A 57,671-nucleotide genomic window follows, 5' to 3' on the forward strand; every position below is an offset into this window, starting at 1 on the left:
GGTGCTGGTTCTGCGGATCGTGCAGTTGGAAACAGCTGAAGAGCTGATGGCCACCGAGTTCCGCGAACTACTGGAAACCAACTTCACCGACGTTGAAGTCGAAACATTCATCGGTGAGTTCAAAGCCTGATAGCGCGGCCTTAAATGCCCTGACCCACCGGGGCATTTAGTGAATCGTTATTACTGAAATTTAATTGCCATCACTGGCAAGGGATTCGCTCAACCTAAATAAACGTGTGGAGTAATTTTATGACCTGGTTAACCACCTTTTCCGGCCAGTATCTGGATTTCTCAAATCCTAATGTGCTCGCCTTCAATATCGCCGACATCGCGCAGGGTCTGTCCCACGAATGCCGCTTTGCCGGGCAGATTTCCGACTTCTACAGCGTGGCTCAGCACTCTGTTCTGTGCAGCATGATTGTGGAACCGCAATACCAGCGCGAGGCCCTGTTGCATGACGCCACTGAAGCGTACATGAAGGACATCCCCGCCCCGCTGAAACGCATGCTGCCGGACTATGCCCGCGTAGAGCGCCAAATTGATTCCCTGATCCGCGAGAAGTACGAACTGCCGCGGGAGATGAGCCCCATCGTCAAAACTGCTGACCTGATCATGCTGGCAACCGAACGCCGGGATCTGGAGGTTGATGCCGATAACTTCTGGCCGATTCTGGAAGGCATCATGCCGACCGACATTCTTATCACACCTCTCAACCCAGTACAGGCCAGAGCTTTGTTTATGCGCCGCTGGGAAGAGCTGATGTTCTGATCAGGGGGAAATCATGGGAAAAGTTACTTTCGTTGTTGATTTTGAAGACGGGAAAGAACCAGTGGTAGGTGCCGGCACCGGAATTCTCGGTGGCCAGCTGGTGTCCTTGGCATGGCGGGACCTGATTAATGATCAAGCTGTATCCGTTGACGTGGAGTTGCCATCAGCAAATGACGAGGTGCTTCTATTTGACGCCAACAGCGAAGGCTGGGTGATCGGCTGGCGTTCAATGTGGATGGCAATGGGTCAGAAAGAAACCGGTGAATGGGAGTGGTCATTTCAACTGGAAACTCTGAAACACGAAGACGTCCTCATCACTCACTGGGCTTCAATTCCAGATGAACCAGCGCCAGCAGGAGAGCAACCATGATTGAAAAAACTGAAGCAGGAGAAATTATTATTGGGCAGATCAATGACCCACGTCTAATCCCTGGTATCCATCGCGTAAGAAGTGGTAGCACACAGAACTTTGGGGACCGCATCGTAATGGGCGGAAAACTTATTCGGGAGTGCGATTTCTCACTAACTCCACCCGCGAAGCACATTTATGCGTTGGAGATTGCTGGTGTTTGGTTATGGGTTAATGGCTGTGGTCACTGCAATAACAATGGCGAAAAAATGTCTTATCAGGTTTGTGAAGAACATGACCGATGCCAATGCTGCAATAAAAAAAGAGTTGATTGCACCGGCATACCACCGCGCAACGAATATGACAATGGTGGTTGTATGTGGGGAACTCGTGACGATTGTGGTGTCTTCGGTTGGACTTGTCATCCATGCCATGAGAGGCAAGAGGCTATAAGTCGAGAAGACGCATTGTCCCGCATCGTTCCAGATGATGAGTTCGATGAAAATGACTACGAATACGAAGATGAGGCCAAGTGCCCTTACTGCAACGCACAGGTATGCACTGACGAATCTTATGATGCAGACGGCGAAGAGCTGGAATGTGATGAGTGTGGCCACGCGTTCACCCTTACTGCAAATCACAGCGTTACCTGGTCAACATCACGTATCACGCCGGTGAAGGAGCAACCTCATGACTGATACACCACATACAGCAGCACAGGGGTTTAATTTTGACGCCTTCATGTATGGCGTTCGCCGCGATTCCCCGTTTGACGGCAGCACGCTGGCGGACAGTATCTCTAATGATGAGGTTCGACGCGCTGAATCCGCCTTTAATTCTTTGCTGAAACGCGCAGAGAAAGCAGAGGCAGAACTCGCAGCGCTGAAAGGCGAGCAGGTGCCAGTGGCATGGCTGAATGATGCACACCTTGCTCGCGGTCATATTGAAGGTGAAGCAGGCGAAGAGGATGCAGGGCCGGGAATGATCCCCGTGTACCGCGAAAGATTCAGCGCCCCGCAAAAGCCGGTCGTGTTGCCAAAGTCGCACTATATCTGTGGTTGTGCCGACAGATACATGTCGGAAAAAGAGGTCAAAGCTGCTATCGAGGCCGCTGGCGGCATCGTTTTCACCAGTGACGAACGCCTGATGCAGGACATGAGCGGCATCGTGAAGGATGGTGAGTGATGAAAACGTTAAAAGAAACCAGAAAGGCCATGATGGACTTGGCTTATGAGCATACCGAGGGAGATGCAGAAAAATCACTAAAGCTATTTTCCGTGTTGATAATGGATTGCATGCTTGAAGCGGAAACAACCGGTTTTGAAATAGAGCTAAGAGGCGTCAATCTGGACGTAACATTATCACTCAAGGGTGGTGAGTGATATGGCAAATTCACTGCTTGAAACCAGTAATAGCTGGCAGATTCAGCGTGCTGTGATACTGGAGCGGAATCCTGACATGCGAATCATCATCGATGGTCTGGACATGATGATAGAACATGCAGTTCGTTCAGCAATCACCATAGCCCACCGCGTTGACTTTGATTTCCGAGAAGCTGAGCGGCTGGCAAAACAGGTGGCAGAGTCAGGCAACAGCAATGCCTAAGCACGCTCATTTAGTCAGGCGGGTTTTCGTGAAACGAATGCTGAATCTGTGGTTTGTTCCAGTTGAGTTTGCGCCAGCAATGCCACCAGGGGAGAAAATGCTCTGGTGGCGAGCTGGGAGATATTACGGCCGTTTTCGGGTCAGTCAGTAAACCGGTGTGCAGCCGGATAACAATGTGTGGAGGTTCGCATGATCAGTTTGGACTGTGTCCCAGTCAGTGCATATTGCAGCACTACCGGGGAAACCATTGAAGCCATCAACAAGCGTATTCAGCGCGGTGTCTGGAAGGAAGGTGTTCAGGTGTTAAAAGTTGATGGCGTAAAAGAACGTTGGATTGATCTTGCGGAGGTAACAAAGTGGGCGAGAGGGAACCGGCAAAACTGCCAAGAGGCGTGACGTTACGCAGTCACAAATCAGGCCAAACCATCAATATCACATTCACATATAAAGGGGTGAAATGCCGCGAGCCCCTTTCTAATATCGATGTGAACCCAAAAAATATTAAATATGCCGAAAGGCTTCTGGGAGAGATTCACAATAAAATTGAGCGTGGCATTTTTAATTACGCGGATCAGTTTCCGAAATCCACGCGGTTAAAACTCTTTGGAAATAATCAGAGCTCTAAATCTGTAAAAGACTATATGGACGAATATATAACTCTTTGCGAATTGAGGGGGCTGGCCCCCTCAACTATCACCGGTTATAAAAAATGCCGTTCCGCGCTGAAGGGCATGCACAAAATGCAGGTTTCGGACATCACCACGGCGATCGTGAAAAGCTGGATCAAGAACCAGACAACCACGTTGAAAACCACCCGGAACAGGCTGTCGTTCCTCGGGCTCGCGATAGATGAAGCGGTTACTGATGGGTATCTGGCAACAAACCCGGTCTCTCTGGTTTCAGCATCCCGTTATAAAAACGATACGGACACAGCGGAGAGCGAATACATCGTTGACCCTTTCGAGCCAGATGAGGTCACGGCCATACTCTCCGCCGCCAGATCACCACAGGAAGAAAATCTTTTTCGGTTTGCATTCAGATCAGGATTGCGCAGTTCTGAGCTCTGCGCACTGCGGTGGGATTACATCGACTTTGTGGGCGCCACGGCGCATATACAGACGGCCAGTGTTGAGGGAGTAACGAAGGGAACGAAAACGCGGGCGGGGAAAAGAAAAGTTGAACTGGACGGCGATGCGATGCGGGCGCTGAAAGACCAGAAACAATTCTCCTTCATGCAGAGCGAGTTTGTTTTTCTGGATCCAAAAACTGGGGAGCCTTGGGCGGGGGCAGATGCGATCAGGAAGAAAGCCTGGTTACCGGCACTGAAGAAAGCCGGTGTCCGGTACCGCAATCCCTATCAGACCCGCCACACCTTCGCGACTAGACTGATAAGCCAAGGGGTCAACTTATTCTGGTTAGCTGGTCAAATGGGCCACAAAGGGCCGGAGATGTTATTTAGGCACTACGGCTCATATCTTAAGGAATACGATGGACAAACTAGCCATAAGGCGATAAAAGGATAATTTACAATTGATTGGCCACCCCTTGTGGCCACTTCAGATATTAAGGGACTTCCATGGCAAACCCGATCACTAAATTGAATAATATTCAGGTTACAAAATTTAGGGGATTAAAAAATGTAAATATTGAATTCGGCACTAAGCTGACAGTTATTTGTGGTAAAAATGGCACTTCGAAGTCAACAATACTTGGCATTGTTGCACAAATATTCAGTTTCTCTAAGGACCTTTCTAAAAAGCCTGCTCCCAGTTTAACAACGCATAAAACATTAACTAATAGAAGCTTCAAATCAGCATTTAATGAACACTTTAGGTTATCAGAAGAATTTGATGTTGCTGGTTCTATGGATGTTAAGATAAATTTATATGATGCATATGTAAATAAGAATTTAGACAAGTTAACTTTAGGATTGTATGGCTATACTGATAGGATAAAAGCCAGACCTATAGTTCGAGGGAATGATGGTATTCCTGGTGCAAACCAAAGTCGGAACGTTACACATCCGGTAATTTTTTTGAGTTTAGCAAGATTGCTTCCTATTACTTTACGTACAGATTATTCAACTAGGGATGTACAATACATAAACGATAACTCCGAAGATATCAGAGTTATGAATAATCAATTATTACTAAAAACGAGCGGTAGTGCTGTAACTGCAACGCAAGGTACGATTGATTCAATGGTTGTACATGGTGAAAATTATGACCATGAATCAGTATCTGTTGGAGAGGATAATGTTGGGCAAATAATTCAGGCAATTTTCTCTTTCAAAAGATTAAAAGAAAATTATCGTGATTATCACGGCGGAATTCTTTTGATTGATGAGGCTGATGCTGGACTATTCCCTGCCGCACAATTTGAACTTATAAAAATTTTAACTAAGGCTGCCAAACAATATGATCTCCAAATAATAATGACCTCGCATTCCCCTTTAATAATTGAAGATGTTTACAATAGGTCAAAACAAGATAATAAATCGTTTAAGACTATATACCTAACTGATACTTATGGTGACATTCGAACTCGAGATAATTTGTCTTGGGCTGATATTAATGCCGATCTTCATGTGCAAACAATTAAAATTAATGATGACATAAACCTTCCTAAGATAAATGTTTATTTTGAGGATCGTGAAGGCTATGATTTCTTCAAGCAATTAATCATTGATAGGAAAATAAACAAAGTACTTAATCCCTTAGGCAATATTAACATAAGCTGCAGTGCAATCCTTGACCTTATGGCTAGAAAAATACCAGAATTTACTATAAAAAGTCTTATTGTATTGGATGGTGATGTTATAAATGATAACGGAGATAATGCAAAGAAGGCGAAAAAAGAGAAAAGTTTATGCCTTCTCCCTCATTCACTTCCACCTGACCAAATGATATTTGAGTTTTTATATAACTTACCTCCTGATAATCCTTATTGGGAAAATAGAAATAGATTCACCAAAGCAGTGTTCACCAGGATAGCAAACACGATTATAAATACACTTAGACTAGCTAACGCACCGATACAATTATCTGACGCGATTGACGCTTATAGAAGGAGCAATCGAGGAAATGTAAAGGTTAGAGATCTCTTCAAAGATTTCGCACATACCTCCGAATTTAGAGAAATGGTTGAAGGGCCCGTCAAAAACAACCCATACAGATTCTGGGTCAGCTGTCATACAGCAGCATCTGAGAAGTATAAGCATGATTTCCTCAAGAGCCTCAAGATTGTTATGACTTCAGGGCATGGTGTTGATTCTGCATTAATTCACTCCTACCTTTCAGATAACTAACTGATAGTATTGGGCTTTATGTGATGGCCATAAAGCCTAATTTTTGTTATACTAAACGCTATGTTTCTAGAGGTCTCTTATGCGTTTTAATACCCCACTTCGTTATCCGGGCGGCAAAGGAAAATTATCTAACTTCATGTTAAATCTCATTGAGGTTAATAATATTTCATCAATTAACTATGCGGAGCCATATGCTGGAGGGGCGGGTCTTGCATTAAAACTTTTAGATCTAAATGTAGCTGAAAGAATTATTCTCAACGACATAAATATCTCTGTTTATGCATTCTGGCATTCTGTCCTTAACGATGCCGATACTTTATGCTCCATGATTGAAAACACAACCGTTACCATGAATGAATGGTTCAAACAAAAAGATATAATTAACAACACGAATAATCATAATTTGTTAACTATAGGTTTTTCCACATTCTTTCTCAATAGAACGAACCGCTCTGGAATTCTTAAAGGTGGTGTTATTGGTGGAAAGAATCAAGAAGGTAAGTGGAAACTTGATGCCAGATATAACAAAATTGATTTAATTTCGCGTATACAAAAAATTCATAAAGAAAAAGAACGAATTGAATTATATAATCTTGATGCCATTGAATTCATCAGAAAAGTAGTCGTCGATTTACCTGATAATTCTTTAACATATTTAGATCCACCTTACTATGTCAAAGGAAAAGGATTATACATTAATCACTATTCTCACAAAGATCATGTTGAGGTATCTCAGGTAGTTCAACAAGATATTAAAACACCGTGGATTGTATCTTACGATAACACACCTGAAATTCGAGATATGTATCAAACTCAGTCCCTCATGTACGGAATTAATTATAGTGCACAAGATCGTTATAAAGGTTCTGAGGCAATGTTCTTCAGCAATGAACTTATTGTCCCTATAACAGAAGATCCTGCGAAGATGAAGGCTCCTAAAAAATATAGATTCTAAGAGACCGCATCGAGACATAAAAGGATACGCGAAATACACATGTATATTACAGATAAAAATAATTATATATTATTCAATATTTTATAGTAATACGGACGCGGGTTCAAATCCCCCCAGCTCCACCAAATTCTTGGTTGATGGTTACCAGAGCCATCCAACGAAGTCCTGGAAGCCCGCAAGGCGTAAGCCCTGCGGGCTTTTTTGTGCCTCCAATTTGTCCTGGTAACTCTGAAAAAAGGGGCTGCCGATGTGAATTCATTATTGAGCTGTTCAAGAAATAGCGGAATGTCAGGATTTTCTTAGTCCAACATGGATCACGCTGATTTCCACAGCGTAATTTGTACGTAATAGGGTAAGGCTCCACGTACACCGTCGAAGCTTTAAATAAAAAAACGTAAGCATCTTTAAGGCTGATTTAAATTAAAACAATCATGTTAAGTACTTTGGCTTTCAATATAAAACCGAGAAGACAAAAATACTCACTAAAACGACCACATCTCTAATCCTCCTGCATCCAAACCAATATGATTCAGGAGAACAAGCTATGACATCATCTAATGCAAAGTTTTTACCCCTACCCGCTGTCTCGAGCGTAAACAGTCATTCCAGGCCCACAATTTATGACCGGATGAACACAATAATTTCCCCGCGTTGCCCCAACGTTTCCAAGACCAAGGTCTTTTGGGAGTCAGTGGTTTGCATTGGTAGAGGCTCATAGTGAGCTTAGTTCCTGTCCCAATCACCAATAATTACATTTAATTATAATTGACATCAAAAACATTTATTTAAATGATGGAAATATCTTTATTGTTTAAATACATATGGGTAAGTTTGATTTATTTGTTCTTAATATATAATTAAATACTATGCAGACAATGTAAATGATATAAAGCCTTGTGATTTTTGCATCCCTCGTTAATAAACGAGTTTATGGACAAATTTGGAAGCTATTTATGCGCTTAAATAAATTAACTGCAGCAATTCTGTTTTCTGCTATTGGATTCCCAATAATTTCGTCAGCTGCCACTGTGGCGGGAAACGATGAGACGAACACCTTCTCAGGCCTCGATTACTCGATGATGATCACCAAAGATGGTGGTCACACCTGGACTGCGTATACCGACGCATCGCAAAACAACTTCCCAGGTACTGTTTTAGCAGAAGTCGCGCCGAAACAAGAACTGGCTATTATTTCTGAAGACTACGATCCGAACCGCACCTATAAAGGCGGTGATACTGTTCGCTTCCTGGGATACTACTGGACTGCACAATGGTGGGTTGATCAGGGTATCAGCCCGGGCACCGATCCGGTTTGGAAATCCGGCGATGCAATCAATATCAAACCTTACGCCACCTTCCAGTTCACGCCGTATACCGGCCAGAACGCAATCGATCTACAGAACCGTGAAAAGGCCAACGTGGCCGCGCAACGTAAAGTGATTGGTTATTTCCCGGAATGGGGTGTGTATGAAGCACATAACTTCTTTACCCCGGATAAAGTTGACTACTCTGGCCTGACCCACCTGAACTACGGTTTTGCGGTGGTGAAAGACGGTGTAGTGACCATGCATGACACCGACAAAGCTCCGGGCCTGATCAAAGATTTGGATAAACGGACTGAAGCGGCCAATGTGGCGCATATGATTTCCGTCGGTGGCTGGAATAACTCTCAGGAAGGTGTCTTCGAAAACGCAACCGCCACGGATGCAGATCTTGAGAAACTGGCCAACAGCATGGTCAGCTATATGGCGCAGTGGAATTTCGACGGCCTCGACATTGACTGGGAATACCCGGACACCGAAGCTGAAAAAGCCCAGTTCACCAAACTTATTCAGTCTCTGCGTAGCAAGCTGGATGCACAGGGTCTGAAAGATGATAAGTACTATCAGCTTTCTGCAGCAGTCACCACCAACCACAACAACATTCAGTACATCAACCCGGCTGTGACCGCGCCGTTGCTGGATAGCGTAAACGTGATGGCGTATGACATCCACGGTGCTTTTGATCCATTAACCGGTCATAACGCGCCACTGTTTGAAAACAGCCATGATGAAGATAAAGACCTGAACGTGGCCGACACCATGACTGCTTACGCCGACACCTGGCAGGTGCCAAAAGCTAAGCTGATGATGGGGATCCCTTACTACGGTCGTGGCTGGGGTCATGTCCCGGGTACGGAAATCATTGCTGGTTTACCGGGCATGTTCAACACCGGTGCCGCATCGGTCAAAGGCGCATGGGATGATGCAGATCAGTTAACAGGTACCAACCCTTGGTATGTGTTGAAACAAAAACTGAACACTGGCGAATACACCCGCTACTGGGACTCAGAGTCACACGTACCGTATCTCTACAGCAAAACCAAGCAAGAATTCCTGACCTATGACGATCCTCAGTCTATTAAGGAAAAAGTTGACTATATCAACGCTCAAGGCTTTGGTGGCGCAATTCTTTGGGATATCAGCGGTGATACCCCGGAACACGAACTTGGTAATATCGTTAAAGAAGTGAAAAACACGCCACTGCCGGATGATTCCGACGTGCCGGTACCACCAGACGTCGATCCGATTATTGATAAGGACGATCTGAAGGGTATCGTAGTCAACCAGCTGAATGGCCAAACGAACGTTGTTGTTAACCTTGATGCAAGCAAACTGAAGAGTGGCAACGGATTTACTGCCTCTGTCGACGGTAATTATCTCTTTAACAGCGAAGGCTCCAAATCTTACTACACTTCGGTAGGTTACTTTGGCAAAGAGGTTTCATTACGTTCCTCCTTTGATGCCACGAGCCGCCTGAAAGCGGGTTCTGTGATCACTGTGACACGTGATTATCCGAATAAAGCTGTTCTGGGCCAATTAACGGTCACACAGGATATGCTTGACGGTAATAACCCGGTCATGTCTGATGGCACCGTGAGCTCTATTAGCGTGTCAAAAGTCAATAACGTGCCGTATGTGTTCGTTGATTTTGATAAAGCGATACTTCACAGTGCGGACGGTTCCTCTTATGTCGCTAAAGTCATTAATGATGATAAGAAAAAAGGGAACTCCATTTTCAACTGCGATAACGGCAAATGTGCATACAGCACTGTGACTGAAGATAGCTCTGTTTCCCACGTTAAGTCGGATGAGAGAGATATCTCTCTCGGTGAAACCGTTGTCATTGAGCGTATTTCACCTAACCCGGCGACTGTCGCTAAAATCGTCGTCACCAGTTTTGATCCACAACCGCAGCCAGAGCCAGAACCAGAGCCAGAACAGGTGCACGGTCTTAAAGCCACACTGTTCCAGAACGGTAATGCTACTGGTGATAGCCTGGATATTACCGGGGACATCGATTGCTTAGACACTGTGAAGATGAAAAATGGTACTGACGCCAATGATGCAGTATCGTCCTTAACGGTGCCAAAAAGTTCGTTGGGGATATATTTATTCACAGACTGTCATTTCAAAGGAAGTAGTTACTCATATATATATTTTAAATCTAAACCTCTCTATGATATGACCCAGTCAGGCATCGACATGAACAAAGCAGCATCATCTGTTCAGGTCGTTAAAGCGATTGCTTATGACGGTTATTATAATGGCCAATCGATAAACATTATGGGTGATACTCCATGGCTCAATGGGGGCTATGAATATTGGGAATATATGCCTAATTTCGATGGTCAGATGTCCTCAATAAAGGTCGCTGAGGGTTATAACGCCCGCATATATTCTGAACGTGACTATCAGGGGTCTTATATTGATGTGAAGTCAGGTGAACAGATCCCCGATCTTAAAAAGTTGTCATTTGATAACAAAGCCTCTTCAATAAAATTCTCCATCGATAAAACTAAGTAATCTCCAACTAACAGCCTTTGACAATGTCATATTAAGTCAAAGGTAAAGCTTAAATCGCCTTTATCCCTGTGGGTAAAGGCGATTTTTTTGCCGGTTAGCTTCAGACTCCGGAAAATTCATCCTGTTGTTTTTAATATAAAAAATAGAACTTACCCTGCTATATACCCCAAAAAAACCTTACTTGTTCTACCCAAAAGCCAATCATCCCTATATCCCGCCACTGCCCGTTTTGAACATAAGTTTGCCGCTTGACCACAACGGGCACGGTCGTCATATTCAAAACAGAGAACCCTGTTTTACCCTCGCCAAAGCCAGGCGGGGGTTTGTTGTTGAGTATCACCGGAGAACACTTGTGAATAAAATCAACTTGCTGATCATCGCGACTTTATCGGCAACCAGTGGCCTGGCACAGGCAGAAACTATGTTGCGCTTTGGCGTCGATCCCTCTTTCCCACCTTTTGAATCTAAAGCACCCGATGGCCAGCTGGTCGGTTTTGATATTGACTTAGGCAACGCCATTTGCGCGCAGGCACAAGTAAAGTGTGAATGGGTCGAAACCGCCTATGACGGCATTATTCCGGCGCTGAATGCTAAAAAGTTTGATGCCGTGCTTTCTGCAATGTCCATGACACCCAAACGTAAAACGCAGGTCAATTTCTCAGACATGCTTTACCACGTACCCAGTGTGCTGATCGCGAAGAAAGGCAGCGGTTTGCAACCCACAGCGGATTCATTGAAAGGAAAAACGGTCGGTGTGGCTCAGGGCACCACTCAGGAAGCCTACGCGCAGGGTGAATGGCAGAAGAAAGGTGTCGATGTGATTTCCTATCAGAATCAGGATTTTGTTAATCAGGATCTGGCATCAGGACGCATTGATGTCACCCTGACTAATGCCGCAGCAGCAGAAACGGGCTTTCTAAAAACGCCTGAAGGCGCGGGTTATGCTTTTGCCGGTGAGCCATTGACGGATACCCGCTACTTAGGTGAAGGCACGGCAATCGGCCTGCGCAAGGATGACCAGGCGCATCTCACACTGATCAATAATGCACTGGCAGAAATCCACAAAAACGGCACATATCAGACGCTGGAAAAGAAATACTTCACCTTTGAAGTTTATAACAAAAAATCCTGATTGCTTTCCCGTCGCCGCAGGGACCTTGCTCTGCGGCCTTCTTTTTTGAATACCGCTTCCACTTATCAATAGCCGTTACTGAAACATCTAAAAATTTTCCCACGCGTCTGCGCAAACCTCAGTTGTGCCAGTATCTTTTAGTCATCAGCAACCATAAAGTCAGCACAGGTTGAAGTCAGAAAGCGAATAAAGATTAAACAACAATAATCTCTGTCGACGTCTGCTGAAGCGCCTGCAACACATTATTGCTGATACCCGCGTCAGTGATGATAGTGTCAATTTTTTCCATAGGCAGCACCAGGTTATATCCGCGTCGTCCAAATTTGGTGGAATCAGTGACGACGACCACATGCTGAGCGGCCTCGGCCATAATTCCGCTGATGCTGTAGCCTTCATTAAAGGTGGTAATCCCGGTCGCCGCATCAAGGCCGTCAGCCCCGACAAACATCAGGTTAGCGACGATGCCCTGCAACGCATATTCCGTGATATTGCCATGTAAGGAGCGGGTTTTATGCCGCAACGTTCCGCCGCAAACCACCAGTGTAATGTCTGGATTTTCAGACAAAACAAAGGCAGCAGGAAGATTATTGGTGATAACCGTGATGTCCCCTGATTTTACTAACTCCTCGGCCAGTAACATCGTTGTGCTACCACTGTCTAGGATCACGGTATCGCCAGGCTTAACCATGCCAGCCGCCGCCTGTGCGATACGTTTTTTGGGGTCACTGGCCTGAAGATAGCGTTCTTCCAGTACCAATTCTCCCGGCTGTTTTTCGTGACCGGAAACGTCCTTCGCAGTCCATCTTGCCGCACCACCATGAAAACGGCTCAGTGCGCCTTTTTGTTCCAGCAAACTCAAATCCGAACGAATGGTCACTTCTGAAACTTCGAAAGCACTCGAAAGATCGGCCACTAAAACACTGCCATTTTCATTCACTAACTCAATGATTTTATGGCGACGTTCATAAGTATTCATTATGGGTAATCCGAAAGGTCATATTCCTCACAGTGTAAACAAAAGGCACCTCAATGAGGAGTAAAAATTCCCTGCGCTGTGAATCACAGCAACTCCGGATGTGCCTGTGCTGCATTCTCAGACTTTACCTTCTCTTTTCCCGATACACGCCCTAAAACGAAAGAAAACGAATGCAATAAACTTACGAAACATTTCGATCACCATCACATAATGCGGAAAACGCTATTGTTTGCCTTTCGCAAAGGTACGATCCTCTTCGGAAACAAACGGAGGCATAAAATGAAAGACATTATTGCTAAACACAAGACAAGCGAAAGAATTGGGATTTGCTCAGTGTGCTCTGCACATCCTCTGGTGATTGAAGCCGCGTTACGCGAAGACCTGCATACAGACCGCAAAGTGCTGATCGAAGCGACCTCAAACCAGGTCAATCAATTTGGCGGATACACCGGGATGCTGCCGATGGATTTTCGAGATTTCGTTCTCGCGATCGCCGAAAATATAGGATTCCCGATGCATCGTTTGATTTTAGGTGGGGATCATCTGGGACCAAACTGCTGGCAGAACGAAAGCGCTGAAAGTGCGATGGCAAAAGCCGAGGTGCTGATTGCCCGCTATGTCGAAGCAGGGTTCAGCAAAATTCATCTGGATGCGTCTATGTCATGCGCAGATGATCCTGTCCCTCTGGCTCCCCTCGTTGTGGCTCAACGCGCTGCGCGTTTATGTCAGGTCGCAGAGAGCGTAGCCACTCCACAGCAGAAAAAGCTGCTGACCTATGTCATTGGTACAGAAGTTCCTGTGCCCGGCGGTGAGTCTTCCTCCATCGAGCAAGTTCATGTCACTAAAGCCGCAGATGCCAGGGCCACACTTGATATGCACCATCAGGCATTTGGTGAACTTGGGCTGAATGATGCAATAAACAGGATTATCGCCGTCGTGGTCCAGCCCGGCGTGGAATTCGATCATAGCCGTGTAATCCACTACCAGCCCGACCTCGCCCGGGATCTGTCCGCGTATATTGCGACTACCCCACTGATTTACGAGGCACATTCTACCGATTACCAGACCCGTGATTCCTATCGCAACCTGGTGAACGATCACTTCGCCATCCTGAAAGTGGGGCCTGCTTTGACTTTTGCCTTACGGGAAGCCGTTTTCGCGCTGGCAAACATTGAACAGGTACTGATTGCGCCCGAGTCCCGCAGCCAGATCCTGACGGTTATTGATAGCGTTATGCTGGATGAGCCCGGTTACTGGAAAAAATATTACCATTCGACATTCAGCCTTTCGCTCATCGACCTGCATTTCAGCCTGTCCGATCGCATTCGCTATTACTGGCCTCACACCCGTATTAACCGGGCGATGGAAGTCTTATTCGCCAACCTGCAATCAGTGGCAATCCCTCTGGGCTTACTGAGTCAGTACCTCCCCGCTCAGTTTGAAAGGGTGATGAAAGGCGAACTCGCCAGCGATCCGCACGAACTTATCATCGATAAAATCCAGGATGTTTTACGCGCTTACCATTTCGGCTGCACACCTGCGCAACCCCTTCAGGTAGGAGCCTGCCATGCATAATTGCGAAGTTTTCGTCAAAACCGGCATCAGTTTCGCGGATCATCACGAGGCGCTTACCCACATCGGTGAACGTATGGTGCAGGAAGGCATAGTGGAAACGACGTATCCGCAAGCCCTGGTAAACCGCGAAGCTGAATTTCCAACAGGGATCCAACTGGAACACCATGCAGTCGCCATTCCCCACTGTGAAGCGACACATGCCCGCAGTCCGGCGATTTATCTCATCAGACCCGATACCGCAGTGGAATTTTTTCAGGCAGATGACGACGGAACTATTCCGGCCTCACTGATTATTGCCCTGATAGTCACTCATCCGGCAGAACAGCTGAAGTTACTACGCCAGTTATTCAGCCAGTTACAAGATCCCGTTTTTTGCGAAAGCTTGCTGACGGTACCTGAAGAGCAGCTTTCCGCGCTGTTTAAAAGTCGCATTTTTATCTCATCACCGGAGAAGCGATCCGCCGCGTGATCCTGAGCGCATTCTCAGCACTGACCCGACGTCTTACCTAAAAAAATAATATTAAAAACAACCTATTGAGGAGTTTTACCGTGAAGCGAAAAATTATAGTCGCCTGTGGCGGAGCTGTTGCCACCTCTACGCTGGCAGCAGAAGAAATCAAAGAACTGTGTGAAGCACATGGCATACAACTGGATCTCGTGCAGTGTCGCGTAACGGAGATCGAAACCTACATGGACGGTGCTCATCTGATTTGTACCACCGCCAAAGTCGACCGTACATTCGGCAGCATCCCGGTCGTTCACGGGATGCCGTTTATCTCAGGCGTAGGCATGGATACGTTGCGCCAGCAAATACTGACCCTGTTACAGGAGTAAGCCATGTTTACTGAAATAATGCGCTACATCCTGGACCTCGGGCCAACAGTCATGTTGCCCGGCGTCATCATCGTTTTCTCTCTGATACTGGGGATGAAACTGGGGGATTCTTTTAAATCAGCAATTCATATTGGCATAGGTTTTGTCGGGATCGGATTAGTCATCGGCCTGATGCTCGATTCCATCGGGCCCGCGGCAAAAGCCATGGCAGAGCACTTCGAAATCAACCTGCAGGTGGTTGATATTGGCTGGCCAGGTTCAGCCCCAATGACCTGGGCTTCACAAATTGCACTGGTTGCCATTCCGATTGCCATCGGTGTGAATATTGTGATGTTGCTGACCCGTATGACGCGTGTCGTCAATGTGGATATCTGGAACATCTGGCACATGACATTCACTGGCGCCATGCTGCATCTCGCCACCGGCTCTTACTGGCTGGGGATTATGGGTGTCGTTGTCCATGCGGCGTTTATCTACAAACTGGGTGACTGGTTTGCGAAAGATACCCGGGATTTCTTCAATCTTGAAGGCATTGCGATCCCGCATGGTTCTTCGGCCTATCTCGGCCCGATCGCTGTGCTGGTTGATACTGTTATCGAGAAAATCCCGGGGCTGAACAAAATTCACTTCAGCGCTGACGATGTGCAAAAGCGTTTCGGCCCGTTTGGTGAACCGGTGACTGTCGGTTTTGTGATGGGGCTGATTATTGGTTTCCTCGCCGGTTATGACGCTAAGGGCGTGCTGCAACTGGCGGTGAAAACAGCGGCAGTGATGCTCCTGATGCCACGAGTGATCAAACCGATCATGGACGGCTTAACCCCCATTGCCCGCCATGCCCGTACCCGTTTGCAAGCCCGCTTTGGCGGACAGGAATTCCTGATTGGTCTGGATCCCGCGCTGCTGCTCGGCCACACCGCAGTGGTATCTGCCAGCCTGATCTTTATTCCGCTGACCATACTGATTGCCGTACTGGTACCTGGCAATCAGGTCCTGCCGTTCGGGGATCTCGCCACTATCGGTTTCTTCGTTGCCATCGCCGTAGCCGTGCATCAGGGCAACTTGTTCCGCACGCTTATCTCCGGTTGCATCATCATGGGCATCACGTTGTGGATTGCTACTCAGACTATTGATTTGCATACACAACTGGCTGCCAATGCTGGCGCACTTACCGCAGGCGGAAGGGTGGCGTCTATGGATCAGGGTGGCTCACCTGTCACCTATCTGCTCATTCAGCTCTGCACACTGAAGAATATCGCAGGACTGAGCGTGATCGGCGTCGTCTATGCCATCGGGGTCTTCCTGACATGGCGTCGTGCCCGCCAGTTTACGCAGGCAGAAAAACAAGCAGTGATTGCACAGGCTAATTCTTAACTTCATCTCAGCGGGGGGGGATCCCCCCGCTCAAGGAAACCGACTATGAAATCTGTTGTGGTACACACCGGCGGGAAGATGACAGTTGAAGATCGCCCGGTTCCGGAACTCAAAAGCTCCGGTGATGTACTGGTTCGCATCGCCTACTCAGGTCTTTGCGGGTCAGATATCCCGCGTATCTTCGCAAACAGCTCGCATTATTATCCCATTACCCTCGGCCATGAATTCAGCGGTCATGTCGTCAGTATCGGGGAGGATATTCACGACCTACAGAAAGGTGATGCCGTGGCCTGCGTTCCTTTACTCCCGTGCTTTGAATGTGAAGAGTGCAAGAAAGCCGCTTATTCGCAGTGCAAACACTATGACTTTATTGGCTCCCGCCGCGAGGGAGGACACGCTGAATATGCGGTGGTTTCCCGCAAAAACTTGTTCAAATTGCCAGAGAATGCCTCCCTTTTGCAGGGCGCTTTCCTCGAGCCCATTACGGTAGGTCTTCATGCCCTCAAACTGGCCGGTGGCTGTCAGGACAAAGAGGTCATTGTGATTGGCGCAGGCACCATCGGACAACTCATCATTCAGGCCGCCAGCGCACTGGGAGCAAAATCGGTGACGGCTGTTGATATCAATCCTCAGCGTCTGGCTCTTGCGCTGGAAACCGGTGCCAGCCATGCCTTTAACAGCGCAACGCTGAGCGCAGACGACATTCGGCAGAAAACACAAGAACGACGCTTTAACCAGCTAATCATTGAAACAGCTGGCACACCGCAAACTGTTGCGCTTTCCCTCGATATTGCCGGCCCTAAAGCTCAGGTGGCGCTGGTCGGGACGTTACACAAGGATCTTACCCTTAACGTTTCTACCTTCAGCCATATCCTGCGCAAGGAACTGACGTTACTGGGCAGCTGGATGAATTATTCCGCTCCCTGGCCGGGCAGCGAATGGCAGCAGGCGACACAACTTTTTGCTGAGAAAAGGATAAATCTGGACGCGCTGATCGCGAGCATTGGAGCACCGGAAGACTTTGTCAGGGAAGTGACGGCACTCGCAGGAAAGCCGATGACAGGGAAAATTTTACTGGATATGACAGGGAGCTGAAACAATGTATCTGATTTCAAACAGGGAAATGCTGCTTGCCGCGCAGCGAGACGGTTATGCAGTGCCTGCGTTCAACGTCCACAATCTGGAGACTGTGCAGGTGGTAGCCGAAACCGCGGCAGCCATGAGTTCTCCGGTGATCCTTGCAGGAACACCAGGCACATTCAGTTATGCCGGAACAGATTACCTGATCTCGATATGCCACGAGGCTGCGCGGAGATACCGCATCCCACTGGCACTGCACCTGGATCATCATGAGGATCAGGGTGATATAGAAAGCAAAGTCCGTGCGGGGATCCGCTCCGTCATGATCGACGCCTCGCACTTCCCGCTGGCGGACAATATCAAACAGGTGAGCGAAACCGTCAGGCTGTGTCATGTCTTTGATGCCAGTGTCGAGGCGGAATTAGGCCGCCTGGGCGGTCAGGAAGACGACCTGGTGGTGGAAGAAGGCGACAGCTACTTTACTGATCCGATAGTGGCGAAACACTTTGTTGAAGCGACGCGAATTGATTCGCTGGCCGTCGCCATTGGTTCTGCTCACGGCTTGTATCAGGGAGAACCTAAACTGGATTTCACCCGTCTTGGACAAATCCGCCAGCAGGTTGATATTCCACTGGTTCTGCACGGTGCATCGGGGATTCCGGAGGAGATGATCCACCGGGCAATCGGTCTGGGGATTTGCAAAGTGAATGTCGCGACCGAACTGAAAATTGCCTTTGCGGATGCTGTGAAAGCGTATTTTGCAGAACATCCGGACGCTAACGATCCGCGAAAATACATCGTGCCGGGAAAGCTCGCGATGCAAAAAGTCGTGGAAGAAAAAATCAGGATTTGTGGCAGTGCCGGGCGATTATGACACGCCTGTATTAACGAAGCGGGCCCGCGCCCGCTTTCCGGTTTTTTGTAAAGTGCAGGTTGCAGCTGTCATTCCATTCTGATTTTATGGAAGTTCATTAATAGTAAAATGGAAACTGCTATGACCACCCTGAACCATTTTGGCCAACCCATCGGTGACGCCCTGCCCGACTGGCAGCCTCGCGAGCGCCCCGCGCATGTTCAGCTTGATGGCCTCTGGTGTCATCTTGAGCCTCTGTCCTGCGAACGCCATAGTGAGGATTTATTTAACGCCTGGCACAGCATTGATGACAATCTGGACTGGACCTATCTCGCCGTCGACCGCCCTGCAACGCAGGCAGATTGCGACGTGTTTATTTCCCGGCAGGAAAAAAGCGAAGATCCGCTGTTTTTCGCGGTGGTGGATAACGAAACACAGCGCGCCGTGGGCAGCGTTTCTCTGATGCGTATCGATGCCGTGAATGGCGTTGCCGAAATTGGCTGGGTGAACTGGTCACCGCTGATGAAACGCACACGTTTTGGCACTGAAGCCATTTACCTGCTGCAACGTTATCTGTTCGATACCCTGAAATATCGCCGCTGCGAATGGAAATGCCACAGCCTGAATGAGCCGTCAAAACTGGCCGCAAAACGCTTCGGGTTTGAGTATGAAGGTATGTTCCGTCAGGCCATCATCAATAAAGGCCACAGCCGTGATACCTGCTGGTATTCGGTTCTTGACCACGAATGGCCAGCCTCAAAGGCAGCGTTTGATCGTTGGTTAAGTGCAGATAATTTCAATGCGGAAGGTCAGCAGAAGCAACGTCTGGAAGAGCTGCGCTGACAGGCATTGCCTGCGTTGTTTACTGACGCAGGCAGAACCGTTCCTTCAAAAAAAACCGCTCAGGAGTTCAGCGCAGACAATACCGTAACATCAGGCCACGCGTAGATAATATTAGGCGAACGCCACAACGGACCGGCATCGGTATAGCGCCCGGATTCCAGCCCCCCCAGGGCACGGTAGAACCCAATTGCAGGATCGTTGCCTTCTACAACTCCCAGCCCTGCACTTTTAAAACCCTCACCCGCCAGATGTGTTGCGGCTTTGGCAATCAGTAATTTGCCAATCCCCTGACGCTTAAATGCAGGTGAAACATACAGGAATTTGATTTCGGCCATCTCGCCAAATTCAGGGTTTGAAGAAGCCGAAGCCAGACTGAATCCGGCTAATTTGCCTTCAACTTCCGCGATAAAAATGCCCTGACCGGCAGCAGGATGCGCAAATTTATCCTGCCAGAAGGATTTACGACGCGGAACATCAAGCGCGTTAAAGGCTTCCGGCGGTGCCAGTTCGCGATAAGTATCACGCCAGATGGCAACGTGTAATTCAGCCAGTGAATCAATATCTTTCGGTTCAGCAATCCGTATAGTGCGGGCTGGCACGGCATCCCTCTTCGTCAAAATGTTTGGAAAATCATAACGTCAGCTGAGTATAGTCAGCCTTTCTCTTCCCGCGCCAGCAAACTGCGTTTTCGTTCCACGCCCCAGCGGTAACCGGAAATATTACCGCCTGTTTTAACCACCCGATGACAGGGAATGGCGACTGCCAGCAGGTTTGCGGCGCAGGCTCCGGCCACAGCGCGGACTGATTTAGGCGAACCGATTTTAGTGGCAATTTCGGCATAACTGGCGGTATTTCCCGGCGGAATATCACGTAATGCCTGCCAGACGCGCTGCTGGAAAGCTGTTCCGCGAATATCCAGCGGCAAATCCAGCCCAATCTGAGGCGCTTCGACAAAGCCAACAACCACAGCAATTCGCTGTTCGAAATCCGCATCGCCGCCCAGCAATTCCGCTTGTGGAAAACTGTTTTGCAGCTCATTGATCAACTTTTCAGGATCGTCGCCCAGTAAAATGGCGCAGATCCCCCGCTGACTTTCGGCAACCAGAATATCGCCCAGTGAAGATTTGCCGATGGCAAACCAGACGCGCACATCACGGCCACCGGAGCGGAAATTTTGCGGCGTCATGCCCAGCGTAGCTGCGGACGTTTCGTAAAACCGGCCATCGGAAGGATATCCGGCTGCGTGGATCGCTTCAGTGATCGTTGCAGAATCAGCCAGCTTTTCACGTACGCGCCGGGCGCGCTGCGCCTGCTGATACTCTTTTGGCGTCACGCCGGTTTGCGCCTTAAACAGGCGATGAAAGTGATAAGCACTGATACCTACATCGGCGGCCAGCTGATTAAGCGTAAGCGTCCCGGCAACTCCCTCCAGCAAGCGGCAGGCCTGAGCTACCCGCTGAGCGTGAAACTGCGCCAGTGAAATCAGTCCCTGACGGCAGCGTTTGCACGGGCGAAAACCTGCCTGTTCTGCGGCTTCGGCATCATCAAAATAGAGAATATTTTCCGGATTCGGTTGCCGTGACGGGCATGAAGGCGCGCAGTAAATACCGGTGGTTTTTACCGCGTATACAAATTTGCCATCCGCGTTCACATCACAGCTGACGACCGCCTGCCAGCGCGGATCCTTCACCTGCGCAGAGGGGAGGTTTTCCGCTACCGTATTGTTGATGACTTGTGTTTTACCTGACATTTTCTGCCTCACGTTTCCCGACTGGATGACCGCCAGCATAAGCCGCCATTATCCCTTTTACCCTCCGGCGCTTGCTTTCTTATTCAATGCCGGACTTTTAGCCTGCCACCGGCTTTAACGGCGTGTCGAGGATCATCTGATAAAAGGCCAGATCCAGCCAGCGGTCAAATTTAAATGCCGCCTGTTTAATGGTCCCGGTATGACTGAATCCGTTTTTTTCGTGCAGGGCAATACTGCCGCTGTTGGCCGCGTCAATCGCGCCAATCAGCGTATGTACGCCACGTTCACGGGCGGCATCCACCAGTGCATTAAGCAGGATTTTACCCAGCCCTTTGCCACGGTGATCTTTATGAATATAAATAGAATGTTCGACCGAATATTTATACGCAGGCCAGGCGCGGAACGTGCCGTAACTGGCAAAACCCAGCAGTGCGCCCTGCGCGTCTTCCAGCCCGATCACCGGAAAGTTATGGGTCAGTTTAGTGGCAAACCAGGATGTCATGCTGTCGATATGACGTGGTTTATAGTCATACAACGCGGTGGACGTCAGGATCGCATCATTAAAAATATCCAGAATAGCGACAGCGTGCTGGCGTTCGGTGCAGGTGATCATTTTCATCAGTTCTTCCCCGGTGACTTCCGTTGGACGTTCAATTCCACTATAGTAGAATTAATTCCACAAAAGTAAACAACGGAACGGATCCCATGTCAATCGACCAACTGATCGCCACACGTTTGCAGTCTTTGCGTAAAACACAGGGTTTGAGCCTGGAACAACTGGCCAGCAGTTCAGGTGTCAGTAAAGCGATGATCTCCAAAATTGAGCGGCAGGACAGCAGTCCAAGCGCCAGCCTTTTAGGCCGCCTGGCCGCCAGTCTGGGTGTTTCGCTGGCGCAGTTGCTGTCAGAAGATAACGAACAGCCCGCGCCATTACGTCCGCTTGCGCAGCAGGAAGTGTGGCAGGATCCGGATATCGGTTATCTGCGGCGTCAGGTGACGGCGCATGAGGAAAACGGCGGACCGGAACTGGTGGAAATCACGCTGCCAGCCGCCGCGCGCGTCAGTTATCCGGGCTGGAGTCATCAGGCGTATAAACAGCGTCTGTGGCTGGTGGAAGGGTCGCTGACTGTCGATTATGGCGCGGAAGAGTATGCGTTATTCGCAGGGGATGCGCTGACGTTTGGTGTGGATTTGCCGATCACCTTCAGTAATCCCGGCACTGAGCCGTGCCGGTATTTGCTGGTCATGAGCGACAAATAGTTTCCACGCTTTCAGCAGCGCCAGTGCGCGGTCACGCTGATCAGAGATCTAACGTGCCGTCGATCAGCGTACATGTATCGCCGCCGATCCAGGGTTCGCCATCGACAAACGTCACGGTCACGCGGCCATCACGCTGGAGTTTAGTCCCCTGCCGCACGCGATAAGTTTGTGCCATATGCTCTCCGTCGGGGAAATTAGCGGCTTTCAGCACCCGCGCCAGACAGGCATTGGCGCTGCCGGTAACCGGATCTTCTTTCAGCACGCCGTCCTCATCAATAATCGCGCGCACTTCGTAATCCGCCGGACCGTTTTTATCGTGCAAACCGTAAACCGCGATACCGTTAATGCCCAGTTGCGTTTGCAACTGGCTGACAGCTGCGGCGTCAGCGGTGATATTCAGACATTCCTGCGCGCTTTCCATCCGCACCACCAGCCAGATGATCCCCATATCGACGTTGACCGGCGTAACTTCTGCCTGAATCTTTCCCCCGCGTAATGCCTTCGCCAGCAACTCCAGATGCTGAGCATCAAGCGGACTTTGTTTCGCTGGCGGCGCGGAAAATGCTTGCCCGCCTTCTGCCAGCTGTTTCACCTGCACCAGCCCGACGCCACATTCCTGGACAAGATATCCCGGATTTTTCGGCTGCAACCCGCTTTGCAACAGCGCGTAAGCTGTTCCAAGCGTCGGGTGTCCGGCGAACGGCAGTTCTTTGTCGGTAGTGAAAATCCGTACGCGATAATCGGCTTGTGGTGAAGCGGGTTTGAGCACAAACGCCGTTTCAGCAAGATTCGTCCAGCGGGCCATTGCAAACATCTCGGTGTCTGTCAGTCCTTCGGCGTCGAGTATCACGGCCAGAGCGTTGCCTTTCAGCGGCTGGGCGGTGAACACATCAACTTGTTTAAAACGGCGCAGGCGGGTCATAGCAAATCCTTTTTAATCATTGAATAAGGAACGGCGAAGTCACTGAGTTTAGGAATATTTCGATAAGTTATCGAGAACCATGTCAGTCGCGGGCGGCTGACCTATGCTTAACAGAGCTTCCAAAATATCCTAAAAACACAAGGAACAGAAAGATGCCCGTGAAGGATTTGATAGGTATTGGTATTGGTCCCTTTAATTTAAGCCTCGCCGCCATGGCAAAAGATACCGGAAAACTCGACGCCGCCTTCTTTGACGCTAATCCGGAATTCAGCTGGCACCCGGGCATGTTACTGCCGACAGCCACCATGCAAACCTATGTGTTGCAGGATCTGGTGACCACCGTCGCCCCGCGCAGCGAGTTTTCTTTCATCAATTATCTGGTGGAACAGAAGAAAATTTACCGCTTTCTGGCGACGGAACAGCTCATTATCAGCCGTGATGAGTTTTCCGATTATCTGCGCTGGGCGTGCGACCGCATCCCTGATCTGCATTTTTCCGAACCGGTTGAGCGCATTGATTTCGATGACAAGCGGCAGGAATTTATCGTGCAGAGTAAAACAGGCGAGCACCGTGCGCGCAACATTTGCCTCGGCACCGGCCATGCACCGTGGATCCCAAAACCGGCGCGGGCGGCGCTGGGTGAAAACTGTTTTCATGCGGCTGAGATTGAACTGCGCGAACCGGATTTCACTGGCAAACGCGTGGCCGTCGTCGGTGGCGGACAAAGCGGCGCGGACATTATTCTCAACGCGCTGAGCGGCCACTGGGGCGAATTTGCCGAACTGAGCTGGATATCACGACGCCCGAATTTTCAGCCGCTGGATGAATCGATTTTCACCAATGAATATTTCACGCCGGAGTATGTGAATTACTTTTATACGTTGCCGGAGGACGTACGTGAGCAGGAAATCGCCACCCAAAAACTGCCTTCCGATGGCATCAGTTATCACACGCTGGAAGATATTTATAAGCAGCTGTATCACCGTTTCGATGTGCTGCATCAGCCGCGTAACGTTCGTTTATTGCCCCACCGCGCGCTCGATCATATCGTACGTCATGCGGGCGGTGATTTCAGTTTGCAGGCAAAACACGGGCTGGAAAAATGCGAAGAGCATTTCAGTGCCGATATCGTGATTCTGGCAACCGGCTATCGTCCCGGTTTACCGGATTATCTCGAGCCGTTGCTGGACCGCATCCCCTATGACCGCGAACAACATTTGCCGCTTCAGCCGAATTTCAATCTGCGCTGGGACGGCCCTGAGCAGAACCGCATTTACGCGGTGAATGCCGGTATTCACAGTCACGGCAGCGCCGAAGGGCAACTGACGCTGACCGCGTGGCGCTCGGCGAAAATCCTCAATCATTTGCTGGGCGAAGCGCACTACGATTTGCGGCCAGTGCCTTCACTGGTGCAATGGTGGTCGGACACGCCGGATGCGGGCAATCGTGGTAAATAGCAGGCACAAAAAAGCGGAGCATCAGGCTCCGCTTTCCTTTTACCGACTTTAATTAAACAAATCAGACGTAAAAATAGATGGCCAAAAAGTGGCAGGCACTGCCGCCGAGCACGAACCCGTGCCAGATGGCGTGACCGAAACGAAAGCGTTTAGAGGCGTAGAAAATAACGCCCAGCGTGTATACCACACCGCCCAGCGCCAGTAAGGCTACGCCACCCAGCGAAAGTGTGGTCGCCAGCTGATAAATCACTATCAGCGACAGCCAGCCCATCGTCAGATAAGTGACCAGCGAAAGCACTTCAAAGCGGTGCGCAAACGCCAGTTTAAAAATTACGCCGAACAGCGCCAGCCCCCAGATCACCGCCATCAGCCCTTTCGCCAGCGGGGAATTAAGCCCGACCAGCAGGAACGGCGTGTAGGTTCCGGCGATCAGCAAATAAATCGCGCAGTGGTCAAATTTTTTCAGCCAGTATTTGGCTTTCTGATGCGGTATCGCGTGATACAGCGTGGAGGCCAGATACAGCAAAATCATGCTGCCGCCGTACAAACTGTAGCTGGTGATTGCCATGGCGCTGGCGTTATCGCCAACAGCCTGAACCAGCAACAACACCAGCCCGACAATCCCAAAAACCAGACCAACGCCGTGACTCAGGCTGTTGGCAATTTCTTCAGCCCACGGATATCCCTGTGGTGATGGAGACAACTTACCCATACGTTGAGGATCCTCAAGACAAAAAAGTAAAAATCATTGTTTATAAAACGTTCCGACGGAATTAGCTTAACTGAGAACAATTCCAGTGTACATCTGTAAGCTTAAAATGAGTATTATCTGATGTAACAGTCTCTTAGCCGGATCATCATTTCACTCATCCTCGACTGTGAAGCCCTTTAATTCATTCGCTTTGTTTATAATTTACCAAAGTGACATTCAGACTACAGCGGGATTTTCCGCACCCAAAAACATGATTTTTTTATATCAAGCGACTAAGGTGTAGCGGAAAAATGAAAATAACGCCGTTTACCATGCCGTCAATATGACTAAGGTTTTAGTATGTCTGCAGCAACTACCCCGCTGAATTTTGGGGCAATGACCGAAGTTTTTCAGTTCCTGATGGAAATCGATAAGCTGAAAAGCGTGCAACGTCGCACCAAAGTGTTAGGCACTGAGCGTCAGGAAAACTCCGCAGAACACAGCTGGCATTTCGCCGTGGCAGCAATGTCCCTGGCCCCTTTCGCACCGGAAGGCGTTGATATCAATAAAGTCATCCGCATGGCGCTGATCCACGACATCGTCGAAATCGATGCCGGTGATGTGCTGGTTTACGATCTCGCTGCCCGCGCGGCGGTTCACGATCAGGAAATCATTGCAGCGAAACGCCTGTTCGGCCTGCTGCCTGTGCCCCTGAGCACGCAGTTCCTGGATTTGTGGAATGAATACGAAGCGGGCGAAACTCCTGAAGCGCGCTTTGCGCTGGTGATCGACCGCGTGATGCCGATGGTCATGAACCTGAATAATCAGGGTCAGAGCTGGGTGGAGAACAATATCCGTCTGGAGCAGGTTCTTGCACGCAATGCCTTTATCGCCGATATCCATCCTGAACTGTGGCTGCACATGCGCAGTCATCTGGATAACGCCCATCAGCAGGGCTGGCTGAAGTGATTTTTTGCTCCTTCCTGTGACAAGGAAGAAAACCGGCTGGTTTTAGCTCCTTCCCCTAGTGAAAGGGAAAGGAGCAAGATCAACTGCGACATCGGGATCAGCACCTGAAATACCACCAGCCACCAGCGGCAGCCTTCCATCAGCGCGGCTTCTTCGATTTCACGGGCAATACTGAGAAATGCCTGACGCATCAGGATGTTAGCCACATTATTGAGCAGTGCGCCAGAAGACTGAAACCTGGATCAGCCGTAGATAGTTTTGCGGACCGACAAACGGCGGCGCGTCCGACGACAGACGTCTGTCAGACAGGCTGTCTGTAGCTGACTGAAATAAGGTGCCTATCCTGTCCTGCGTTTGTGTCATTTACATGGCGGGAATATGATGATTTTTGAATCAAAAAAAAGCATTGTTACTGAACAAAATAGAGGTCGGGTGTCAGATTAAACGGTAACATGCGGATATAACCCCATTAAAATGGGGTTGAATTGAGATATATAAAAACAGAATCAGATTGATTGGTAAAACTATAAATAGTTCCTTTAACTGTAAAGTAAAGATTTTTTCCCTTCAATTGCATTTTAACATCGGAATCTGAAGTAAACAGAACAGAAGGATAATCTCTGATATTTTCCAGAAACTCTTTCTCTGTTTTTGCAGATGGATAAAGATAATATTTATACGTATTTTCCGTCGTTGCACCCGCACTACCTTCAGTCACATAAAGGGTATTAAATTCGCCAATACTTTCCTTTCGTATAATCGTTTGTTCATAAGGTGAAAAATCTAATACCATCTTAATTAAATACCCCAGAAAAGCTATAACCAACACGATGAAAATATACCTTTTCCTAAAAACCCGTTCTTTTTGCATAATCAATCCCTGCTCTTATCCATGTAAGGTCTTTAGGATCATCCCAATGGGAGTTTGGCCCCTCATAACTACATTTTAAACCACGCAGATATTAATCACTTTGATATTAGAAACAAACCTTTTAAATATAAATAAATCAACTTAAATCATACAAAAAACATATAAAAACACGTGGGGTATATTTTATATTTATCTTAAGGTTTACACGAAACCAACACCCCATCCCAGCCTTCCCCTCGTGAGAGGGGAAGGAGCAAAAGATTAAGCCCGTATTTGTGTTATCCCGAGCGCAACCCCCGCCTTCTCTGACAACTCAAACAGTGCCGGAAGCAGATGCGCGGAGGCTTTCAGATAGGCGCTAACCTGCGAAATGCCTTCCGGCGGCAACAGTTCGCTATTCTCCAGCCCTTCACTCAGGCACAGCAAACCCTGGCAAAGCCCTTCGGCGGATTCAGACGCGACAGCACCCAGATCGTAAAGCTGGGGATCGGTGAAATGGCTCAGATCCAGATTGGCAATCAGGCCTCGGAAAACAGTGAGGGAATTTTCGGGATGGGTGGTTTCGGTATTCATGTCAGTCATGATGATTATTCCATTACTAGATTTTGAATTTCATCACGCCTTCAGGTTCCAAACTAAAGGTGTGACTCAGGCAGGTTTGGAACTCCGGATCTAGCGACCGGCCAACCATTAAGATTGCCCTGCCTAAGCCACGAATTGAGTGTGCACGTAGCCCCTGAAAAAACACAAGTTTTTTCAGTTCCAGATGTTCGGAGTTCCAAGTCCGGCTACGGATTTTGCCGCAGCGAAGCGACTATATTCCTGCCATTTTTCGAATGAAATGGGCTGGATGGATTTACAGGGAGTTACTTTGAAATCTGGAAGATGTTTCGCAGGAATAACGCCGGTCGACTCCCTCACCTGCGAAGGGGAGGGTTGGGGTGGGGTGGGGTGGGGTATTAAAGCAAAATCAAAAAGTTGAAGTGTGCTTTGACAGAAGGTATAAGCCCTTAAAACCCCCTCCCAACCTCCCCCCTTCACAGGGGGAGGAGTAAAGAAAAACTCGCAACCTTCGCAGGGGGCCCTGCTTCAAACCACCACAACTCCCATCCTCTCACGCGCTTCTTCATATGTCGGCATTGATGCCGCTGCGCCTGCGCGTTCCACACATACAGAAGCATAAGCGGATGCGAATTGTGCGGCTTCGGGGAGTGTGGCACCGGCGGCGAGTTGGGAGGCCAGTGCGCCGTTAAAGGCGTCGCCTGCGCCGGTGGTATCGACCGGGGTCGCCGGACAGGCCTGAATAATCTGCGTTTCGCCTTTCACCGAAAGCAATGCGCCCTGCGTGCCCAGCGTGATGATCAGCGCCTCGATCCCTTTGGCGTGCAGCGCGTGAGCAGCACGTTCGGCGGAGGGAATATCGCAGACTTCAATGCCGGTCAGCAGCGTGCATTCTGTGGCGTTCGGCGTGAGTAAATCCACCTGGGCCAGCAGATGGTCAGAAACCGGCTGGAACGGCGCGGGGTTGAGGATAATGTAAGTGCCGTTGTCCTTCGCGATGCCGATCAGTTTTTCAATCGCTGGCAGGTTATTTTCGAGCTGTGTCAGCAGGATATCAGCGGCGGCGACGGCCGGACGGCATTGTTCAACTTCTTCGTCGGTGACCGTCAGGTTAGCGCCCGGATCGACGGCAATCATATTTTCGGCATCGGCTCCGGCGACATAAATCAACGCGTTGCCGGTCGGGCATTCGCTGGTGGAAAATAACGTGACCGCATCGAAACCGGCGCTGTCGAGGTGGCGGCGGGCAAACATACCGAAATCATCGCGGCCGACTTTACCGATGTAATGCACCCGCGCACCGGCACGCAGTGCGGCGACTGCCTGGTTGGCGCCCTTGCCGCCTGCGCCCATCATACTGTTACGCGCAATCAGTGATTCTCCCGGTTTGGGGAAACGCGCCATGCCTGCCACGATATCGAGGTTGAAAGACCCAAATACGCATACCTTGCCTTTGTTCATGCCTCTCTCCTGAAGGAAAATGTTCCGGCGGCCAGAGCTGGCTGCGACGGAAAAATGCGCTGTGCGGCTAAACATGCGCCACGGCAACCGGTCTCGTCGGTGACGGCGCTGAAATGAATGGTCAGGCCGTTCGCCGGATACGGGCTGCGCAAATGGCTGCGTAACTGCTGTTCCAGTTCGGCCAGCGGGAAGTTCTCCATCGCCAGCACGCCACCGCCCAGCACCAGATATTCGGGATCCAGAATGTTCATCTCACTGGCGACGGTACGCGCCAGTCGTGCCACAAATTCAGTTAAATCCACATGCCCGGCATGACGTACAAACAGGTCGGCGAACGGCGTTTGTGGCGCATGTTGTCGCGCCCAGCCGGTCAGCCAGTTGCCGGAGGTCAGCGTCTCGACGCAGCCCGTTTTGCCGCACGGACAGAGCAGCGGATTCCCCGCCAGCGGAATGTGCCCCAGTTCACCCGCACCGCCGTGCGCGCCGTGGTAAAAATCACCGTTGATCCACAAACTGTTGCCCAGCCCGGTGCCGAGATACAGCCCGACAGCAACATCCGGTAGCGCGCTGTGCTGTGTTAAATCCCACCACATCAGATGGTTAACATCTTTGTCCATCGCCACCGGCAGGTGTAAACGTTGCGAGAGCAGCGCCGCCACCGGCTGATTATCCAGCGCGGAAATGAACGGCAGTGAAAGCACGGTCTGGCGGTCACGGGACAATACGCCCGGCAGCCCGAGCATCACCTGCGCCACCTGATGATGCGGATCCTGTTCCTGCAAATACGCCGTGATCAGGTTTTCCAGCCCCTGTAACGGGTCAGTCTGCCCCGCCCAGCTTTGGGTCGGGGTTTTGTGGTAGCCGCGAAAATTTTGCTGGCTGTCCATCAGCATTAAACGGGTGTTGGTACCCCCGACATCCACTCCAAGAAAGTGCGGCATACGGCTCTCCTGCCCTCAGGCTGCGTGACGCGCCTGACGCATCTGATCGAGCATTTTGTCCCAGGCAACATCCAGATCGTTGTCCAGCGTGAACAGGCCGGAGCTGCCGACGATCAGCACTTCCGCCCCCGCGCCCATCAGATCCTGATAAGTCCGCAGGTTGCAGGAGCCGTCGATTTCGATCAGATAGCGGTAGCCTTTTTGCTGTTTGAGATCACGCAGTTGTGCGATTTTCCCCAGCATTTCAGGGATGAAAGGCTGACCGGCATAGCCCGGATCGACGGTCATCACGGTGATTTTATCCAGCAGGTGAATGTAGTGCTGGATGTATTCCACCGGTGTCGCGGGGTTGAGCACCACGCCGACTTTTTTACCCAGCGAGCGGATCTGATTGATGATGCGGAACGCGTCGCGGTTAATGGTTTCTGCGTGCGGACAGATAAAATCGGCACCGGCAAGGGCTATTGGCTCGATAAAGTCAGCCGGGTTTTCCACCATCATATGCACGTCCAGAACCAGCGGCGTATGCGGGCGGATCTGCTCGATAAAGAACGGCGACAGCGTGATATTTTTGACGTAATGCCCGTCCATAATGTCAATGTGCAGCATATCGGCGCGGCGGTTCAGTACCTCGAGTTGCTGTTTAATGTCGATCAGGCTCATGCACATCAGCGACGGAGAAATTTTGTATTCCATGATGTTTTCCTAAGTCAGAGGCAATTTTAAAAAAGTGTTTAAGGTTGAGCCGCCCGCGCTTTGGCAGCGCTCATTCGCCCCGCCCTTTTTTGCAGATAACGGCTGCGGAAGAATTTCAGCGCCAGCACCACGATCAGTACCGCGCCCCACATCGCCAGGCTGAAATGCGGGCTGACGTTCATCAGATTCAGGCCGGTGGAAATCACCTGCAGGACAATCAGCGAGAGCACCACACCTGCGACTTTGCCGAAGCCACCGTTGGGGTCGGTGCCGCCGAGAATGATGGCCAGCACCGTCAGCAGCAGATACGAGTCGCCGTAGCCCATGCGCGCCGAGTTGAAACGCGCCATCATGATGAGTCCGGCAATCACGCATAACATGCTGGAAATCACGTAGATGGCGATCAACACGCGGTGGGTATTGATGCCGCTGAAATGGGTGGCGTTGATGTTGCTGCCGCTCATGTAGATGTATTTACCGAGGCGGGTGCGTTCTAAAAACACCGCGATTAAGGCTGCGGTCAGCAGAAAGATGATTAACGGAACCGGCACGCCGAGCAGGGTTTCCGCGCCGATAAAGCGCACGATATCCGGCATACCGCTGATCGCCGCACCGCGTGAAAGGTAGATGCCGACGCCGTTCACCATGGTCATGGTCGCCAGCGTCACCAGAATCGGATGGGCGCCGACATACGCCACCAGCGCGCCGGTCAGCATGCCAATCACCAGCGCCAGAATCATTGCGCCGACCAATGCCAGCGTCAGCCAGACCGCCTGCATCGCCATGCTGGCATCCGGTGGCAGCCAGGTGAGAAACACCCACGCCATCAGTAAACTGGTCAAGTTGGCGGTGGCGATAATGCACAGGTTCAGGCCACCGCTGAGGATCGGGATAAACATCGCCAGCGTCAGTAAACCGAGTTCCGGCAGCTGGAAGGCAACGCTCATAAAGGTGGCGTCACTGAAGAAGCGCCCCGGCATCGCCAGGCTGAAGCCGATGATCACCACCAGCAATAACAGCGATAATCCCAATGTCGTGCTATCAATTTTCAGGGAAGCGATTTTCAGGCGAGGCCGCGCATCGGGCTTCGCGTTAAGACTCACATTTCTGCTTTTTGCGAACATAGCGGTTTTCCTCAGGCGAAGCCGACTTCGGTTTCTTTGCGTTTCTTGTAATGGGTGACGGTGATGGCCGCGACGATCACCACGCCGATGACGATGTTCATGAAGTAGCTGGAAACGCCGATCAGGTTGAGGCCGTTTTTCAGCACGCCAATCAGGAACACGCCCATCAGAGTGCCGACCACGCTGCCTTTGCCGCCATTAAGGCTGGCACCGCCAAGTACTGCCGCTGCAAGCACATCCAGCTCGCCGCCGACCAGCGCATTCGGCACCACCTCACCGACGCGATACACCTGCACCAGACCGCCAATCGCCGCCATCGCGCCGAGATATCCGTAAGCAAACAGATGCAATAACCCGACACGGATACCGATACGGCGCGCAGATTCCTGATCGCCGCCGACGGCAAACAACTGGCGTCCGAGATGGGTTTTGTTGAGCAGGATCCAGCTCAGTCCGGCGACCGCCAGCATCACCACCACCGGCAAACCAATCTGATAATGCTGTTCGCCGACGCTGAACGGCAGCACGCGGATTGGCGTCGTCAGCCACTCCGGCAGGTCATACAGACTGGTGCCGTTGGTCAGCCACATCAGCATGCCAAACAGCAGCGACTGCATACTGATGGTGACGATGATCGACACAATGCGCAGGCAGTAGATCAGAATGGCGTTGATCATCCCCAGCACCGTGCCGATGGCGACCGCCAGTAAAATGCTGCCGGTCGGGCTGCTCAGGCCGTAGTGGATCGCCAGCGTGGCGATGATGTACTGCACGACAGAAGCCACGGCAGCGAACGAAATATCGATACCGCCGGTGACCAGCACCACGAACAGGCCGAGGGCAAAGATGCCGCTGACGGCGTAGCTTTCGGTCAGATCCAGCAGGTTCTGTAAGGTCAGAAACTGATTGCTGAGTAAGGAAAAGGTGACAATCACCACCAGCAATACCCAGGCTAAATAACCTTCGTTGCTGGACGGGCGTAACCGGCTGAGCTTAAGCATTGACCGCCTCCGCAAGTTGTTGCTGGGTGATCGCGCCCGGCAGATATTCGCCAACCACCGTGCCCTCACTGAAATGCAGCACGCGGTCGCAGTTGAAATAGACTTCCGGCACTTCATCGGAAATCAGCAGGATAGAAATCCCCTCTTCCGCCAGCTGGTGGATCAGCTGATAAATGCTGGCTTTCGCGCCGACATCGACGCCGACCGTTGGGGAATCAAGGATCAGGATTTTCGGCTGTGTCAGCACCCATTTCGCGAGCACGATCTTTTGCTGATTGCCGCCAGAAAGCGTGGAGATCGCCTGTTCAGGACTGGCGACTTTGACGCCGAGTTTCTCGATCCACTGCTGGATGATCTTATTTTTGCGGTATTCGTCGATCAGGTGAAAACGGCTGCGCAGCTGATCCATGATTGCCAGCACGGTATTGTCGCCGACGGATTGCTGCTGGATCAGGCCAAGCGTCAGGCGATCTTCCGAGACGTAACCGACGCCGGATTTGATCGCGTCTTCGTGGCTGCGAAAACGCACCGGTTTACTGTCGAGGTAGATTTTGCCGCTGTCCGGTTTAGTCATGCCAAACAGGCTGAGTGCCAGTTCGGTGCGGCCAGAACCAAGCAGGCCGCATAAACCGAGCACTTCTCCGGCGTGCAGTTTGAAACTGACGTCGTGATACTGCCCTGCGCGGCTGAGTTTGTCGGTTTCCAGCATGATGCGTTCGTCATTCATGTTGGCGGCTTTCAGCCGGTAATCGAGTTTCAGGCCAGTCATCAGCTCGGTCAGGCGTTCGCTGCTGACTTCTGAGGCCGGGAATGTCCCGACTTTTTTACCGTCGCGGATAACCGTCACGCTGTCGGAAATTTCCAGCACTTCATCGAGACGATGGCTGACGAACACCACGCTGATGCCTTTGCTTTTCAGGTAATGCACGGTGCGCAGCAGCTGATTCACTTCGGTACGGGTCAGCGAGGCGGTCGGTTCATCCATAATCACTAATCGCGCATCGGCGACCAGCGCCCGGCAAATCGCCACCTGCTGGCGCTGGGCAATCGGCAACGTCGAGACTTTGCTGTCGAGATCCAGTGTGTAATTCAGTTCAGTCAGAATGCGCTGTGCGGTTTCCCGCAGACGTGACGGGCGATACCAGCCCATCAGCCCCTGTAAGTTGTGGTCGAAGGCGATGTTCTCGAACACGCTGAGGTTCGGGAACAACGACAAGTCCTGATAAATCACCTGCACGCCAAACTGCCGCGCCTGATCCGGAGACAGTTTGCTGAAACTCTGGCTGCCCTGCGAGGGCGAACTGAGCGTGATCTGGCAGCCGTTATCCGGCTGATAAACCCCCGAGATCACTTTGATCAACGTACTTTTTCCGCAGCCGTTGGTGCCCGCCAGGCAGTGAACTTCGCCCTGCATCAGCCGCAGGGAAATGTCGTTGAGCGCACGCTGCCCGCCAAAGGTCACCGACAGGTTTTGCACATCAATCAGCGGCGCGTTATCTGTTTGAATGATCTCGGAGATTGCCATGATTACAGCCCCATTTTGACCAGTTTCGGCAGGTTCGCTTTGTCCAGGCTTTCGGTTTCGTTGCCCAGAATGGTGCGCGTTGCCTCGTCGACTTTCACTTTGCCCATGCCTTCAATGGTCATGCCGTCAGTGATTTTTTCGCCTTTTTCCAGCTTCTCGGCGATGCGCACAAAGACTTCACCGGCGACCATCGGGTTCCAGATAAAGCCGCCTTTGATGGCGCCAGCTTTCACCAGACTTGCGCCCTGGCCAGGACTGAATGGTCCGAATACGCAGATGTCGTCAGTTTTGCCACGGTTAAGCACCGCGCGACCTGCGCCAATCGGGCCTTGTGAACCGATAGCCAGAATGCCTCTCAGGTTGGCGTCTTTGGACATCAGGTCGTTGGTAGTACGGATGCTGTCATCCAGCGATTCACCCACGCCAAATTTGTCGCCGACCAGATGCATATTCGGATAGTGTTCTTTCTGATAATTGATGGCGGCATCGGCCCATTTCTGATGCAGTGGTACGGTAAGACTTCCGACGTATACCGCGTAATCACCTTTCTCTTTCATGCACTGCGCCAGCGCGACCATGTGGTTAATGCCGTGCTGCGTGGCATCGACCATTTCGAAATCCCAGTCGGCATATTTCTGATCCGGTGATTCATGCACGATGACTTTGATCCCGGCGTCGTGAGCGCGTTTCAGTACCGGCTCCAGCACGCGGGCATCGTTCGGCACTACGCCGATCACATCCACTTTCTGGGCGATCAGATCTTCAATCGCACGCACCTGCAACGCCGGATCCGCGCTGGTCGGCCCGACCTGCCACGCGTCGATCCCGCGTTTGGCCGCTTCGCTTTTGATCCCGGCTTCCATCGCGTTGAACCAGGCGTTACCGCCGACTTTCACCACCACACCCATGCGGATTTTGTCGGCGGCGTGCGCAGACAGGGACAACATGGCTGTGGCGAACAGGCAGGCAAGAACGGATTTCTTGATCATGTTTACTCTCCTGGTAGGTCAGTTATGTGCCGCAGCTAACGGGCCGTTGCGGCTGTTTTTAGTTTTTTTCTGTAGGGGTGACGGAGAAACTTCAATCACGTTAACGTTGCTCCAGGCCAGTTCCTGGCGGAATTCGTCATCCTCCAGATGGTCTGTTATCAGTGTGTCGATTTCCCGGTAGTGGCAGATCCGCGCAAAGGAGCGGCGGCCGAATTTGCTGGAGTCAACCAGCAAAATTTTGTGCTCGGAGGAAAGCAGCATTTGCTGTTTCAGCCGCGCATGATGCTCGTTACTTTCACGGATGCCGCCTTCGTGACTGATGCCGTGACAGGAGAAAAACAGTTTGTTGATGACGAACTCTTTCAGCATCTGCTCGGCCAGCACGCCGACGAAATCTTCGTATTTCGCCGAGTATTCACCGCCCAGTCCGATCACCCGCACGTTAGCTTTCACCGCCAGCGTCTGGATGATGTGAACCGAGTTGGTCAGCACGACCAGCTGAATATCGGGCAACTGACGCGCCAGAAACCAGCTGCTGGAACTGCTGTCGAGCAGCAGGCAATCGCCGGGATTGATTAGCTGTAACGCCCGTTTGGCGATGCGCGTTTTACTGTCCGGCGACTGATTACTGCGGTCACGGAAGGATTCACCCTGTTCAATCTGCGAAGGCACATAGGTTTTTTCGCCCGCCGAATGCTCCATAAACACCGCGCCGCCGTGGCTGCGTAACAGCACGCCACGCTTTTCCAGCAGTGCCAAATCCCGCCGCGCGGTTTCCAGCGAGATGCGACATAACTGCGCCACTTCCTGTACCAGGATGCGTCCGCGCTGGCTGAGAATTTCGGTGATATAACGATGTCGCTCTACTGGCAGCATGTGGTGATTCCTCTTTCCCGATGTCAAATAGGATACGCAGCCGGGTGTTTACGGAATGCGCAGTGCCTCAAAGGCGAATGTGCGCATTTTTTGCCACAATCGTCCTGTGATAGTTGTCACGAAAAGGTGAGAAAAGATGAAATGTTAAAGTTTGGATCTGTGGCGGGAACGGCATTAAATCGTCATTTGCGTTGCAACAAGACAGCAACAGATTTGCAAACGGTCACAATTCCTCGCGCAATCTGATGACCGTTAATGACCGATTGTGTGGAGTTGACCGTTTAAGGGGAGTGAACGGGGAGTGATCCCCGTTATCGGTGACTGATTCTGATTACCTGCCGCCTGCCAGCTCGAGAAAGCTGCCGGTGGCGTAAGAGGCGGAATCCGACAGCAGCCAGGAAATCGCCTGTGCGACTTCTTCCGGCTGACCGCCGCGCTGCATCGGCAGATTGGCTTTCACGCGATCGACACGCCCCGGCTCTCCGCCGCTGGCATGCATTTCGGTATAAATCAGGCCGGGACGTACGCAGTTTACGCGAATACCGTAAGCCGCCACTTCCAGCGCCAGACCGGTGGTCAGGGTATCCACCGCGCCTTTCGATGCCGCGTAATCGACATATTCGCCCGGTGCGCCCAGACGGGAAGCCGCTGAGGACACATTCACAATTGCCCCGCCCTTTCCGCCATGCTTATGCGACATGATTTTCACCGCCTCGCGGCAGCACAGGAAATACCCGGTCACGTTAGTAGACAGGACTTTATTGATACGTTCGGCGGAGAGATTTTCAATGGTGGTCTGCTGGAACAAAATCCCGGCATTATTCACCAGCGCGGTGATCGGGCCGAGTTCGGCGCTCAGCTGTTTGAACATCGCGACAACCTGCGCTTCATCGGCAATATCAGCCTTCAGCGCAATTGCTTTGCCACCAGCCTGATGGATTTCATCGATAACAGATTGTGCTGCGGTTTCGTTATTCACGTAATTTACACCGACGGCGTAACCCTGCTGCGCAAGAAGAAGAGCCGTTGCACGGCCAATGCCGCGGCTGGCGCCGGTGACGAGAGCGATTTTCATTGAATACTCCAGTGGGGGAAGTGAGCAAAGTGCTTACACCTCCCCCTGCGAAGGGGGAGGTTAGGAGGGGGTTTTAAAGGCTAATCCGTTGTCAAAGCCAACTTTAACTTATTGATTTAAGTTTAATACCCCACCCCAGCCCTCCCCTTCGCAGGGGAGGGAGCAGACCGAGTTTTTAATTCCCCACCCTTCTCAGAGAGGAGCAGAACGGAGTCTTACTCGTAATCTGACATCGGTACACACGAACAGAACAAATTCCTGTCCCCGTACACGTCATCCAGACGTTTCACGGTCGGCCAGTATTTATTGTCGTAACCGGCCGGGAATACCGCCACTTCGCGGGTGTACGGATGGTTCCAGTCACTGACCAGTTCATTCTGCACGTGCGGCGCGTTCACCAGCGGGTTGTCTTCCAGCGGCCATTCGCCTTTCGCTACACGGTCGATTTCACTGCGAATTGCCAGCAGCGCATCAATGAAGCGATCCAGTTCCACTTTGCTTTCGGATTCGGTCGGCTCAACCATCAGCGTACCGGCAACCGGGAAGGACATGGTCGGCGCGTGGAATCCGTAGTCGATCAGACGCTTGGCGATATCCATTTCACTGATACCGGTCGTCTCTTTCAGCGGACGAATATCCAGAATGCATTCGTGCGCCACACGGCCATCACGGCCGGTATACAGCACCGGATAGGCGTCTTTCAGACGGGTCGCGATGTAGTTGGCATTCAGAATTGCCACCTGGCTGGCTTGTTTAAGACCTTCAGCGCCCATCATGCGGATGTACATCCAGCTGATTGGCAGGATGGAAGCGCTGCCGAACGGAGCCGCAGAAACCGCGCCGTTTTGGGTCAGCACGCCGTCAATCTGCACCACGCTGTGACCCGGAACGAACGGAGCCAGGTGTGATTTCACACCAATCGGGCCCATGCCCGGACCGCCGCCGCCGTGAGGGATACAGAAGGTTTTATGCAGGTTAAGGTGCGAGACGTCCGCGCCGATGTAACCCGGAGTCGTAATGCCGACCTGCGCGTTCATGTTCGCGCCGTCGAGATAAACCTGACCGCCGTACTGATGCACAATCTGGCAAACTTCACGGATGGTTTCTTCGTAAACGCCGTGCGTTGACGGATACGTCACCATGATGCATGACAGTTCGTCGCCCGCTTTCGCGGCTTTCTCACGCAGGTCACTCAGGTCGATGTTGCCCTGTTTGTCACACGCGACTACCACCACGGTCATGCTCGCCATTTGCGCGGAAGCCGGGTTGGTACCGTGCGCTGAACTTGGGATCAGGCAGATGTGACGACCGCTTTCGTTACGGCTTTCGTGGTAACGACGAATCGCCAGCAGACCGGCGTATTCGCCCTGTGCGCCGGAGTTTGGCTGCATACACACAGCGTCGTAACCGGTGAGCTGAACCAGCCATTGTGACAGCTGACCAATCATTTGCTGATAACCGCCAGCCTGTTCTGTCGGACAGAACGGGTGCAGCTCGGCAAATTCCGGCCAGGTAATAGGGATCATTTCTGCCGCAGCGTTCAGTTTCATGGTGCAGGAACCCAGCGGGATCATCGCCTGATTCAGCGCCAGATCTTTTTTCTCCAGACGGTGCATATAACGCATCATCTCGGTTTCGCTGTGGTACTGGTTAAATACCGGATGGGTCAGAATCGGATCCACACGCAGCATCGCCGCAGGAATAGAGTTGCTGTCGGTCGATGCAGCTTTATCCAGTTTGTCGATATCCAGATCGTTGTCGTCACCCAGCAGGGCAGCAAACAGAATCTGAACATCTTCGCGGGAAGTCGCTTCGTCCAGAGTGATACCGACTGCGCCGTGAATATCAGTACGCAGGTTCAGACCGAAACTCAGCGCGCGTTCCAGCACGGCGGCTTTATCTTTGACTTCAACAGTCAGCGTATCGAACCAGCTGTTATGACGCAGCGTCAGGCCGCCCTGTTTCAGGCCAGCGGCCAGAATGTCGGTCAGACGATGAATGCGTGACGCAATGCGTTTCAGGCCTTCAGGGCCGTGGAATACCGCATACAGGCTGGCAATGTTCGCCAGTAAAACCTGCGAGGTACAAATGTTGGAGTTGGCTTTTTCGCGGCGGATATGTTGCTCGCGTGTCTGCATCGCCATACGCAGTGCAGTTTTGCCCGCGGCATCACGGGAAACCCCGATGATACGGCCCGGCATGGAACGTTTGAATTCGTCTACGCAGGCGAAGAAGGCCGCGTGCGGACCGCCGTAGCCCATCGGCACACCAAAGCGTTGCGCAGAACCGAAGACTACGTCTGCGCCCTGCTTACCCGGTGCGGCCAGCAGCACCAGCGCCATAATATCAGCGGCAACGCTGGTAATAATTTTGCGGGATTTCAGTTCGCCCAGCAGCGCGGTGTAATCATGAACTTCGCCGGTGGTGCCAACCTGCTGCAACAGCACGCCGAACACGCCTTCCAGCTCGAGCACTTTTTCCGCTTTATCAACGATGATGTCAAAACCAAAGGTTTCCGCACGGGTGCGTACCACATCCAGCGTTTGCGGGTGCACGTCGTCCGCCACGAAGAAACGGTTAGCGTCTTTCAGTTTGCTGGCACGTTTTGCCAGCGCCATCGCTTCGGCGGCGGCAGTCGCTTCATCGAGCAAAGAAGCAGAAGCCAGATCCAGACCGGTCAGATCTAACGTCAGTTGCTGGAAGTTGAGCAATGCTTCAAGACGGCCCTGCGACACTTCCGGCTGATACGGCGTGTACGCGGTATACCAGCCCGGATTTTCCAGCATATTGCGCAGGATAACCGGCGGCGTCAGCACCGCGCTGTAACCCATACCGATGTAGGATTTATAACGCTGGTTCTGGCTGGCAATGGCTTTCAGCTCAGCCAGCGCCTGATGTTCCGTCACGGCATCGCCGACGGCCGGTGGCCCCGGCAACTGGATATCGACCGGAACGATCTGCTGGATCAGCGCGTTTAAGGAATCCGCACCGACCGTTTCCAGCATTTGCTGTTGCTGCTGAGAAGACGGACCGATATGGCGGCCGATAAAGGCTTCGCTGTGTTCGAGTTGGCTGAGAGTCTGAGTCATTTGCTACGCATTCCTGAAATCTGCTGGAGGTGTCTTGGGATACTGACAAAAGCTACGGGTCGGGATCTGCCCCGCAAGCGGCTTGCGGGGCGGGTAAACAGTGTTTAATTAGTCTTCAATGGATGCTGAATAGGCATCTGCATCAAGCAGCTTAGCCAGTTCGCTTTCGTCTGACGCTTTAATCTGGAACAGGAAACCGGTGCCGTATGGCTCGCTGTTGACCAGCTCCGGAGAACCTTCCAGTTCGCCGTTAACTGCAACGATTTCGCCGCTGATTGGAGAATAAATATCTGACGCCGCTTTGACGGATTCAGCTACGGCACAGTCTTCACCGGCAGCAACTTCGCGACCGACTTCTGGCAGATCAACGAAAACCATGTCGCCCAGTAATTCCTGCGCGTGTTCGGTGATGCCTACGGTGTAAACGCCGTTGCCTTCTGAACGTACCCACTCGTGGGAAGAGGCGTATTTCAAATCTGCTGGAACATTGCTCATGTTATTTTCTCCAAAAAAGTGCTTAATTCAGCGTTAACTGGATAATTTTTATTACGAATTCTTTACTGCACCAGCGGTTTGCCGTTACGGACAAAACCTGGCTTAGTGACTTTTACCGGCATTTCGCGGTTACGGATTTGCACAATAGCGTTTTCGCCAATGCCCGCCGGAACGCGCGCCAGTGCAATGCTGTAGCCGAGCGTCGGAGAGAATGAGCCGCTGGTGATCACGCCTTCCAGCGTGTTGCCCGCGCTGTCGGTGAATCGCACCGGCAGTTCGTTACGCAATACGCCTTTTTCGGTCATCACCAGGCCGACCAGCTGTTCAGTGCCCTGCTCACGCTGTCTTTCCAGTGCGTCACGGCCAATAAAGTTACGGTCTTCCGGGAGCCAGGCGATGGTCCAGCCCATGTTGGCCGCCAGCGGTGACACGCCTTCGTCCATTTCCTGACCGTAGAGATTCATGCCAGCTTCCAGACGCAGCGTGTCGCGCGCGCCCAGACCGGCGGGTTTCACGCCTGCGGCCAGCAGTTTCTGCCAGAAATCCGCCACCTGCTCTTGCGGCAGCGCGATTTCATAACCCGCTTCGCCGGTATAACCGGTGGTGGCGATAAACAGATCGCCCGCCTGAACGCCAAAGAACGGCTTCATGCCCGCGACCGCTTGTTTTTGTTCAGCGGTGAACAAGGTTTCCGCTTTTTCTTTCGCCTGCGGCCCCTGCACAGCGACCAGCGCCAGATCATCACGCACCGTCAGTTCAACAGCGTACGGTTCTGCATGCTGCGAAATCCATGCCAGATCTTTCTCGCGGGTAGCGGAGTTAACCACCAGACGGAAATAATTTTCGTTGAGGAAGTAAACGATCAGGTCGTCTATCACGCCGCCGGACGCATTGAGCATACCGGTGTACAGCGCTTTGCCGGGAACGGTGAGTTTGGCGACATCGTTCGCCAGAAGATAACGGAGGAATTCACGGGTACGGGCACCGTGGAGATCGACAATGGTCATGTGCGAGACGTCAAACATACCGGCATCCTGACGCACGATGTGGTGTTCATCCAGCTGAGAGCCATAATGCAAAGGCATCATCCAGCCGTGGAAATCGACCATACGCGCGCCGCACGCAACATGTTGTTCATAAAGCTGAGTCTGCTTAACCATCTTATTCCTCATTTAATTAAGTGCATAAACAGCACACCGCGCAAACGATACCCTCGCTCGAACTTACCACTGAATAAGCTGACTAACCATAAGTTAAAATATGCAGAGCGGGATAAATGTCAGTGATTTCACAAGGGCATTGTGCAGAGTTTTTGACTGGTAAACTGGGGTTTGTGACGCAAAATCTACAAATAAACATCAAAAGTGTCGATGTTATATAACGACAAGGCCGGATTTCTCACCATTTGCAGAATGAGAAATCCGGCCCCGGATTAGAAAATGTAATGGAAAAACTGAGCTGAAATTAGATTATTTCAATCGAAGCGAATCGTCCTGTAACCACTCAGGTAAATCATTCAGCCCCATCGCCTGACGCACCAGTTTCGGTTTCACGCCCGGCAGAGAATCCGCCAGCGTCAGGCCGATATCCCGCAACAGTTTTTTGGCAGGATTGTCACCGGCAAACAGTTCGCGGAAGCCCTGCATCCCTGCCAGCATCAGCGCAGCGCTGTGTTTGCGGCGTCGCTCGTAACGGCGCAAATACATGTGCTGGCCGAAATCTTTGCCTTCTTTTTGCAGTCGTCTGATTTCAGATGCCAGTTCTGCGGCATCCATGAAACCTAAGTTGACGCCCTGACCGGCCAGCGGATGCACGGTATGCGCCGCATCGCCCACCAGCGCCAGACGTGGTCCGGCAAAGCTGCGGGCATAACGACCGGTCAGCGGGAAGGTCAGGCGCTCGCTTTCTAAGGTACAAATACCCAGACGCAGGTCAAAGGTACTGGCGAGGATTTTGTTAAACTCTTCAGGCTCCAGCGCGCTCAGGCGCTGTGCTTCATCCGGCGAAACTGACCAGACAATAGAAGACAAATGGGTATCGGCCAGCGGCAGAAATGCCAGAATGCCTTCGCCATGGAAGACCTGGCGTGCAACAGACTGGTGCGGTTCTTCAGTGCGGATGGTCGCCACCAGTGCATGATGGCGATAATCCCAGAATGTCAGCGGGATATCAGCGTGCTGACGCAGCCACGACTGCGCGCCGTCCGCGCCGACCACTAACCGTGCGGTGAGCTGACGATCATCATTGAGGGTGATAAACGCCTCGTTTTCGCCCCACGCCACATTTTTCAATGTAGCCGGCGCGAGCAAAGTGATGTCGGAAGATTTTTCCGCACGTTGCCATAAGGCGCGGTGGATCACCTGATTCTCAATGATGTGACCGAGATGGCTAAAACCGTACTCTTCACCTCGGAACGCGATTTTACCGAAGCTGTCGCGATCCCAGACTTCCATCCCCTGATAGGCATTGGCACGCTGAGCAATAATGTTGTCCCAGACGCCGATATATTTCAGCAGACGTTCACTGGCAGCATTAATAGCTGAAACCCGCAAACCCGGCTGGTCCGGTAGCGGTGAATCGAGATCCGGCAGCTTGTTTTCCAGCACCGCCACGCGCAGACCGCTGCCCTGTAAACCACACGCCAGCGCCAGACCAACCATTCCGCCACCGGCGATAACCACATCAAAAGATTGCATAATTTTTCCTGTAAGGCTTAACGGTCAACCCAACCTAAAGTTCTGCGGGTAAACGCATCGCGCAACGGCGTAATGCCTTCCATCGCCAGTAAACCGAGATTACGTCCGACCATTAACGGCAGCCAGCGGTTGGCAAATAGGTGGATCAGGCCATCGGTCACGCCGACGGTTGCCTGCTGATCGGGCTGACGACGCTGCTGATAGTCACTCAGTACGCGGTAACTGCCGACATCGCTGCCATTCGCCGTCGCATTAGCCAGCGTTTCCGCCAGCGTCATGACGTCACGCAGACCGAGATTAAACCCCTGTCCGGCAATCGGATGCAGCGTTTGTGCTGCATTGCCGACCAGTGCCAGACGATGGCTGATATGACTGTTGGCTTGCTGTAATTGCAGCGGATAACTGAAACGTTTACCGGCCTGTTTTATAGTGCCCAGACGCCAGCCAAACGCTTTTTGCAGCTCGCTGAGGAACTGCGCTTCGCTCCAGTGATCAATTTCTTCTTTCGCTTCGCGCGGATGACACCAGACCAGCGAGCTGCGTCCATCGGACATCGGCAGCAGTGCCAGCGGCCCGTGTTTTGTGAAGCGCTCAAAAGCACGATTGTTGTGCGGCTCGCTGGTTGCCACGTTGGCAATGACAGCGATCTGACCATAATCCTCACGCTGCCAGCCAATATTGCAGGCTTTTGCCAGCGAAGAATGCGAACCGTCCGCGGCGACAAGCAGCTGCGCGGTCATCGTTTCACCGGTATCAAGCGTGACACTGGCAGAATCCTGAGAACGCGCGACATCGGTGACTTTCGCCGGGCAATGCAGCGTGACGCCGGGGGCATTTTTCAGCATGGCAAACAGCCGTTTGCCGACTTCATGCAACTCGACCACCTGCCCGAGCGCTTCCACGCCGTAATGCGCAGCATTGAGATTCACAAAAGCCGCATGACCACGATCACTGACGTGAATATCACGTATTGGCGTGGCGATAGCTTTCAGGGCCGGCCAGATGCCAGCACGGGCTAACTGCTGGCAGGTTCCCTGCGCCAGCGCAATCGAGCGGGCATCAAAACCAGGATGTCCATGATGATCCGGCGCAGTGGCCTCCACCAGATGCACCGGCAAACTGCCCTGCGTCAGCGAGGAAATCGCCAGCGCCAGCGAGGCACCGGTCATTCCGCCGCCAACAATGACTATGCTCATATTATTTCTGTGCCGCCGCCATTAATGCTTCAATTTCATCGGCTTCTTTCACCACATCGCCGGTCAGAATTTCAATGCCGGTGGCGGTGATCAGAATGTCGTCTTCGATACGGATACCGATGCCACGGTAAGCCTCGGGTACGTCCGCGTCCGGCGCGATATACAGGCCCGGTTCAACGGTCAGTACCATGCCAGGTTCCAGTGTACGGCTGCGATCTGCCGAGCCGTAATGACCCACGTCATGAACGTCCAGCCCAAGCCAGTGCGATAAACCGTGCATGAAGAACTGTTTGTGCGCCTGCTCAGCGTAAAGGGTTTCAACGTCGCCCTTCATCACGCCGAGTTTGATCAGGCCTTCAATCATCACGCGCACTGCCGCTTCGGTTGCGGCCTGAATGCTGCTGCCCGGCCCGAAGACTTCCAGCGCTTTGTATTCTGACGCCAGCACGATGTCGTAGATTTCGCGCTGCGCTTTGCTGAATTTGCCGTTCACCGGGAACGTACGGGTGATATCACCGGCATAGCCCTGATATTCACAACCGGCGTCGATCAGCACTAAATCGCCGTCACGCAGTTCGCATTCATTTTCGGTGTAATGCAGAATGCAGCCGTTTTCGCCGCCGCCCACGATGGTGTTGTAGGACGGATAACGCGCGCCGTGACGGTTAAATTCGTGATGAATTTCGCCTTCAAGCTGATATTCAAACATGCCCGGACGACATTTTTCCATCGCACGGGTATGCGCCAGCGCGGTAATGTGTCCGGCACGGCGCATGATGGCGATTTCTTCCGGTGATTTGAACAGGCGCATGTCGTGCACCCAAGGACGCCAGTCAATGACAGTCGCAGGAGCAGAGAAATTCTGGCGGAAGCCTTTGCGCAGTTTTTCCATGGCACGGTTTACGATTTCATCGGCATAGGCGTAATCGCCTTGCGCGTGATACACCACATCAAGGCCGTTGAGCAGCAGATGCAACTGGTCGTTGATGTCGTCAAAAGGCAGCGCTTTGGTCACGCCAAGTTCGGCGGGCGCGGCATCCTGACCTAAACGACGGCCAAACCAGATTTCAGCGGTGAGATCACGCACACGGTTAAACAGTACGCTGTGGTTATGATTTTCATCACTTTTCACCAGGATAAGCACCGCTTCCGGTTCATTGAAACCGGTGAAGTACCAGAAATCACTGCTCTGACGATACGGGTATTCACTGTCGGCACTGCGTGTTGCTTCCGGCGCAGAAAAAATTATCGCAGCGCTTCCCGGTGCCATCTTCGCTAACAGCGCCTGACGACGATTCTCAAACTCTTGCTGAGTCATCACCTTCTCCTGAAATCGTTTTAATGTGTGCAATGTTCGGTTAATGCCATCAACCACTAATGCAATGTACGGTGGTTTTCCGCAGCCGTCGGGCGGCTGTGACCAAATTCACCAAAGCAAAGAATCGCCGCGACGCGAACGTATTCGACAACTTCCTCTAAAGATTGCGCCAGTTGTTCCTGATCTTCATCTTCGTCGTAACCGAGTTGCGCGATGCTACGCAAATCATCGATAGCTTCACCGACTTCGCCTTTCACTTTAGCAAGTTTAGGCTGCATCATGCCCAGACCGAGCAGGAAATGGTTCACCCATCCGGCCAGCGCATCGGCACGCTCAAAGACGTGTTTGTCATCGTCAGGCATCAGCATTTTAAATTCAAAGCTGTCATCTTCGAGGGTATCTGACGTCACTTTGCGCAGTTGTTGCAGCAAATCTGCCAGCGTGTGCGGGAAGGCCATGCCTTCGTTTGTCAGGTCATGCACCATCGTCAGCCAGCTGCCGTCGCGATTGCCACCGCACAGCAAGCCACTGATCAAACCGTGCATTTCTGCTGCGGTTAAAGCAACCGATTGTTGTTTCAGGTTTTGATCCAACGAATCGTAAGTAGGGTAAGTATTCTCAATAGACATGCGCATTCGCCATCGTTGGTCGGTTAAGTTCGTGTTATGCTACCACCAAGGTCTGTCGTAGTACCAGATTAGCAGCCCGCGATGGCGTGGTATAAGGCATGAATGGCACGCCCTGAACAATCGGGCAGCAGTCAGCCGGTCATGGGGTTGTAACCTGGTATTGAGATAGTTATAGTGGCGCCCGCTTCCAACATCCTGCGCCAGGTCGTAGTGGTCACGTTGGGGCGGACGAATAAATCAGCAGGAAGGTGGCATGTCTGCACAACCGGTAGATATTCAAATTTTTGGTCGCTCATTACGAGTGAATTGTCCGCCAGAACAACAGGAAGCACTGAATCTGGCAGCTGATGATCTTAATCAGCGGTTGCAAGATCTGAAAGTTCGCACTAGAGTCACCAATACAGAGCAACTGGTTTTCATCGCGGCATTAAACGTATGTCACGAACTTGCTCAGGAAAGGTTGAAAACGCGCGACTATGCATCCAATATGGAACAACGCATTCGGATGCTGCAACAAACCATCGAGCAAGCTTTGCTCGAACAAGGCCGGATCTCTGAACGTGAAGGGGCGCCTTTCGAATAACACACGTTGCTGACTGACTGGTCACAGGTCGTCAGAAACGGTAAAAAATTTCTCTGAGATGTTCGCCAGCGGGCCCGTCCCCTGAGCCGATAATTAGTACCAACAGAATGTGATGATCCGTAATCGGTGCGCATGCTCGGTCCGTCCGAGAAGCCTAAAGACTGCGACAGCACGTTCACCTTGAACCATGGGTTCAAGGGTTACAGCCTGCGACGGCATCTCGGAGATTCCCCTTTCTTTTCGGTACATCCCTTTCTGGTGTTTGTATCTATGTCCTACACTCCTCAGTTCGCTTCAGCCCGACAAATTATCCGTACTGAAATTCGCCAACGCAGAAACTCTCTGACCGCTGAGCAGCAAACGCATTTTGCCCATCAGGCCGCAGAACGTGTCGCAACGCATCCTGATATTCAATCCGCAAAAAACATTTCCGTCTTTCTGTCTTTTGATGGCGAGCTGGATACAGCCCCCCTGATCGACCGCTTATGGCGCGAAGGTAAGCAACTTTGCCTGCCGGTCCTTCACCCTTTCTCTGCGGGTAATCTGCTTTTTCTGCGTTATACGCCCGAAACACCGCTGGTCCGCAATCGCCTCAAAATCCTTGAGCCGCAGCTGGACGTCACGCAGGTCATTCCTTTATTACAGCTGAATATCATCCTGACGCCACTGGTCGCCTTCGACAGTACCGGACAACGTTTAGGGATGGGCGGCGGCTTTTATGACCGTACTCTGGAAAACTGGCAGGAAGGCGGGCCGTATCCGATAGGTCTGGCGCACGATTGCCAGCATGTGGATGCATTGCCGACAGAACACTGGGATGTGCCGTTACCTGAAGTGATTACGCCAGGTAAAATATGGACATGGTAATGCCAGACAATAAAACATCGCTGTAAAGTGCAGATACGCCATAAGCTGCGAGCAATCTTTAAGTATGTTGTAACTAACCAGAGTATCTTTACGCCAGACCACACATCTGACTAACTCTAACCCTCTGAAATAAAACACATCCCTCCATTTATACATACCGTTACACGCCGATACCAATCACTCACGGACAGCGCTGTTCGTCACGCCTATTATTCTCTCACCGGCCCCGCAGTGGGGTGGACACATAAACCAAAAATTCTTAAGGAATTACACATGAAAAAAGTATTAGCTCTGGTTGTAGCCGCTGCAATGGGCCTGTCTTCAGTTGCTTTCGCTGCTGAAACCACTGCAACTCCAGCACCCGCTGCAACAGCAACTACCGCTGCTCCGGCTCATGCGACTAAGCATAAAGCACATAAAAAACCTGTGCAGAAAGCTCAGGCTGCCAAGAAACACAAAAAAGCAGCTAAGAAAGCGCCAGTAGCTCAAAAAGCTCAGGCTGCCAAAAAACACGTGAAACATGCTAAGAAAGCTGCCCCGGTAGCTCAGAAAGCCCAGGCTGCTAAAAAACACGTAAAACATGCCAAGAAAGCTGCTCCGGTAGCTCAGAAAGCCCAGGCTGCTAAAAAACACGTGAAACATGCCAAGAAAGCTGCTCCGGTAGCTCAGAAAGCCCAGGCTGCTAAAAAACACGTGAAACATGCTAAGAAAGCTGCTCCGGCTGCAAAAGCAACGCCAGCAGCATAAGACGTAACGAAGAAGTCTTCGTGAGTATTTCTGCTCACTCTTATCAAGACTGTTAATTTAACACCCGGTTCGCCGGGTGTTTTTTTCTCCGGTTTTTATTCTGAGGTACTGACAGATGACACTGCGCCGCTACCAGTTTGAAATCACCCTGTCATCATTGATCCTTTGTGGTCTGGTCGCCCTCTCCTTTTACTTCTGAATGCTTTTACTCCTGAATGCTTTTTACTTATGAATGATTAGTCATCCCGGTAAGATCTCCTCCCGACATTCTTTACTTTCCCGATATCCCTTCTTCTTTCTCTGAAACCAGAAAGCAAAAAACCGCCTTGCGGCGGCTTTGATATTTACGACTGATGTAATCAGTACAGCAAACGTGCGCGGATAGTGCCCGGAATGGCCTTCATCAGTTGCAGCGCAGTGGTCAGCGTATTGATATCCGTTTCTGCATCAATCACCACATAACCGATTTCAGGGCTGGTTTGCAGGTACTGCGCAGCAATGTTGATACCCTGCTCCGCAAAAATCTGGTTGATGCTGGTCAGCACACCCGGACGATTTTCGTGGATATGCAGCAGACGGCTGGCTTTCTCGGTATGTGCCGGCAGAGAAGCTTCAGGGAAGTTAACCGCTGAGAGTGTTGAACCATTGTCAGAGTACTTCGCCAGTTTGCCTGCGACTTCCAGACCAATACCTTCCTGCGCTTCCATCGTCGAACCGCCGATGTGCGGCGTCAGCAATACGTTGTCGAATTCACACAGCGGAGAATTGAACGGGTCGCTGTTAGTCGCCGGTTCTTCCGGGAAGACGTCGATAGCCGCACCGGAAAGATGTTTGTTACGCAGCGCATTGCACAGCGCAGGGATGTCGATGACCGTACCGCGTGAGGCGTTGATCAGCAGTGCGCCCGGCTTCATCTGCGCCAGTTGCACTTCAGAAATCATGTCTTTGGTTCCGGCTGTTTCCGGCACATGCAGCGTGACGACGTCGCTGGTATTGAGCAATTCTTCCAGTGTGGCAATCGGCTGCGCGTTGCCCAAAGGCAGTTTGCTTTCAATGTCATAATAGAAGACGCGCATCCCCAGGCTTTCCGCCAGAATTCCCAGCTGCGTACCAATGTGGCCGTAACCGATGATACCCAGACGTTTACCGCGCGCTTCAAACGAGCCGACAGCCAGTTTGTTCCAGATACCGCGGTGCGCCTTGGCGTTAGCTTCAGGAATGCCACGCATCATCAGCAGCATTTCGCCCAGCACCATTTCGGCAACCGAACGGGTATTGGAGAACGGTGCGTTGAAGACCGGAATACCGCGACGGGTCGCCGCTTTCAGATCCACCTGATTAGTCCCGATACAGAAACACCCAACAGCCACCAGTTTTTCGGCTGCCTGGAACACTTCTTCAGTCAGCTGAGTACGCGATCGGAGTCCAACAAAGTGCGCATCACGGATCGATTCTTTCAGCGACTCCGTATCTAAAGCACCTTTGTGAAATTCAATATTGGTGTAGCCCGCGGCACGGAGTGTATCAACCGCACTTTGGTGGACGCCTTCCACTAACAAAAATTTAATCTTGTCTTTCTCAAGTGATACTTTTGCCATTTCCCGACCCTATATTTTTCTGGCTGAAATCGAACTGCTAGGTGACTGCTCACAGTCAACATAACAAAAAATCCGCCATCATCAATACAAACGATTGCCTGACAGGCAGCAGAAGGCTCACCTCGCCAGAAGGTTTTCAGCATTTCATGCTGGTTAGATTTTATGGAGCCAGACGTTCAGGAGGAGAATTTCAGGAATGTGACATAAGTCACCAAATTAAGGCTTTTGAAGAAAAGATGATTCAGCCAGAAAATTATCATCTTCATAACATTGTGTTATGACAGGAGTGTGTCTGGCTGCTTTTATCTGAGCAGCCAGATCTTCTGCTTATCGCTGGATTATTTCAGCTTAACAGTTTTAACGCCTTCAGAAGTCCCGACCAGCGCCACGTCAGCACCACGGTTAGCAAACAGGCCGACGGTCACGACACCGGCGATCCCGTTGATCTTATTTTCCAGCGCGATGGCATCCATAATGCTCAGATTATGCACGTCGAGGATCACGTTGCCGTTGTCGGTCAGGACATTCTGACGGTACTCCGGCAGACCGCCGAGTTTCACCAGTTCACGCGCAACATAAGAGCGCGCCATCGGGATCACTTCTACCGGCAGCGGGAATTTACCCAGCACATCAACCTGCTTGGAAGCATCCACGATACAGATGAATTTTTTGGCAATCGCCGCAATGATTTTTTCGCGGGTCAGCGCTGCACCGCCGCCTTTGATCATCTGCATTGCGCCGTTGATTTCATCCGCGCCATCAACATACACATCCAGGGAGTCCACTTCGTTGCTGTCGAAAACGTGGATGCCTAAGCTTTTCAGTTTTGCGGTAGAGGCGTCTGAGCTGGAAACCGCGCCTTCAATCTGGCCTTTGATGGAACCCAGTGCGTCAATGAAATGTGCGGCGGTGGATCCGGTACCGACACCGACAATGGTGCCCGGCGTGACGTAATCCAGTGCGGCCCAGCCGACTGCTTTTTTCAATTCTTCCTGCGTCATAATGGCTTCTCTGTCTGATAACACGAAAGTGGCGTGAATGCTTCGATGTAACGAATAGTGCCGGTGATTATAAAGCATGTCCCGCCAATATGGATAAACATCACCGCAGCCAGATCACACTTATTAAGTGCAATTGTGCAGCAAACACAAAGATTTTCCTCACCACAAATCCTGACAATCTGTGGCATAGTGTTCGGATAAAATTAAATCTAAGGGACAGAACTCCGATGAAACGCCCGGACTATAGAACGCTGCAGGCACTGGACGCGGTGATCCGCGAGCGCGGTTTTGAGCGCGCCGCACAGAAGCTTTGCATCACTCAATCGGCGGTCTCTCAGCGCATTAAACAACTGGAAAATTTGTTCGGCCAGCCTTTGCTGGTGCGTACCGTGCCGCCTCGTCCGACCGAGCAGGGTCAGAAATTACTGGCATTACTGCATCAGGTGGAATTGCTGGAAGAAGAGTGGCTGGGCAGTGACAGCAATAATGAAAGCAACGATACGCCGCTGCTGCTTTCACTGGCGGTGAACGCCGACAGTCTGGCGACCTGGCTGTTACCGGCGCTGAAATCGGTACTTGTCGATTCGCCTATCCGTCTGAATTTGCAGGTGGAAGATGAAACGCGCACGCAGGAACGTCTGCGTCGCGGTGAAGTGGTCGGTGCGGTGAGTATTCAGCCACAGCCGCTGCCGAGTTGTCTGGTGGATCAGCTGGGTGCGCTCGACTATCTGTTTGTCGGTTCCAGGCCCTTTGCGGATCGCTATTTCCCGAACGGCGTCACCCGCTCCGCTTTGCTGAAAGCGCCTGCAGTGGCGTTTGACCATCTGGACGATATGCATCAGGCTTTCCTGCAACAGAACTTCGATTTGTCGCCGGGCAGCGTGCCGTGCCACATCGTTAACTCCTCGGAAGCCTTTGTGCAGCTGGCCCGTCAGGGCACCACCTGCTGTATGATCCCGCATCTGCAAATCGAGAAAGAACTGGAAAGCGGCGAACTGATCGACCTGACACCCGGCCTGTTCCAGCGCCGTATGCTTTACTGGCACCGTTTTGCGCCGGAAAGCCGCATGATGCGTAAAGTCACTGACGCGCTGATCGCCCACGGTCATCAGGTGTTGCGTCAGGACTGATGAAAATATCCGGTATGGAAAGCGGTGCTTAACCGCTTTTCTCCCGGACCATTTCGATCAATGCCCGCAAAGCCGCAGGGACATGACGGTTTCCCGAGAAATAGAGAAACAAACCAGAGACAGACGGACACCAGTCTTCCAGCACCGCGATTAAGCGCCCCTCTTTCAGCGCTATCCGCGCGTAATCTTCCGGAACATACGCAATCCCCAGGCCGTCCTCTGCGGCCTCAACCATCAGTTGTGTATTGTCCAGCGTCAGATTTCCGGGCACATCAATTGCCACTTCCTCTGCGCGTTTTTGAAATTCCCAACGATAACGTTTGCCGCTGGGCAGACGCTGCCGCAAACACTGATGACGAGCAAGGTCATCCGGCGTTTCAGGGGCCGGATACATAGCAAGATAATCCGGTGATGCTACGGCCAGAAATCGTAAATCGGGGCTGAGCCGCACAGCGATCATGTCCCGTGGAACCGCTTCTCCCAGCCGGATCCCCGCATCAAAACCCTGCCCGACAATATCCACCAGCTTTCCTTCCGCCACCAGATCCAGCGTCACACCGGGATAACGCGTCATGAACTCCGGCACAATATTCCGCAACAACAGGCGGATAGCGCCTTCGCTGCCGTTAATGCGCAGTCCACCGGTCAGTCGCCCCTGCTCACCCGCGACATCCTCCAGCGCGGCATCCAGCCCGCTCATCAGCGGATCGATGCGTTTCAGCAAGCGTTCGCCCGTTTCAGTCAGCGACACACTGCGCGTAGTGCGGTGCAAAAGGCGTGCGCCAAGGCGATCTTCCAGCCCGCGCATAACGTGGCTGAGCGACGATCGCGTGATGCCCAGAAGATCGGCAGCGCGGCGGAAACTACCGTGTTCGGCGATAGCCATAAAGGCCCGGAGTTCTGCCAGGGTCGGTTTGTTCATGGATGGCGTGTTCATTGGTGGTTAATGTTCACCTGTTCATGCAGTTTATTGGGTATTAACGCACCAATAGTATTGCCCTACCCTGAATGTCTGGCAACGTCTGTAATTGAGGAATTTGAGAATGACAAAGACATGGTTTATTACCGGAACATCCACCGGCCTCGGACGCCTGCTCACCGGGCAGCTGCTTCTGCGCGGCGACAGGGTGATCGCCACATTACGCAAACCGGGCGCGCTTGACGACTTGCTGGCAAGTTATGGAGATCGGCTGCAAATTCTCATGCTCGATATCACCGATACATCGGCTATCCGAACCGCCGTCGGCGCTGCATTTGCCAAAGCCGGACGTATAGATGTGGTGGTCAGTAATGCAGGTTACGGCCTGTTTGGCGCAGGTGAAGAAGTCAGTGACGGGCAAATCGAAAGACAGATCGCCACCAATCTGGTGGGTTCTATCCAGCTTATCCGCGCCGTTTTGCCACACCTGCGCACACAAGGAGGCGGCCGGATTGTGCAGGTTTCATCAGAAGGCGGGCAGATCGCTTATCCGAATTTCAGCCTATATCATGCAACAAAATGGGGAATTGAAGGATTTGTCGAATCGGTGGCGCAGGAGGTGAAACCGTTTGGTATCGACTTCCTGATTATTGAACCGGGCCCGACCAGTACGGAATTTGGCGCAGGTCTGGATCACGCCGAACCGATGGACTGCTATGAAACCACGCCTGCCGGTGAAGTACGCCGTGCGATTGCATCCGGTGATTTCGCCATTAAAGGCGACGCGCTGAACACCGTCAGGGCGATGATCGTCGCTGCCGATGAAGTGAATCCGCCGCTGCGTCTCGCGCTCGGCAGCACGGCTTACGCGTCGGTCAGTCAGGCACTGACAGAAAGATTACGGGTACTGGAGGCACAAAAAGACGTAACGTTTTCAGCAGATAAATAGCCGTAACCAGTGGCATTAAATTCAGAAAACAAAAAACCCGCCGGAGCGGGTTTTTCATTTTCACGGCGTCAGGTTTACTGAGCCGGTGCTGGTGCTGGTGCTGGTGCTGGTGCTGGTGCCTGCGGCTGCAATTCGAACACCACATCGACCTGATCGTCGAAGTGAATACTCTGCTGCTCATAGGTCTGCGCGACATCGCTCTGCCCTGCGGCTTCGGCGGTTTTATACATACGCGCCACCGGCATTGGCTGGTAGTTAGCCACGTGATAACGAATGCTGTAAACCGGCCCCAGTTTGGTATTGAAGCCTTCAGCCAGTGATTTCGCCTGCTGAGTAGCGTTTTCGATGGCTTTCTGACGCGCTTCATCACGGAATTTATCCGGATTAGCCACGCCCAGTTCAACCGCACGCACTTCATTCAGACCTGATTTCAGTGCGCCATCCAGCAATTCGTTCAGTTTATCCAGCTGACGCAAAGTCACCTGCACCTGACGCACAGCACGGTAGCCTTTCAGCTGTGAAGTACCATCTTTCAGGTAATTGTATTCCGGCTGAGTACGCAGGTTGGCCGCATTGATATCTTTTTTCTCAATGCCGTTTTTTTGCAGGAACGCATAATATGCCGCTACGCGTTCATCAGCCTGTTTCTTGGCGCTGGCTGAATCATTCGCCGACACGCTGACTTCAATCGCCAGCGTCGCGATATCCGGCGTCGCATCAACACTCGCCGTGCCTGACGTCACCACGTGCGGTCCGGCAGGTAATTCCGCCGCCTGCAACGCCAAAGGTAATGTCCCTAATCCCAACATCGCTGCTACAGCTAATGCTTTCAGTTTCACAGTGCCTCCATTAATCATCAAAGATCTGGCAATAGATAGGTCAAAACAATCTGCGAAACCGTAGCATAATCCGTTACAACTGAAACTAAGATTAGTGACAAAAGCTGATTTAAGGCTAAAAACTTAAAGCACACCGGTCTGGCGAGCCAGTTGTACGGCAATCCCCCACATGATCACGCCAACGATAAAATTGATGACCCGCTGCACTTTGCCGGTATTCAGCCACGGCGCCAGCATCGCGGCGAGGATGGCCAGCCCGAAGAACCATATTACCGATGCACTGACCGCACCGAGCGCAAACCACGAACGCTCATCAGGGCTCAGACTGCCACCCAGACTGCCGAGTACCACGAAAGTATCGAGATATACGTGCGGATTCAGCCAGGTGACCGCCAGCATGCTGACGACAATTTTCCAGCGGCTTTGCTTCGCCACTTCGGCCTGCGCCAGTTCAGGATTTTTGCTGAATGCCGTGCGAAATGCGCCCCAGCCATACCACAGTAAAAACGCCACTCCACCCCAGCTCACCAGTAACAGTAATGTCGGAGATTGACTCAGCAGTGCACTGCCGCCAAAGATGCCGCCGCAGATCAGCGCGATATCGCTCAGCGCGCATAATCCGGCAATCATCAGGTGATACTGTCGGCGAATGCCCTGATTCATTACAAACGCATTCTGCGGGCCAATCGGTAAAATCATTGCGGCGCTCATCGCCAGTCCTTGCAGGAAAATAGCCAGCACGGAGAACTCCTTCGAGAGTTGATAACAGAGGGTTGATGACAAAGGGTTAATAACAAAGATTGCGCGCAGTGTAAGGGCTTTGCTGGCATAAGAGGAAATGGATATTTCTAATCGCTCATTAGGCTGGCTTATCAGCGACGGGCTGAAACGTCAGGCATGAAAAAGGCGCCCGCAGGCGCCTGAGAAAATCGGAATCTGGCAGGAATGTGTTATTCGAACGAGCGACGTTCTTCCTGCTGGTTGCCTGCCGCATTCGCGACCTGATAAAGGTGAACATCCATCTGCGGATAAGCAATGTTGATGTTGTTTTTATCCAGTGCGCGTTTGAACGACTCAAGCAGATCCCACTTCACGTTCTGCGCATCACCGTTGCTGGTCCATGCGTACACGATGAAATTCAGGGTTGAGGCTGCCATTTCGTTCAGACGAACCACAACGTCTTTATCTTTCAACACACGCGGATCGGCAGTAACGATCTCGGTCAGGAGTTGCTTAACCAGATCGATGTCAGAGTCATAACCCACGCCAATGGTCAGGTCGATACGGCTGGTCGGTTCGCGGGAGTTGTTGATGATGTTACCAGCGATGATTTTACCGTTTGGCACCACAATGATTTTGTTGTCCGGCGTACGCAGTGTGGTGGAGAAAATTTGTACCTGAGTGACAGTACCCGCCACACCACCAAGGTCAACATATTCACCGGCGCGGAACGGACGGAAGATCACCAGCAAAACGCCGGCTGCAAAGTTAGACAGTGAACCCTGCAATGCCAGACCGACGGCCAGACCGGCAGCACCGATAACCGCAATCACGGACGTGGTTTGCACGCCGATCCGTCCCAGAACCGCAATCAGCGTGAACGCAATAATCGCGTAACGCACCATGGCGGAAAGGAAGTCGGAAACCGTAATATCAATGCCACGAACCTTTAAAACCCGGCTGACGGCACCGGAAACGATGCGGGCGATAATCATACCGACAATCAGAATGAAAATAGCGGCCACAATATTCACAGCGTAATGAAGCAGTAAGGCCTGGTTTCTTACCAACCAGTTGCCAGCATTATTAATGCTGCCTACAACGTTCAAATCATCCATTTAAAGTACCCCAAAATTACACCCTGACGGGCTGCAAGAAATCAAAGCTGCCCGACGATGCGGGCAGCAAGTGTGCTTTAAGGTTAACTAACAATGCGATGAAGTGCCAATCCTG

Annotated in this window: 57 protein-coding genes, 1 other RNA gene and 1 pseudogene; 28 read left to right on the plus strand and 31 right to left on the minus strand. The window is 51.6% G+C overall.

The features are described 5' to 3' along the window. Positions 1–249: 249 nt before the first annotated feature. The 12 genes from ACJY2G_RS05930 to ACJY2G_RS05985 all read left to right on the plus strand — a co-directional run bounded on the left by ACJY2G_RS05930 (position 250) and on the right by ACJY2G_RS05985 (position 11,961). Entirely contained in the window at positions 250–768 is a 519-nt protein-coding gene (locus ACJY2G_RS05930) for an HD family hydrolase (protein WP_439291502.1), read from the plus strand. Between the two features lie 13 nt (positions 769–781). Next, positions 782–1,138: a DUF551 domain-containing protein gene (locus ACJY2G_RS05935; RefSeq protein WP_439291504.1), complete on the plus strand. Its 357-nt coding sequence runs from the start codon at positions 782–784 to the stop codon at positions 1,136–1,138. Next, positions 1,135–1,815, plus strand: a complete 681-nt coding sequence (locus ACJY2G_RS05940) for a hypothetical protein (protein WP_439291506.1) — start codon at positions 1,135–1,137, stop codon at positions 1,813–1,815. Before ACJY2G_RS05935 ends, ACJY2G_RS05940 begins: the two co-directional genes overlap by 4 nt. Next, a complete protein-coding gene (locus ACJY2G_RS05945; RefSeq protein WP_439291507.1) occupies positions 1,808–2,302 on the plus strand; it encodes a hypothetical protein in 495 nt (164 codons plus the stop codon). The genes ACJY2G_RS05940 and ACJY2G_RS05945 overlap by 8 nt, the downstream gene beginning before the upstream one ends. Continuing rightward, positions 2,302–2,499: a hypothetical protein gene (locus ACJY2G_RS05950; RefSeq protein ID WP_439291508.1), complete on the plus strand. Its 198-nt coding sequence runs from the start codon at positions 2,302–2,304 to the stop codon at positions 2,497–2,499. Before ACJY2G_RS05945 ends, ACJY2G_RS05950 begins: the two co-directional genes overlap by 1 nt. A gap of 1 nt (position 2,500) precedes the next feature. Further along, a complete protein-coding gene (locus tag ACJY2G_RS05955; RefSeq protein ID WP_439291510.1) occupies positions 2,501–2,722 on the plus strand; it encodes a hypothetical protein in 222 nt (73 codons plus the stop codon). A gap of 189 nt (positions 2,723–2,911) precedes the next feature. Then, on the plus strand, positions 2,912–3,118 hold the full coding sequence (locus ACJY2G_RS05960) for an excisionase (protein ID WP_439291512.1): 207 nt from the start codon (positions 2,912–2,914) through the stop codon (positions 3,116–3,118). Then, positions 3,079–4,245: an Arm DNA-binding domain-containing protein gene (locus ACJY2G_RS05965; RefSeq protein WP_439291513.1), complete on the plus strand. Its 1,167-nt coding sequence runs from the start codon at positions 3,079–3,081 to the stop codon at positions 4,243–4,245. Before ACJY2G_RS05960 ends, ACJY2G_RS05965 begins: the two co-directional genes overlap by 40 nt. Positions 4,246–4,298: 53 nt before the next feature. After that, on the plus strand, positions 4,299–6,029 hold the full coding sequence (locus ACJY2G_RS05970; protein WP_439291515.1) for an AAA family ATPase: 1,731 nt from the start codon (positions 4,299–4,301) through the stop codon (positions 6,027–6,029). Between the two features lie 79 nt (positions 6,030–6,108). After that, positions 6,109–6,984 carry a DNA adenine methylase gene (locus tag ACJY2G_RS05975; RefSeq protein WP_439291517.1) on the plus strand — a complete coding sequence of 292 codons (876 nt, stop codon included), beginning with the start codon at positions 6,109–6,111 and terminating at the stop codon, positions 6,982–6,984. A gap of 953 nt (positions 6,985–7,937) precedes the next feature. Next, on the plus strand, positions 7,938–10,829 hold the full coding sequence (locus ACJY2G_RS05980) for a glycosyl hydrolase family 18 protein (RefSeq protein ID WP_439291518.1): 2,892 nt from the start codon (positions 7,938–7,940) through the stop codon (positions 10,827–10,829). A gap of 352 nt (positions 10,830–11,181) precedes the next feature. Beyond that, complete coding sequence (locus ACJY2G_RS05985; RefSeq protein ID WP_439291520.1) at positions 11,182–11,961, plus strand: ABC transporter substrate-binding protein; 780 nt, start codon at positions 11,182–11,184, stop codon at positions 11,959–11,961. 193 nt (positions 11,962–12,154) lie between these two features. Here ACJY2G_RS05985 and ACJY2G_RS05990 read toward each other — a convergent pair whose 3' ends face one another. Beyond that, positions 12,155–12,937: a DeoR/GlpR family DNA-binding transcription regulator gene (locus ACJY2G_RS05990; protein ID WP_439291522.1), complete on the minus strand. Its 783-nt coding sequence runs from the start codon at positions 12,935–12,937 to the stop codon at positions 12,155–12,157. 279 nt (positions 12,938–13,216) lie between these two features. On the opposite strand from ACJY2G_RS05990, the gene gatZ reads away from it, so the two are divergent. The 7 genes from gatZ (at position 13,217) to ACJY2G_RS06025 (ending at position 19,493) form a co-directional block, all read left to right on the plus strand. Continuing rightward, positions 13,217–14,512: a tagatose-bisphosphate aldolase subunit GatZ gene (gatZ, locus tag ACJY2G_RS05995; RefSeq protein WP_439291524.1), complete on the plus strand. Its 1,296-nt coding sequence runs from the start codon at positions 13,217–13,219 to the stop codon at positions 14,510–14,512. Then, positions 14,505–14,981 carry a PTS galactitol transporter subunit IIA gene (gatA, locus tag ACJY2G_RS06000; protein ID WP_120160910.1) on the plus strand — a complete coding sequence of 159 codons (477 nt, stop codon included), beginning with the start codon at positions 14,505–14,507 and terminating at the stop codon, positions 14,979–14,981. The genes gatZ and gatA overlap by 8 nt, the downstream gene beginning before the upstream one ends. A gap of 80 nt (positions 14,982–15,061) precedes the next feature. Continuing rightward, on the plus strand, positions 15,062–15,346 hold the full coding sequence (gene gatB, locus ACJY2G_RS06005) for a PTS galactitol transporter subunit IIB (RefSeq protein ID WP_120160912.1): 285 nt from the start codon (positions 15,062–15,064) through the stop codon (positions 15,344–15,346). A 3-nt stretch (positions 15,347–15,349) separates the two neighbouring features. Then, positions 15,350–16,717, plus strand: coding sequence for a PTS galactitol transporter subunit IIC (locus ACJY2G_RS06010; protein ID WP_120160914.1), 1,368 nt, complete (start codon positions 15,350–15,352; stop codon positions 16,715–16,717). 45 nt (positions 16,718–16,762) lie between these two features. Then, positions 16,763–17,812 (plus strand): galactitol-1-phosphate 5-dehydrogenase, encoded by a 1,050-nt coding sequence (gatD, locus tag ACJY2G_RS06015; protein WP_439291527.1) that lies wholly within the window; start codon positions 16,763–16,765, stop codon positions 17,810–17,812. A 4-nt stretch (positions 17,813–17,816) separates the two neighbouring features. Then, positions 17,817–18,671: a tagatose bisphosphate family class II aldolase gene (locus ACJY2G_RS06020; protein WP_439291529.1), complete on the plus strand. Its 855-nt coding sequence runs from the start codon at positions 17,817–17,819 to the stop codon at positions 18,669–18,671. Between the two features lie 120 nt (positions 18,672–18,791). Further along, a complete protein-coding gene (locus tag ACJY2G_RS06025; RefSeq protein WP_439291531.1) occupies positions 18,792–19,493 on the plus strand; it encodes a GNAT family N-acetyltransferase in 702 nt (233 codons plus the stop codon). Positions 19,494–19,552: 59 nt separating this feature from the next. On the opposite strand, the gene ACJY2G_RS06030 is transcribed toward ACJY2G_RS06025, so the two are convergent. From ACJY2G_RS06030 to ACJY2G_RS06040, 3 genes are all read right to left on the minus strand, one after another. Next, positions 19,553–20,092 (minus strand): GNAT family N-acetyltransferase, encoded by a 540-nt coding sequence (locus ACJY2G_RS06030; protein WP_439291533.1) that lies wholly within the window; start codon positions 20,090–20,092, stop codon positions 19,553–19,555. Positions 20,093–20,145: 53 nt separating this feature from the next. Beyond that, positions 20,146–21,243, minus strand: coding sequence for a bifunctional DNA-binding transcriptional regulator/O6-methylguanine-DNA methyltransferase Ada (gene ada / locus ACJY2G_RS06035; protein ID WP_439291534.1), 1,098 nt, complete (start codon positions 21,241–21,243; stop codon positions 20,146–20,148). Between the two features lie 97 nt (positions 21,244–21,340). Then, a complete protein-coding gene (locus ACJY2G_RS06040) occupies positions 21,341–21,862 on the minus strand; it encodes a GNAT family N-acetyltransferase (RefSeq protein ID WP_120161151.1) in 522 nt (173 codons plus the stop codon). 86 nt (positions 21,863–21,948) lie between these two features. Here ACJY2G_RS06040 and ACJY2G_RS06045 point away from each other — a divergent pair, with 86 nt between their 5' ends. Further along, entirely contained in the window at positions 21,949–22,503 is a 555-nt protein-coding gene (locus tag ACJY2G_RS06045) for a helix-turn-helix domain-containing protein (protein ID WP_430318866.1), read from the plus strand. Positions 22,504–22,543: 40 nt separating this feature from the next. Here the strand turns inward: ACJY2G_RS06045 and ACJY2G_RS06050 are convergent, their stop codons facing one another. After that, the gene (locus ACJY2G_RS06050; protein WP_430318865.1) at positions 22,544–23,425 is read right to left on the minus strand and encodes a PhzF family phenazine biosynthesis protein; all 882 of its coding nucleotides are present in this window, start codon (positions 23,423–23,425) and stop codon (positions 22,544–22,546) included. Between the two features lie 152 nt (positions 23,426–23,577). Between ACJY2G_RS06050 and ACJY2G_RS06055 the strand changes: the two genes are divergently transcribed. Beyond that, on the plus strand, positions 23,578–24,882 hold the full coding sequence (locus ACJY2G_RS06055) for a lysine N(6)-hydroxylase/L-ornithine N(5)-oxygenase family protein (RefSeq protein ID WP_430318864.1): 1,305 nt from the start codon (positions 23,578–23,580) through the stop codon (positions 24,880–24,882). 61 nt (positions 24,883–24,943) lie between these two features. Here ACJY2G_RS06055 and trhA read toward each other — a convergent pair whose 3' ends face one another. After that, on the minus strand, positions 24,944–25,594 hold the full coding sequence (trhA, locus tag ACJY2G_RS06060; protein WP_120160928.1) for a PAQR family membrane homeostasis protein TrhA: 651 nt from the start codon (positions 25,592–25,594) through the stop codon (positions 24,944–24,946). 339 nt (positions 25,595–25,933) lie between these two features. Between trhA and ACJY2G_RS06065 the strand changes: the two genes are divergently transcribed. Next, a complete protein-coding gene (locus tag ACJY2G_RS06065) occupies positions 25,934–26,542 on the plus strand; it encodes an HD domain-containing protein (RefSeq protein WP_439291536.1) in 609 nt (202 codons plus the stop codon). An 86-nt stretch (positions 26,543–26,628) separates the two neighbouring features. Here ACJY2G_RS06065 and ACJY2G_RS06070 read toward each other — a convergent pair. From ACJY2G_RS06070 to ACJY2G_RS06160, 19 genes and pseudogenes are all read right to left on the minus strand, one after another. After that, positions 26,629–26,736: pseudogene (locus ACJY2G_RS06070) on the minus strand (carbohydrate ABC transporter permease); the annotation flags it as partial. A 275-nt stretch (positions 26,737–27,011) separates the two neighbouring features. After that, positions 27,012–27,413 (minus strand): hypothetical protein, encoded by a 402-nt coding sequence (locus tag ACJY2G_RS06075; RefSeq protein ID WP_120160932.1) that lies wholly within the window; start codon positions 27,411–27,413, stop codon positions 27,012–27,014. Between the two features lie 261 nt (positions 27,414–27,674). Then, positions 27,675–27,995, minus strand: a complete 321-nt coding sequence (locus ACJY2G_RS06080) for a hypothetical protein (RefSeq protein ID WP_113876240.1) — start codon at positions 27,993–27,995, stop codon at positions 27,675–27,677. Positions 27,996–28,502: 507 nt separating this feature from the next. Further along, the gene (gene rbsK, locus ACJY2G_RS06085) at positions 28,503–29,435 is read right to left on the minus strand and encodes a ribokinase (protein WP_430318862.1); all 933 of its coding nucleotides are present in this window, start codon (positions 29,433–29,435) and stop codon (positions 28,503–28,505) included. Continuing rightward, entirely contained in the window at positions 29,432–30,376 is a 945-nt protein-coding gene (gene alsK, locus ACJY2G_RS06090; protein ID WP_430318861.1) for an allose kinase, read from the minus strand. Before alsK ends, rbsK begins: the two co-directional genes overlap by 4 nt. Positions 30,377–30,391: 15 nt before the next feature. Beyond that, positions 30,392–31,072 carry a D-allulose 6-phosphate 3-epimerase gene (alsE, locus tag ACJY2G_RS06095; RefSeq protein ID WP_013576774.1) on the minus strand — a complete coding sequence of 227 codons (681 nt, stop codon included), beginning with the start codon at positions 31,070–31,072 and terminating at the stop codon, positions 30,392–30,394. Between the two features lie 38 nt (positions 31,073–31,110). Next, a complete protein-coding gene (locus tag ACJY2G_RS06100) occupies positions 31,111–32,196 on the minus strand; it encodes an ABC transporter permease (RefSeq protein ID WP_430318860.1) in 1,086 nt (361 codons plus the stop codon). A gap of 11 nt (positions 32,197–32,207) precedes the next feature. After that, complete coding sequence (locus ACJY2G_RS06105) at positions 32,208–33,197, minus strand: ABC transporter permease (RefSeq protein WP_430318859.1); 990 nt, start codon at positions 33,195–33,197, stop codon at positions 32,208–32,210. Continuing rightward, entirely contained in the window at positions 33,190–34,722 is a 1,533-nt protein-coding gene (locus ACJY2G_RS06110; RefSeq protein ID WP_430318858.1) for a sugar ABC transporter ATP-binding protein, read from the minus strand. The genes ACJY2G_RS06105 and ACJY2G_RS06110 overlap by 8 nt, the downstream gene beginning before the upstream one ends. Before the next feature lie 2 nt (positions 34,723–34,724). Then, positions 34,725–35,711 (minus strand): substrate-binding domain-containing protein, encoded by a 987-nt coding sequence (locus ACJY2G_RS06115; RefSeq protein WP_425272784.1) that lies wholly within the window; start codon positions 35,709–35,711, stop codon positions 34,725–34,727. A gap of 18 nt (positions 35,712–35,729) precedes the next feature. Continuing rightward, entirely contained in the window at positions 35,730–36,587 is an 858-nt protein-coding gene (locus tag ACJY2G_RS06120; protein ID WP_439291540.1) for a DeoR/GlpR family DNA-binding transcription regulator, read from the minus strand. 331 nt (positions 36,588–36,918) lie between these two features. Continuing rightward, positions 36,919–37,662, minus strand: coding sequence for an SDR family oxidoreductase (locus ACJY2G_RS06125; RefSeq protein ID WP_430318856.1), 744 nt, complete (start codon positions 37,660–37,662; stop codon positions 36,919–36,921). 215 nt (positions 37,663–37,877) lie between these two features. Beyond that, positions 37,878–40,751: an aminomethyl-transferring glycine dehydrogenase gene (gene gcvP, locus ACJY2G_RS06130; RefSeq protein WP_430318855.1), complete on the minus strand. Its 2,874-nt coding sequence runs from the start codon at positions 40,749–40,751 to the stop codon at positions 37,878–37,880. 108 nt (positions 40,752–40,859) lie between these two features. Then, positions 40,860–41,246, minus strand: a complete 387-nt coding sequence (gene gcvH / locus ACJY2G_RS06135; RefSeq protein ID WP_120160946.1) for a glycine cleavage system protein GcvH — start codon at positions 41,244–41,246, stop codon at positions 40,860–40,862. Positions 41,247–41,308: 62 nt separating this feature from the next. Then, positions 41,309–42,406, minus strand: a complete 1,098-nt coding sequence (gene gcvT, locus ACJY2G_RS06140; protein ID WP_120160948.1) for a glycine cleavage system aminomethyltransferase GcvT — start codon at positions 42,404–42,406, stop codon at positions 41,309–41,311. A gap of 309 nt (positions 42,407–42,715) precedes the next feature. Then, positions 42,716–43,942, minus strand: coding sequence for an FAD-dependent 2-octaprenylphenol hydroxylase (gene ubiI / locus ACJY2G_RS06145; protein ID WP_430318854.1), 1,227 nt, complete (start codon positions 43,940–43,942; stop codon positions 42,716–42,718). 17 nt (positions 43,943–43,959) lie between these two features. Beyond that, the gene (ubiH, locus tag ACJY2G_RS06150) at positions 43,960–45,138 is read right to left on the minus strand and encodes a 2-octaprenyl-6-methoxyphenyl hydroxylase (protein WP_430318853.1); all 1,179 of its coding nucleotides are present in this window, start codon (positions 45,136–45,138) and stop codon (positions 43,960–43,962) included. 1 nt (position 45,139) lies between these two features. Then, entirely contained in the window at positions 45,140–46,456 is a 1,317-nt protein-coding gene (gene pepP, locus ACJY2G_RS06155) for a Xaa-Pro aminopeptidase (RefSeq protein WP_430318852.1), read from the minus strand. A gap of 56 nt (positions 46,457–46,512) precedes the next feature. Then, positions 46,513–47,085 (minus strand): YecA/YgfB family protein, encoded by a 573-nt coding sequence (locus ACJY2G_RS06160; protein ID WP_112290632.1) that lies wholly within the window; start codon positions 47,083–47,085, stop codon positions 46,513–46,515. A 253-nt stretch (positions 47,086–47,338) separates the two neighbouring features. Here ACJY2G_RS06160 and zapA point away from each other — a divergent pair, with 253 nt between their 5' ends. The 4 genes from zapA (at position 47,339) to asr (ending at position 49,282) form a co-directional block, all read left to right on the plus strand. After that, positions 47,339–47,668: a cell division protein ZapA gene (gene zapA, locus ACJY2G_RS06165; RefSeq protein ID WP_112290630.1), complete on the plus strand. Its 330-nt coding sequence runs from the start codon at positions 47,339–47,341 to the stop codon at positions 47,666–47,668. Between the two features lie 47 nt (positions 47,669–47,715). Next, a non-coding RNA gene (gene ssrS / locus ACJY2G_RS06170) (6S RNA) lies at positions 47,716–47,899 on the plus strand. Between the two features lie 39 nt (positions 47,900–47,938). After that, positions 47,939–48,535 (plus strand): 5-formyltetrahydrofolate cyclo-ligase, encoded by a 597-nt coding sequence (locus ACJY2G_RS06175; RefSeq protein ID WP_430318851.1) that lies wholly within the window; start codon positions 47,939–47,941, stop codon positions 48,533–48,535. A gap of 273 nt (positions 48,536–48,808) precedes the next feature. Further along, entirely contained in the window at positions 48,809–49,282 is a 474-nt protein-coding gene (gene asr, locus ACJY2G_RS06180) for an acid resistance repetitive basic protein Asr (RefSeq protein ID WP_113878248.1), read from the plus strand. A 359-nt stretch (positions 49,283–49,641) separates the two neighbouring features. Here asr and serA read toward each other — a convergent pair whose 3' ends face one another. After that, the gene (gene serA / locus ACJY2G_RS06185; RefSeq protein ID WP_112288973.1) at positions 49,642–50,880 is read right to left on the minus strand and encodes a phosphoglycerate dehydrogenase; all 1,239 of its coding nucleotides are present in this window, start codon (positions 50,878–50,880) and stop codon (positions 49,642–49,644) included. 338 nt (positions 50,881–51,218) lie between these two features. Beyond that, on the minus strand, positions 51,219–51,881 hold the full coding sequence (gene rpiA, locus ACJY2G_RS06190) for a ribose-5-phosphate isomerase RpiA (protein ID WP_112288974.1): 663 nt from the start codon (positions 51,879–51,881) through the stop codon (positions 51,219–51,221). Positions 51,882–52,108: 227 nt separating this feature from the next. Between rpiA and ACJY2G_RS06195 the strand changes: the two genes are divergently transcribed. Then, a complete protein-coding gene (locus ACJY2G_RS06195) occupies positions 52,109–53,011 on the plus strand; it encodes a LysR family transcriptional regulator ArgP (RefSeq protein ID WP_112288975.1) in 903 nt (300 codons plus the stop codon). 28 nt (positions 53,012–53,039) lie between these two features. Here ACJY2G_RS06195 and ACJY2G_RS06200 read toward each other — a convergent pair whose 3' ends face one another. Then, complete coding sequence (locus ACJY2G_RS06200) at positions 53,040–53,933, minus strand: LysR family transcriptional regulator (RefSeq protein WP_430318850.1); 894 nt, start codon at positions 53,931–53,933, stop codon at positions 53,040–53,042. Between the two features lie 121 nt (positions 53,934–54,054). Between ACJY2G_RS06200 and ACJY2G_RS06205 the strand changes: the two genes are divergently transcribed. Continuing rightward, a complete protein-coding gene (locus tag ACJY2G_RS06205; protein WP_430318849.1) occupies positions 54,055–54,879 on the plus strand; it encodes an SDR family oxidoreductase in 825 nt (274 codons plus the stop codon). Positions 54,880–54,953: 74 nt separating this feature from the next. Here the strand turns inward: ACJY2G_RS06205 and ACJY2G_RS06210 are convergent, their stop codons facing one another. The 3 genes from ACJY2G_RS06210 to mscS form a co-directional block, all read right to left on the minus strand. Beyond that, positions 54,954–55,718, minus strand: coding sequence for an oxidative stress defense protein (locus tag ACJY2G_RS06210; RefSeq protein ID WP_132964972.1), 765 nt, complete (start codon positions 55,716–55,718; stop codon positions 54,954–54,956). Between the two features lie 123 nt (positions 55,719–55,841). Beyond that, on the minus strand, positions 55,842–56,459 hold the full coding sequence (gene argO / locus ACJY2G_RS06215) for an arginine exporter ArgO (protein WP_113878242.1): 618 nt from the start codon (positions 56,457–56,459) through the stop codon (positions 55,842–55,844). A gap of 209 nt (positions 56,460–56,668) precedes the next feature. After that, the gene (mscS, locus tag ACJY2G_RS06220; RefSeq protein ID WP_120160969.1) at positions 56,669–57,556 is read right to left on the minus strand and encodes a small-conductance mechanosensitive channel MscS; all 888 of its coding nucleotides are present in this window, start codon (positions 57,554–57,556) and stop codon (positions 56,669–56,671) included. Positions 57,557–57,671: the final 115 nt, after the last annotated feature.

The sequence above is a fragment of the Rahnella sp. ATs2 genome (assembly GCF_051851855.1).
In the GTDB taxonomy this organism is placed as follows: domain Bacteria; phylum Pseudomonadota; class Gammaproteobacteria; order Enterobacterales; family Enterobacteriaceae; genus Rahnella; species Rahnella variigena.

Excerpts from the sequence above, each read along its gene's own strand:
- ACJY2G_RS05990 (WP_439291522.1), bottom strand. The coding sequence starts at position 12,937 with ATGAATACTTATGAACGTCGCCATAAAATCATTGAGTTAGTGAATGAA.
- ACJY2G_RS06120 (WP_439291540.1), bottom strand. The coding sequence starts at position 36,587 with ATGCTGCCAGTAGAGCGACATCGTTATATCACCGAAATTCTCAGCCAG.
- ACJY2G_RS06050 (WP_430318865.1), bottom strand. The coding sequence starts at position 23,425 with ATGACCCGCCTGCGCCGTTTTAAACAAGTTGATGTGTTCACCGCCCAG.
- ACJY2G_RS06205 (WP_430318849.1), top strand. The coding sequence starts at position 54,055 with ATGACAAAGACATGGTTTATTACCGGAACATCCACCGGCCTCGGACGC.
- ACJY2G_RS05935 (WP_439291504.1), top strand. The coding sequence starts at position 782 with ATGGGAAAAGTTACTTTCGTTGTTGATTTTGAAGACGGGAAAGAACCA.
- gatA (WP_120160910.1), top strand. The coding sequence starts at position 14,505 with ATGCATAATTGCGAAGTTTTCGTCAAAACCGGCATCAGTTTCGCGGAT.
- ACJY2G_RS06025 (WP_439291531.1), top strand. The coding sequence starts at position 18,792 with ATGACCACCCTGAACCATTTTGGCCAACCCATCGGTGACGCCCTGCCC.
- alsE (WP_013576774.1), bottom strand. The coding sequence starts at position 31,072 with ATGGAATACAAAATTTCTCCGTCGCTGATGTGCATGAGCCTGATCGAC.
- ACJY2G_RS05980 (WP_439291518.1), top strand. The coding sequence starts at position 7,938 with ATGCGCTTAAATAAATTAACTGCAGCAATTCTGTTTTCTGCTATTGGA.
- ACJY2G_RS06160 (WP_112290632.1), bottom strand. The coding sequence starts at position 47,085 with ATGTCTATTGAGAATACTTACCCTACTTACGATTCGTTGGATCAAAAC.
- ACJY2G_RS06105 (WP_430318859.1), bottom strand. The coding sequence starts at position 33,197 with ATGCTTAAGCTCAGCCGGTTACGCCCGTCCAGCAACGAAGGTTATTTA.
- ACJY2G_RS06010 (WP_120160914.1), top strand. The coding sequence starts at position 15,350 with ATGTTTACTGAAATAATGCGCTACATCCTGGACCTCGGGCCAACAGTC.
- ACJY2G_RS06080 (WP_113876240.1), bottom strand. The coding sequence starts at position 27,995 with ATGACTGACATGAATACCGAAACCACCCATCCCGAAAATTCCCTCACT.
- serA (WP_112288973.1), bottom strand. The coding sequence starts at position 50,880 with ATGGCAAAAGTATCACTTGAGAAAGACAAGATTAAATTTTTGTTAGTG.
- ACJY2G_RS06175 (WP_430318851.1), top strand. The coding sequence starts at position 47,939 with ATGTCCTACACTCCTCAGTTCGCTTCAGCCCGACAAATTATCCGTACT.
- ACJY2G_RS06065 (WP_439291536.1), top strand. The coding sequence starts at position 25,934 with ATGTCTGCAGCAACTACCCCGCTGAATTTTGGGGCAATGACCGAAGTT.
- ACJY2G_RS06040 (WP_120161151.1), bottom strand. The coding sequence starts at position 21,862 with ATGAAAATGATCACCTGCACCGAACGCCAGCACGCTGTCGCTATTCTG.
- ada (WP_439291534.1), bottom strand. The coding sequence starts at position 21,243 with ATGTCAGGTAAAACACAAGTCATCAACAATACGGTAGCGGAAAACCTC.
- ACJY2G_RS06195 (WP_112288975.1), top strand. The coding sequence starts at position 52,109 with ATGAAACGCCCGGACTATAGAACGCTGCAGGCACTGGACGCGGTGATC.
- gatD (WP_439291527.1), top strand. The coding sequence starts at position 16,763 with ATGAAATCTGTTGTGGTACACACCGGCGGGAAGATGACAGTTGAAGAT.
- ACJY2G_RS05960 (WP_439291512.1), top strand. The coding sequence starts at position 2,912 with ATGATCAGTTTGGACTGTGTCCCAGTCAGTGCATATTGCAGCACTACC.
- trhA (WP_120160928.1), bottom strand. The coding sequence starts at position 25,594 with ATGGGTAAGTTGTCTCCATCACCACAGGGATATCCGTGGGCTGAAGAA.
- ACJY2G_RS05970 (WP_439291515.1), top strand. The coding sequence starts at position 4,299 with ATGGCAAACCCGATCACTAAATTGAATAATATTCAGGTTACAAAATTT.
- ACJY2G_RS05975 (WP_439291517.1), top strand. The coding sequence starts at position 6,109 with ATGCGTTTTAATACCCCACTTCGTTATCCGGGCGGCAAAGGAAAATTA.
- mscS (WP_120160969.1), bottom strand. The coding sequence starts at position 57,556 with ATGGATGATTTGAACGTTGTAGGCAGCATTAATAATGCTGGCAACTGG.
- asr (WP_113878248.1), top strand. The coding sequence starts at position 48,809 with ATGAAAAAAGTATTAGCTCTGGTTGTAGCCGCTGCAATGGGCCTGTCT.
- ACJY2G_RS06020 (WP_439291529.1), top strand. The coding sequence starts at position 17,817 with ATGTATCTGATTTCAAACAGGGAAATGCTGCTTGCCGCGCAGCGAGAC.
- ACJY2G_RS06200 (WP_430318850.1), bottom strand. The coding sequence starts at position 53,933 with ATGAACAAACCGACCCTGGCAGAACTCCGGGCCTTTATGGCTATCGCC.
- rpiA (WP_112288974.1), bottom strand. The coding sequence starts at position 51,881 with ATGACGCAGGAAGAATTGAAAAAAGCAGTCGGCTGGGCCGCACTGGAT.
- ACJY2G_RS05940 (WP_439291506.1), top strand. The coding sequence starts at position 1,135 with ATGATTGAAAAAACTGAAGCAGGAGAAATTATTATTGGGCAGATCAAT.
- ACJY2G_RS05955 (WP_439291510.1), top strand. The coding sequence starts at position 2,501 with ATGGCAAATTCACTGCTTGAAACCAGTAATAGCTGGCAGATTCAGCGT.
- gatZ (WP_439291524.1), top strand. The coding sequence starts at position 13,217 with ATGAAAGACATTATTGCTAAACACAAGACAAGCGAAAGAATTGGGATT.
- gcvP (WP_430318855.1), bottom strand. The coding sequence starts at position 40,751 with ATGACTCAGACTCTCAGCCAACTCGAACACAGCGAAGCCTTTATCGGC.
- ACJY2G_RS05930 (WP_439291502.1), top strand. The coding sequence starts at position 250 with ATGACCTGGTTAACCACCTTTTCCGGCCAGTATCTGGATTTCTCAAAT.
- ACJY2G_RS06125 (WP_430318856.1), bottom strand. The coding sequence starts at position 37,662 with ATGAAAATCGCTCTCGTCACCGGCGCCAGCCGCGGCATTGGCCGTGCA.
- ACJY2G_RS05950 (WP_439291508.1), top strand. The coding sequence starts at position 2,302 with ATGAAAACGTTAAAAGAAACCAGAAAGGCCATGATGGACTTGGCTTAT.
- gcvH (WP_120160946.1), bottom strand. The coding sequence starts at position 41,246 with ATGAGCAATGTTCCAGCAGATTTGAAATACGCCTCTTCCCACGAGTGG.
- ubiH (WP_430318853.1), bottom strand. The coding sequence starts at position 45,138 with ATGAGCATAGTCATTGTTGGCGGCGGAATGACCGGTGCCTCGCTGGCG.
- ACJY2G_RS06110 (WP_430318858.1), bottom strand. The coding sequence starts at position 34,722 with ATGGCAATCTCCGAGATCATTCAAACAGATAACGCGCCGCTGATTGAT.
- alsK (WP_430318861.1), bottom strand. The coding sequence starts at position 30,376 with ATGCCGCACTTTCTTGGAGTGGATGTCGGGGGTACCAACACCCGTTTA.
- gcvT (WP_120160948.1), bottom strand. The coding sequence starts at position 42,406 with ATGGTTAAGCAGACTCAGCTTTATGAACAACATGTTGCGTGCGGCGCG.
- ACJY2G_RS06045 (WP_430318866.1), top strand. The coding sequence starts at position 21,949 with ATGTCAATCGACCAACTGATCGCCACACGTTTGCAGTCTTTGCGTAAA.
- rbsK (WP_430318862.1), bottom strand. The coding sequence starts at position 29,435 with ATGAACAAAGGCAAGGTATGCGTATTTGGGTCTTTCAACCTCGATATC.
- ACJY2G_RS06115 (WP_425272784.1), bottom strand. The coding sequence starts at position 35,711 with ATGATCAAGAAATCCGTTCTTGCCTGCCTGTTCGCCACAGCCATGTTG.
- zapA (WP_112290630.1), top strand. The coding sequence starts at position 47,339 with ATGTCTGCACAACCGGTAGATATTCAAATTTTTGGTCGCTCATTACGA.
- ACJY2G_RS05945 (WP_439291507.1), top strand. The coding sequence starts at position 1,808 with ATGACTGATACACCACATACAGCAGCACAGGGGTTTAATTTTGACGCC.
- ubiI (WP_430318854.1), bottom strand. The coding sequence starts at position 43,942 with ATGCAATCTTTTGATGTGGTTATCGCCGGTGGCGGAATGGTTGGTCTG.
- ACJY2G_RS06055 (WP_430318864.1), top strand. The coding sequence starts at position 23,578 with ATGCCCGTGAAGGATTTGATAGGTATTGGTATTGGTCCCTTTAATTTA.
- pepP (WP_430318852.1), bottom strand. The coding sequence starts at position 46,456 with ATGACTCAGCAAGAGTTTGAGAATCGTCGTCAGGCGCTGTTAGCGAAG.
- ACJY2G_RS06075 (WP_120160932.1), bottom strand. The coding sequence starts at position 27,413 with ATGCAAAAAGAACGGGTTTTTAGGAAAAGGTATATTTTCATCGTGTTG.
- ACJY2G_RS06100 (WP_430318860.1), bottom strand. The coding sequence starts at position 32,196 with ATGTTCGCAAAAAGCAGAAATGTGAGTCTTAACGCGAAGCCCGATGCG.